Genomic DNA, 57,191 nt, shown 5'->3' with positions numbered 1-57,191 from the left:
GCGCATCCAGCGTGCCGTCATTGCCGGGCGCGGCCTGCGACATCGGCAGGCTCTTCACCAGCCGGAAGGCAACATCGAATATCGTCCACAGCGCATAGCCGAAGTCGCCTTCCGCACAAGCCGACTTCACATCCACGCCAACATCCCGCACCGTCGGATAGAAACCGGCCTCGATGCGCTGGCCTTGCAGCCAGACGGCACGCCTGGCCTGATGACGGGCATTCATCACGTGCAGATCGGCCGGCGCGAGCGGCAGCAGCTGGTTCCAGATGGCGAGCGCTGCCGCGCGGTTGCCCATCGCAGACTGCAATTGCGCCATCACCGACAGCAGACGGGGATCGCGTCCCCGACTGGCATATTGCGGCTCGATATAGGCCAGCGCGGCCTGGGCGCCCCGGTTTGCCGCCAGTTCCTGCGTGTTCCTGATGACCTCGTCCAGAGACGGAGGAGGAGACTGATCCGGCATGCGGAACTCACGCACCCGGCGACGGACTGCCGGCGGCAGCCCAGCGGGCCGAGGCCGCGCGGCGGAAGTCGGTGTGGTCGCGGATATAGTCGCTTTCGTCGTAATGCGCCGAAGCCATCACCAGGCAGACCGCACCGGACGAGAAATTGTTGATCACGCGCCAGACCATCGGCTTCAGCAGCACGCCCTTGTGCGAGCGGTTGAGNNAGCTGCTGCAGCGTGCGATGCGCATGGCCGGCGCGTTCGGAGCCCGAGGGAACATCGTAGAGATAGTAGACACGGCGGATGTCGAACGGTACTTGCCGCTCGGCTTCCACCACCGTCAGATTGCCGCGCAGGTCATGCACGACCGGCAGGTCGATCACATCCCAGTTTTTGTCGTTCTCGCTCATGCCTCGGCGTCCGGCGACAGATTTCCTTCGGCGTGAGTCTAGCCGGGGATTTATTAACAAATGCCCTCAGCAAAAAGGGGGAAGCCACTCAGCCTTCTCGGACGGCGACGCCAAAGCCGGTCCGGCCGAAGCCGTTGCCATTGTAGAAAAGATACGTGCCGCCGGGCAGTGCCGCCACCGCGCTGAAACTGATGGCTTCCGAATCCCAACCGTCCACCGAGACATCCAGGCCGAGTGCGGCGTCGTTGCGCCGCCAGTTGCAACCGTCCGCCGAGGTGGCATAGGCCAGCCGGTAGCCGTGACGCAGTGTGCGGGTCGAGAAGTACAGTTCGTATCCGGCCGGCGACGACACCACGAAGGGGCGGCCGAGGCCGTGCTCCACCGCCTCGTCGGGCCCGAGCACGAAGTGGCCGGGGCCGTTCCAGTGCCGCCCATCGGCGGACTGCACTTCGCGCATGTGATAACTCGGCACCGCCTTGCCGCCGACCGTCACTTCACGGTCGCCGGCGATATACAGCATGCGCCAGCCTTCCTTCTCAGGCAGCACGAAAGGCGCGGTGCGATACAGCAACTCGCCGTCGCAGCGCTCCAGGATCGGCGCCTCCGATACGCGGGTGAAGCTTTCGCCGCCATCGCGGCTGATCGCCAGGCCGCTGAACAGCGTGTAGCGGATCTGCACGCCAAGCTGGTAACCGACGTAATAGAGCCAGAGTTCAGCGCCGCGCCAGATCGCGCAGGTGGGGTTGACGCCGTTGTCATCGAAACAGCCCGGCCGACCGATATCCAGCACGGGTTTTGCCGCGCGACGCAGGACGCGGGTCGGATCGCGCGGATCGAGATCGGCATAACCGATGCGTCCGATACCCTTGTCGTCGCAGGAGGCGAAATAGACGCGCAACCCGCCATCGGGCATCTGCACCGGCGTCGGGATCATTGCATGGCTGCGCGCCCAGGCCTCATTGCCGTCCGGCGCATAGATGCAGCCGAGCTTGCGCCAGCGCATGGCGCTACTCCGGTACCTTGAAGAAACGCCAGGTCATCAGCCTGGCGACCTCCGCTTCGGCCGGGCGGAACAGTTGGCCCGCTTCGGTATCCTTCGAGATCACGCAGCCCGGCCCGACCCAGTTGTCCCGGCCCAGCGTGATGTTGTTGGCCAGCGCAGCATTCACGCCGAGGAAACTGCCGCTGCCGATGTTGCAGTAACCCGAGATCACCACATGCGAGGAGACGAAGACATTGTCCCCGATCACGGAGTGATGACCGATATGGTTGCCGCTCCACAGCACCACATTGTCGCCGATGGTCGCAAACGGCTGCACCACGTTGTTCTCGAAGATGAAGCAATGCTCGCCCAGCCTGGCGTTTTTCCAGACAAAGGCCTGCGGGCTGATGTAGCTGGCCGGGCGGTAGCCCATCGCTCTGGCTGCTGCCAGCAGCCGGGCACGCAGACGGTTCAGCTGCGTGTAGACCACGGCGACATGGATATCATGCTCGGCCGGCGGATAGAGTGTCGCCAGATTTTCGAAGGCGACAACCGGCCGGCCCAGCAGGCTGTCGCGCTTCAGATAGGCCTGTTCGACAGCGAAGGCGACCACCTCATACTCATCGCCGGCGCCGAAATACTCGCAGGCGATCTCGGCAAAAGCGCTGTCGCCGACCAGAACCAGTTTGCGTTTCTGTGCCACGACCTCAGCCCCTCGCCTCACGTTTGAGCGGCTGTGCCAGCGCCTGGCCGATCATGGTGCAGACATGGTCGATCTGTGCATCGCCCAGGCCGGGCCAGATCGGCAAGCTCAGCGTCGTGCCCGCGATAGTTTCTGCCAGCGGGAACTGGCCGGTGCGGTAGCCCAGCGCCGCATAGGCCGGCTGCAGATGCGGCGGCACCGGATAATGCACCATGGTCTGTACACTGGCGGCGTTGAGCGCATCTGCCAGCGCATCGCGCGCGGCATGGCGCACCGAAAACAGATGCCAGACCGGCTCCGCGCCTTCCGTCACGCCCGGCAGTTCCAGTCCCGGCAGGCCGAACAGCCCGTTCATATATCGCGCAGCGATGCGGCGGCGATCGGCATTCCATTCATCCAGACGGCGCAGCTTCACCGACAGGATGGCGGCCTGCAATTCATCCAGCCGCGAATTGCAGCCGACGATCTGGTGTTCGTATTTCTTTTCCGAGCCGTAATTGCGGATCAGCCGGATGCGCCTGGCCAGCGCGGCATCATGGGCGACCACCGCACCGCCGTCGCCCAGCGCACCGAGATTCTTGGTCGGATAGAAGCTGAAGCCGGCCGCCGTACCGAGGCTGCCAACCTTGCCGCCGCGATAACTGGCGCCATGTGCCTGCGCGGCGTCTTCAATCAGATGGAAGTTATGCCTGGCCGCCAGTGCCTGCAGTGGCGCCATCTCGGCCGGCATGCCGTAGAGATGCACGGCGATCAGCGCCTTCGTGCGCGCGGTGATCGCCGCCGGCACCAGCTCCGGGTCGATATTGCCGGTGCTGGCAATACAATCCACCGGAACAGGCTTCGCACCGGTGCGGGTGACACCGAGCCAGGTGGCGATGAAGGTATGCGCTGGCACAATCACCTCGTCGCCGGCGCTGACACCTAAGCCCTCCAGGATCAGGGTCAGCGCATCGAGGCCGTTGGCAACGCCGATGCCGTGGCCCGTCGCGCAGTAGGTGGCGAATTCAGATTCGAAAGCGGACACGCGCTCGCCGAGGATGAACTGGCGACCGTCCAGCGTTGCGCGCCAGGCGGCATCCAGCTCGGCTGCGATGGCGGCGTGAGTCGGTCCGATATCGAAGAACGGCACGTTCATGGGGCGGCGATCCGGCATTTGCGCCCAAAGTAGATCACCGATTGTTAATAAATCACACCTAGTTTTCCGCGCATGACCCAGCGTGACGGCATCCCGGGAACCGGCATCGACCCCGCGGCCTATACCGTCGCGGGCTTCGAAGACTTTCGTCGTCGCGCTGCCGATCCCAGACTCAGCCCGCATGAGAAATCCGGTTTCCCCGATCTCTATCGCGAGGGCCGCGGCGGCACCATCCTGAACGACATCCTGAGCAAGATGCCGCCGCTCTGCGACCGCGGCCAACAGGTGCTCGATATCGGCCCGGGTAGTTCCAGCCTGCCGATGGCACTGATCGAACATTGCATCCGCCAGCAGCATCGTCTCACGCTGGTCGATTCCGCCGAGATGCTCGGCCTGCTGCCCGACCATGCCGCGATCACCAAAATCGCCGGTGCCTTCCCCGCCACGCTGCCTGCCGTGCAGAAGGCTTCGGCCGGATACGACGCCATCCTGGTCTACAGCGTGGCGCAGTATGTCTTCGCCGAAGCCAACCTGTGGTCCTTCGTCGACCTGGCGGCCGGCCTGCTCAATCCGGGCGGCACGCTGCTGATCGGCGACCTGCCCAATGCCAGCCTGCGCAAGCGTTTCCTGGCCAGTGCGGCCGGCCGCGCCCACCATCGCCGCCATGTCGATCCGCACAGCGATCCCGTTGTGGACTTCAACCGCGCCGAACCCGGCCAGATCGACGATGCGGTGGTCTTTGCCATCCTGCAGCGCATGCGGCTGGCCGGCTTCGACGCCTTCGTGCTGCCGCAGGCGCCGGAACTGCCGCAGGCGAGCCGCCGCGAAGACATCCTGATCCGCCGGCCGTGACCCATCCGCCCGTCATGCTGCGCCGCTACAGCGACAGCGATGCCGAAAGCTGGAACCGCTTCGTCGCCGCCAGCAAGAACGGCACGTTTCTGCTGGACCGCAACTACATGGATTATCACCGCGCGCGCTTCGACGATCATTCGCTGCTCGCCTTCGATACAGATGGCGCGCTGCTGGCCGTGATCCCGGCGCATCGCCGCGACGGCCTGCTGGTCAGCCATGGCGGCCTGACCTATGGCGGCGTGGTCAGCGATGCCGCCATGACGCCGCTGAAGATGCTCGGCCTGTTCGACGCCCTGCTGGCGCATATCAAAAGCGAGGGCCTGCGCGGGCTGTATTACAAGACCATCCCGCGCTTCTACCATCGCCAGCCTTCCGACGAGGATCTCTTCGCCCTCTTCATCCACAAGGCTGTACTGAAACGCCGCGACCTTACCACCGCGATCGATCCGCAATTCCCCGCGCCCGCGCAGACCCGACGCAAGCGCGGCATGAAAGCTGCCGCCAAAGCCGGACTGACAGTCGGCCCCAGCGACCGCTGGGACGACTTCTGGGCCATCCTGGCGCAGAATCTGACCGAGCGGCACAATCTGAAACCGGTGCACAGCGTCGGGGAGATCCGCCTGCTGCACGGCCGCTTCCCTGACGCTATCAAGCTATACTGCGTGACGCAGAATGATGTCGTGGTCGGCGGTGCGGTGATGTATCTGACGCCACGCTGCGCCCATGTGCAGTATACCGCCAGCAATCCGGCCGGGCGCGAGGCCAATGCGCTCGACCTGCTGTTCTTCATGCTGCTGGAGGAATACCGCGACCGCTGGTTCGACTTCGGCATTTCCAACGAGGGTGACGGCCGCCTGCTCAATCACGGCCTGATCGACTACAAGGAAGGTTTCGGCGCCCGCACGGTCACGCTGGACCATTACGAGATCCTGCTGCCCTAAAGCGTCAGCCCCGCCAGTCTGAATACCTCCAGCAGCTGCGCGCGCAGCCGCGCCACCGAATACTCCTGCCCGACGCGCGCGCGTGCCTTTGCCACCATCGCCTGCCGCGCCGACACATCGCCCAGCAGGCCGGGCAGCGCACTCGCCCAGTCGGCGTCTTTCACGAGCAAAGCCGCACCATCGGCGCAGCAGTCGCGATAAATCGGATGGTCGGAGGCAATCACCGGCAGTCCGGCCGCGGTGTATTCCACCCATTTGGTATAGGTCTTCATGCGGGTGAAGGGGTTGTCGCAGAGCGGCGTCAGGCCGAGCACCCAGTTGCGGCGCTGCAGGTCGCGCAGGTAATCGTCATAGGCGATGAAACGGCGTTCATGCTTCACGCGCTCACCGAAGCGCACTAGTTCTGGCGGCATATGTTCCAGCGACCCGATCAGCTCGAACCGCGCCTGCGGATGCTGCTCCAGCGCCGCGACAATGCCGGGCAACGCCAGTTTCAGATCCTCGTTATGTCCGCCGCTCGCCGCATAACCGAATGTCAGCGATGCAGACACCGGCCCGAGCGGCAGCAGGTCGACGGCAGCACAGATCGGCCCGACATGCGGCTTTGCCACCTCGATCCCCAGTTCCAGCATGCGGTCGCGCAAAGCCTCGGTGCTGAAATAGGCGACGCTGGCCTGCTCCATCTGCGCCCGCAACGCCTGCAGACGCTTCGGGTGACTGTAATAGGCGACCTTCTCGGCACCCTGGTCGGCCGAGACTTCCATCAGGTTGTCGTCGAGATGGAACACGAAAGGCAGACCCATCCTGCGGCTGGCGGCGAGGAAGTCCTCGGCCATCGCGCCATTGTAGCGGCTGGAAAACACCAGCGCCGGCCGCACCTGGTTGAGGATCATGGCAGCGAGCGACAGGCCGTCGACGCCGGGCGGCGCGTTCTTGACGATCTGTGCCAGCGCCTCCTGCGTCAGCATCTGGATATTGATGCCCGGCAGGCCCTGCAGCGGACGCAACAGGTGGATCGCCAAGGTCGGCGAGACGCTGGCGGAGAGCGCCAGAATGGTGACGGGTGCGTTCATCTCTTCAACTCGCCGAGCACAGCGAGCCAGCGCGCCGCATTGGCGGCCGGGCTGTAGCGCGCCTGCACGAAAGCCTGCCCGGCCTGCAGTCGCGCCAGCGTGGCGGCCGGATCGCGCACCGCCGTCTCGACGGCCTGGGCGATCGAAGCATCCAGCCCGATGACATCGCCGAGCATGCGGTAGCTCTCGATCGGATGCGCCACTACATAACGCCCGGCGGCGAGCGCCTGCAATGCGCGATTGTTGCTCTTGCCCCTGGACGAGACAGCATCGGCATCGAAGGGCAGCACCACCAGATCGCAATCCGCCAGTGCGGCCTCCAGCACCGGCACCGACCATTGTTTGCAGTCGACACCGAAGCTGGCCGGTTCGGCGGCACCGAAGATCTTCTGGCTGTCGGGGGTCGGCAACTGCTCGCAAACAAGCTTCAGCACGACCGGATAGCGCTGGCGGAGTTTCGGCAAGTCGTCCTGCACCAGTTGGCGCACGGCGGCGACATGCGCCGAGAGGAAACCGAACCACAGCAGGTTCAGCGCCTGTGCCGGCGCGAATTTCGCCGGCTGCGACGCCACCTCCACCACATCCTCGATCACAAAGACCGGTTTGGCATCGCCGAGCGTCTCGCGCATCTGCTGGGCCAGCGCCGCGGTCGGCGCAGTGACGGCGTCGCAGCTGGCAAATATCGCCTCCAGGATGTTGCGATAGGTCTGCGCCCGGTCGGGCCCGAAGGCCTTCGCCATCGCCTCCAGCACCTGGGCCGAGAGTTTGAAATCCGAGACATCCACCACGATCCGGCCGCCCTGGCGACGGATCGCCTCGAGCCGGTCGAACAGCACCTTGATCACATTGGCCAGCATCAGGATGTCGTGCTTGGGCTGATGCAGCACCAGCAGGTCGATCCGGGTGTCGAAATCCGGCCGGAACAGTTCCATCACCGCAACCACCCCGGCGCGGTGGCCGTCATGCTGGAGCTGCCCGGCGGGGATGAAGCCGCGATAGCGCGTGCTGGCCAGTCGGGTCATCTGGTCCGGCGGGGCATGGGGCGTGGTGTTGACCGCATAGACGACGCGCATGGGGGACCGGCTGAACCTCGATTCGGTGGTTAACGAGTATAGCCGCAACGCCCGGCACGACGAGGCACCGGTCGCGAAAGGCAGCGGTCACGGCTGCGGTAATGGGCGGAAATTCCAGAGAAAATGGTGCACCCGACAAGATTCGAACTTGTGGCCTCTGCCTTCGGAGCATGAAAGACCGATTTCTACGAACCACTCCAGGCTACTGTTATTCCCCTATTTCCGGGATTTCCGTTCTATCGCCTTCCCTCCCCTCTGCTTGAATTCTCTCTCCCGCTGTAGCTACGGATTCATAGGCAAGGGCCAAGTTCGCGCGCCAAAGGGAAAATCACCAAGCAGGCGGTGAAGCGTTGCTGTCGGTCAAAGCTTATTCGATATCGCAGTTAAGGACTTTGGCGCACGGCGTCCCCGCCGCAAGCCCGAAGAGAAGAGCGGCTGGCTTCGACGGTCGCCGACCTCTGCGACCAATATTACAAAGAGGCCCTGGCTGGAAATATCCTAACCCGCAGCGGCTACGCCAAGACGCAGTCCATGCCCGCTTCGCGCGACCTACAATCTGATACCCGCCCGCACAGCCATACAGCACCTCACGCCCCGCGCGCTCTTACATAGATGGCGCGCAGCGTCGTGGTGGCGCAGATGAACAGCCGGTTGCGCTTCGGGCCGCCGAAACACAGGTTGGCCACCACTTCATCCAGCAGGATTTTGCCCAGCAGCGTGCTGTCCGGCGCGTAGCAATGCACGCCGTCGCCGGCCGAGGCCCAGATGTTGCCTTCGCTGTCGAGGCGGAAGCCGTCGAACAGGCCGGTGTCGCAGACGATGAAATCCTCGCCTTGGCACAGGCTGCGGCCGTCGGCCCTAAGCGGATAGCGGCGGATTTTCGGCTGGCAGTCGGGGAAATGCGTGCGGCCGGTATCGGCCACGAACAGCATCGATTCATCGGGCGAAAAAGCCAGGCCGTTGGGCTGTTTCATGTCGTCGACCACGCGGGTGATGGCGCCCGAGGCCGGATCGATGCAGTAGACATGCCGGCCATCCTGCTCCATCGGCGCGGCATCGCCCTCGTAATCGCTGTCGATGCCGTAGGACGGATCGGTGAACCAGATCGAGCCGTCGGATTTCACCACCACGTCGTTGGGCGAGTTCAGGCGCTTTCCGGCATAGCTGTCGGCCAGGATGGTGCGGCTGCCGTCGATCTCGTAGCGGCTGACGCAGCGGCCACGATGCTCGCAGGCAATCATGCGCCCCAGCTGGTCGACGGTGTGGCCGTTCTGGTTGCGGCAGGGCTGCTCGAAGACGGCGACCGCGCCGCTCGCCTCGTCCCAGCGCAGCAGGCGGTCGTTCGGGATATCCGACCAGACCAGGTAACGCCCGGCGGCGAAATAGGCCGGCCCCTCGGCCCAGCGGCCGCCGCTCCACAGTGTGTCGATCTGCGCATTGCCATGGATCAGGCTGCGGAAACGTTCGTCGCGGATATCGTAATGCTCTCCCGCCATGGCTCGATCCTTTACGGCATTGATGCCTTACGACATTGATGCTTCACGACAGCACGCGCTGGTTCCGGCCATAGACCAGCAGCATGGCGATGATCACTCCGCCATAGATGATCTGGCGGCCCGCCTCCGGCATCTGCATGATAGACAAAACCGAATTGAGCAACACGATCAGAATCACGCCGATCAGCGTGCCAACATAACGCCCGCGCCCGCCGAGGATATGCGTGCCGCCCAGCACCACGGCGGCAATCGCCGGCAGCAGGTAGACATTGCCCATGCCCTGGTAGGCCTTGGCGGAATAGCCGGCCAGCAGGATGCCGGCGATGGCGGCGCAGACGCCCGACACCACGAAGGCGCCAACGATCACCCAGCGCGTGCGGATACCCGAGAGATAGGCCGCGGCCTCGCGCGAGCCGGTGGCATAGATCGCGCGGCCGAAGCCGGTGCGGGTCAGGATCACGACGATGGCCAGCGACACGGCGGCCCAGACGAAGATCGCCGCAGGAATGCCCAGCAGGCGTTCCTTGGCGAGGAACACCATCAGCGGCGTGGCGGTATCCTGCGGTGCGAAACCGCCGGTCTGCGCCACCATCAGGCCGCGCAGCACGGTATCGACGCCGAGCGTGAAGATCATCGACGGGATGCGCAGCCAGGCCACCCCGATGCCGTTCACCAGGCCGACCGCCACGCCGACGGCCAGTGCCGTGGGCACGGCCAGGTCGCCGCCGATGGCAGTGGCGGTCATGGCGGCGGCCGTCAGGGTCCAGGGGATCGACAGGTCGATATGGCCGAGCAGGATCACCATCATGATGCCTGCCGCGCAGATGCCTAAGAAAGCGCCGATCTGCAGCTGCTGCAGCAGGTAGTTCGGCGACAGCAGGGGCGCGGTGCCGGTGGTGGACAGGGTATAGCCGGTGCCGATCAGCAGGATCACCAGGATGAAGGCCAGGGCGATGGCGATCGGTTTGTTTTCGGCCGAGACAAGCCTCTGCATGGTGTCACCTGAACAGATCGAGTTTGTTCTTCACCCGAAGGGTGCGGAACGCGCCGAACGACACGGCGGTGAGCAGTACCACGCCCTCGATCAGCGGCTGCAGCAGCGGATCGATGTCGAGGATGCGGAAATAGAACGAGATCACCCGCAGGATCAGCGCGCCGACCAGGCTGCCGATGGCGCCGCCGCTGCCCCCCAGCAGCGATGTGCCGCCCAGCACCACCGCCGCGATGGAGTTCAGGGTATAGGCGCCGGCCTGCTGGATGTCTGCATTGCCCGAGGAGGTCTGGATGGCGAGATAGAGCCCGCCGCAGGCCGCGAGTAAGCCGCCCAGCGTGAAGGCGGCGATCTTGGCCCTGTTGATCGGCAGGCCAGACATATAGGCCGAGCCCTCGGCCGAGCCGATGGCATAGACGGTGCGCCCGGTGACCGAACGGCGGAACGGAATCCAGACCAAGGCCGCCACGATCACGACCAGGATGACGGGCACCGGGATATCGGCGAAGGGCGACAGCCACCAAGCCTGGCCGTCATCGGCGATGCCATAGGTTTCGGCGAAATCGGCCACCGCATTGGTCAGCGCCCAGCTCAGATCCTCGTCGACGTCGCCGCCCGGCTTCGGCCGCACCAGCAGGGCAAGGCCGATGGCGATCGCCCCGGTCGCGAGCGTGGCGATGATCGGCTGGATCCGGCCATAGACCACGATGCAGCCGTTCATCAGCCCGAAGGCCGTGCCGGACAGCAGCGTCACGATCATGCCCAGCAGGATCTGCGCCGGAGAACCGTGCAGCAGCTCGGAGGCGATGCAGTTGGTCAGTGTCATCACCGCGCCGACCGAAAGGTCGAGGCCACCCAGCAGCACGGGCAGGGTCTGCGCCATGGCGACGAAGACGATGGCGACGGCCTCGTTTGAATTCTGGATCGCCACGGCCGAGGAGAAGCCGCGCGGATGCAGGATGTTGTAGACCAGATACAGCACGACCAGCAGCAGGATGGCGGCGGCGAAACCCAGATTCTGCTGCAGCCAGCGCGTCAAAAACTTCCCCGACATCAGGCGGCCCGTGGGTCGATGTTGAGCGAGGCGGCGACCAGGCTTTCCTCGGTGATGCCGTCGCCGGATTGTTCGCTGACCACCCGTCCGCCATACAGCACCGCGACGCGGTCGCAGCAGCCGATCAGTTCCGCGTAATCCGAGGAATAGAAGAGGATGGCCTTGCCCGCATCGGCCAGGTCGCGCATCAGCCGGTAGATTTCCTGCTTGGTACCCACATCGATGCCGCGGGTCGGATCGTTCAGCAGGATGATGTCCGGGTCGATCATCAGCCATTTGGCGATCACCACCTTCTGCTGGTTGCCGCCCGAAAGCGTCATCACGGCATCCTGGGGAGAGCCGACCTTGATCTGCAGCTTGGCGATGCCATCTGCCACGGCCTGGCGGGCGCGCTGCGGATCGATGAAGGGGCCGCGCGATATCCGGGCCTGGCAGGCGGCCAGAAGGTTATCGGCAATCGACATGCCCAGCATCAGGCCTTCGGTCTTGCGGTCTTCCGGGACCAGGGCCATGCGGGTGCGCCCCGATTTCGCGGCCGCCGGCGAGGCCGGGCCGCCAGATTGCCCAGCAATCGCGATCTCGCCCCCGACCTGCTCCAGCACGCCGAACAGCGCGAGCAGCAGCTCCTTCTGCCCCTGCCCGTCGAGGCCGCCGAGACCGACGATCTCGCCGCGCCGGACGGACAGGTCGATGCCATTCAGCCGGTCTTCCCATGTCAGGCCGCTCACTTGCAGCAGCGGCCGGTCCTCCCGCGCTTCCGGCCGGGCCGGCGGCCGGGGCGGGAACTGCGCCTCGACATCGCGCCCGATCATCAGTTTCACGATCTCGCGGCCGTTTTTGGCGCCCTTGGCGAAGGTCTCGATATGCCGGCCGTTGCGGAAGACCGACAGGGTATCGCAGAGGGCATCGACCTCGTGCATGCGATGCGAGATGAACAGGCTGGCCACGCCTTTGGATTTCAGATCGGCGAGAAGGTCGTAGACCGTCTGCACGTCGCGGGCGGTGAGCGCCGATGTGGCCTCATCCAGGATCAGCACCTTCGGATCGCGGCCGAGCGCCTTGGCGATCTCGATCATCTGGCGGCGCGACAGCGACAGTTCGCGCACCAGGGCATTCGGATCGACATCTTCGCAGCGCACCCTGGCAAGCAGTTTCTCCGCGCGCGCCTTCTGGGCGCGTCTGTCGATCAGGCCCAGTCGGCGCGGCGGATCTGAAATAGACAGGTTGTCGGCGACCGTCAGGTCGGGGATCAGCGAGAGCTCCTGGAACATGCAGATGATACCCGCATCGCCGGCGGCCCGCGGCGATGCGAAGGCAACCGGTCTGCCTTCAAGACGAATTTCCCCGGCATCGGGTTGCAGCACGCCGGACATGATCTTGATCAGAGTCGACTTGCCTGCCCCGTTTTCCCCGAGGATGCCGTGGATGGATCCGGCCGAGCAGGCGAAATCGACGTTCTCCAGCGCCCGGATGCCCGAAAAATGTTTCGATATGCCGCGATATTCGATGATGGCGTCGGTCATGCCTGTGCTGCATCCGGCCAAGGCCGGTCGCCCTTGCATAGGAGAGGACAATTCCTGAGAAGACAGGGCCCCGGATGTTAACGCCGGGGCCCTGTTCGATCCGGGATGGCAGTTATTTCACGTCCGCTTCGGTCTTCGACATGATCGCGGGGCCGGAGACGTTCACGCCGCAGGGCGGAAACTCGTTGACCGTGAAGAAGTTGTCCGGAAGGCTGGTCCAGAAGTTCACGCCGTCCTTCAACTGCGTGTAGTCGGCCACCGGCAGCGGCACCGAGATGAGCTGCGGCATGGCCTTGCCTTCCAGCGCGGTGACGGCCGCCTTCATGGCGATCGCGACCAGGCCGGGCGACTGGCCGATCGAGATGCCCTTCAGGCCCTCGCCCGCATGTTTGGCGACGAGCTTGCGGAAGCCGTTCTCGGACTCGCCGGCAATCGGAACCATCGGGTGCTTGGCATCCAGCATCGCCCGGACCACGCCAGTGGTGCCGCCCTGCGCCGCGATCGCATCGAACTTGCTGTGCACGGCGATGGCATCGGCCGTCACCTTCTGCGCGGTGCCGTCATCCCAGTTTCCAACGACCTGGACAACCTCCCACTTGCCGCCCGATGCCTCGAGCGCCTTGTGGATGCCGACCGAACGGTCGCGGTCGACCGAATTGCCGGGCAGGCCGCGCACTTCCAGGATCTTGCCCGAGGTCTTGCCCGCCGCCTTCAGTTCCTTGAGCAGAAATTCGGCCCAGGTCTTGCCCATGGCCAGCTGGTCTTCGTTCACCTGCATGACCTTGTCGGTGTCGAGCACATTGTCGAACGGCACCAGCACCACGTTATTTCGGTCGGCCAGGCGGATGACGCGGTCGAAACCATCCGGCGACACCGCGATGGTGACAATGGCGTCATAGCCCTGGTTGATGAAATCCTCGATGGCGCCCAGCTGCGCCGGTGCGTCGGTTCCGGTCGAAACGACCTTGAACTCTTTGATCTTGCCCTTCATCGACGGATCCTCGGCGAAAGCCTTGGCCGTCTTGATCATCTGGATACGCCAGGTGTTGCCGACAAAGCCGTTGACCACGGCGATGCGATACGGGCCCGGACGGGCCGCCCACTGGAAGTATTTGGTGCTGTTGGACCAGGGCTTGAAACAGGCCGGATCGGCGCCGGGGCCCGAAACAACCTTGGGGCCGGCATAGGCCAGTTGCGCCGACAGCGCCGCCGCCATCACGACGGCCGAGAATTTGAGAACTGATTTCATGGTGGTTCCTCCCTCTGTTAAAGCATCCGTTCGGAATTCTTCGGACTGCGGTCCACGTCTCCGTTATTTCGGATCTGCCTTGATGTTCACGTCTCCGTCAGACCGTCGCCTCCATCTCTTCACTGAAATTCCTGAAGCCGATCATCAGGTGGCTCCGCAGGCGATACTGGAATGCCAGGCGGTCCCGCGCGGCCAGCGCGTCGATCACCCCGGCATGCTCGGAATAGGTTTCGGTCTTGTATGACCGGCGGGTCTTGCCTTTCTGCATGATCCGCAGGACGACCGGCTTTATCACCTTGTAGACATCCATGATCGCGTCGTTGCCGAGGATCGAGATCAGCCGGGTGTGGAAATCGTAGTCCACCTCGGAGGCTTCCTGGATGTCGCTGATTTCGGCCAGCCGGTTGTTGATCCCGTAGAGATCCTCGACATCCCGGTCGGTCAGCCGGTCGAGCAGCCGGTCCGCCGAACCGACTTCGAGAAGGTCGCGGAAGGCCTGCACATCGCTGAAGGTCTTGCGCGAGACCTCCATGGTGTTGAAGGAAAACAGTTCGAACGCGCGCGACAGGCGGTTGTCGGTGATCGTCGCACCAACCTTGGGCCGCACATCCACCAGGCCATAGGCCTTCACGATGCGCATAGCTTCGCGCACCGTATTCCGGCTGGCATTGAACTGAATGCAGAGTTCACGTTCCGTCGGCAGGTTGTCGCCAACTTTCAACCCGGCATTGGCGATGAGGGCACGGATCTGCTCGACGATCGCATCGACCGCCGATCCACCAATCGCTCTGGTTTTCTGTGCCGGTATGCGCGTCTTTGATTTCACCACGGCTTCTGTCTTCGGTCAGAGTATCGGGTCAGCCAGATACCGCCCGCTCTATTTGTTGGACCAGAATCCCTAGTGATCCCCGGACTGCCTGTCAACTCCGTCGCTTCCATCCCGCTCGCGCAATCCGGAAAATGGCTTAACATGCCTGAAACAATGATATATTACGCCAGCCTCAGATTTTCCGACCCGCTAGGCGTGAATTGACCCGGCCAAGAGACATCCGTTATTTGTAGGACCAAATACAAACCGGCGGTTTGTCCGGCGGCCGGGAATCCCGCGGGACGCCCGCAGCGGACAGGGGGGCTTTTGCCCCATTGGACGCAGCAAAGGATTTGCGGATTTGCGGCACCGCTCTCCGAACCGGCTCCGTGATCATCGAATCACTCCAGCCACCTGTGAGGATTCGGTTTAACGCCAGCTCACAGCATCTGAAAAAGGCATGATCCGTCGGCAGCCAGGCTGCAGCTACAGCGCTCTCTGCCCATTCAGAAATCAGTAAGTATTTGAAAAAATGGTGCACCCGACAAGATTCGAACTTGTGGCCTCTGCCTTCGGAGTGGTCGTTAACCATTTCTTTCTATTACTACGAGTTACTATTTTACCCGGTTTTCCAACATTTTTGTTGATCCAACTTCTGCGTCATTCTATGGGTTTCTCGTTCTGGATGTAGCTACGCTGTAGCTACAAAACCAGCTAACCCATTGGAAGGACAGCAGGTGTCAAAAGTTCGAATCACCAAACGAGCAGTCGACGCACTACGTCCAGGCGAGACCATTTTCGACACCGAAGTGGTCGGGCTTGGAGCCCGCTGCCAGAAGTCTAAAACCGTCTATTTTCTGAAAAGCATCGTGAAGGGGCAGCAGCAATGGCTGACCATTGGGAAGCACGGATCCCCGTTCACCGCCGAAATGGCCCGTAACGAAGCCCTGAAGCTTTTAGGGACCATTGCGCAGGGTGGCGACCCCGCGCAAGCCAAGCGCGACGAGAAAGCCGCCCAGACGGTCGGCGAGCTTTGTGACATGTATTTTAAAGACGCTCTGGCTGGCCGGATATTGACCCGCGCCGGGGTGCCGAAACGCCCCTCCACCCTCGCTACAGACGTCGGCAGGGCAGAGCGCCATATCAAGCCCCTGCTGGGTCGCAAGAAGGTCAAAGACCTCACCAAGGTCGATGTCCGTCGTTTTATGAACGACATCGTCGCCGGCAAGACCAAGGCGGTGGTTGTCACCAAAAAGCGCGGTAAGGCCATTGTTGACGGCGGCTGGGGCACTGCTACGCGTACCGTCGGGCTGCTCGGGGCTATCTTGCAATATGGGGTCCGCAACGGCCTGAGAGCCGACAACCCAGCGCACGGCGTCGAGCGGCGGCGCGACCGGGTGCGCGATCGGTATTTGACCCCTGAGGAATACCGGGCCCTAGGCAAAGCCCTGCGCTTTGCTGAGATCAGCGGCGCCAATCAAAAGGGCCTAACCGTTATTCGGCTTCTCGCCCTCACCGGCTGCCGCAAGAACGAAATCCAGACCCTTCACTGGTCCTATATCGATTTCCCGCGTAGCTGCTTACGCCTGCCGGCGACCAAGACCGGCAAAAGCATTCGCCCCTTGGGCCAAGTCGTACTTGGTCTGTTACAGACCTTGCCGCGATACAACAATACAGATGCCATCTTGCCTGGTGATCGCGGACCGCATTATGACGGCACGCCCAAGATCATGAACCTTGTGCGTGACACCGCCAAACTCGATGACCGCGATGAAGAGGGCCGCTTCAATGTGACTTTGCATACGCTGAGGCATTCATTCGCGACGATGGCCAATGAGCTTGGCTTCACTGAAGCTACAATCGCCTCGATGCTTGGACATCGGCTTGGCACCATCACCAGCCGCTATATTCACCACCTGGATTCCAGCTTGGTCGCCGCAGCAACAAAAGTCTCGCAGCATATCGCAGACCTTCTGCAGGCCGGCGCTGATGAAGCTGACGCAGAATATCATCAAATTCAAAAGGCAGCTTAGAGATGAAGGTGCCTCAGGTCGCTATCGTGCATATGACGCGACAAGAGCTTTATGAGCTGGTGTGGGCCTCGCCAATTAGCAAGCTGGCTGAAAAGTTTGGCATGTCAGATCGAGGGATTGCTAAGATATGCGCAAAAGCCGAAGTGCCCGTACCTGAACGGGGATACTGGGCGCGCGTCCAGGCCGGTCAAACAGCAGCAAAGTCGCCGCTGCCTGCGCCGACTGCGGCAACACCTGAACGCGTGACCATTCGTCCACCAGCGCCGCGGCTACTCAACCAACTGCTCTCGCTGACCACGCAGGTTCATCAAACCAACGAAAAGCATCATGTCGAAACGCAGCTGAACGAGCCGTACCCCCTCGATCGTATGACAGAAGAGCAGCGCACGGTCGAAATCGACCAGAAGAAGGACGCAATACGAGTTGATCGCTTGGTTCAACAGGCCCGCGACCATCGTACAGCATGCGAGATAAGAGATTTTGTAAGCCGCGTCGCAGAAAGCGATAGGCCTAAGCTACAGCCCGTTGAATTTGCGGCATGGCGTGAATGGGCTCTCAGCCAAGCGAACCAACTTGACCCGACCAGGAACGAACGTCTGTTTGATTTATCGGCCTCCAACACTGAACTCTGGGGCTCCTTTAAGAATTGAAGGCCTCTTCATTCGAGTAACTTGAGAATCTCACTGAGCCGGGTCTTTATTAAGTCCAATTTTGCCGAGCTCACACGACGTTCATGCCCAGATAACAAAAGAAATACTTCCAACACATCGGAAGAATGCTGAGCTAAAGCGATTAGATGCTCGCCACTAGGACCGCAGCGAGCAGAGAACCAATTCTTTACGGTACGCTCACTGGCCCCAGTCCATCGCGCAACAATCTTTACGGCATTCGGTGTTTCACCAAGCTCATGCCGAAGTGCTTGAGAAATGGCGCTGGCATAGAGAGCCGCAGATACAGGGCTCGCTTTGGTGGGAAAGACATTGCCCGTCTTTTGCAACCACATTCCGCACCTCAGGACTAACATGCGGTCAATTGATGGCCTGAGAGGGAGTGCTTCAAAGCCCCTCTTCAATAACGCCATCACGGTCATGGTTTTCCGCCAGGAATGCCCGCCATGCTCACTGAGACAGTAGATGTTGGCTTAGACAATCGAGGCACGCTAGCGACCCTCACGCGGGCCGCTCAGTACGTAAGAATGTCTACCGAACATCAAAAATATTCAACTCAAAACCAAGCCGAGATCATACAGAAATACGCTGACGGCAAGGGCTACCGCATTGTCAGAACCTACGCTGATGAAGGCAAGAGCGGATTAAGCCTAGATGGTCGCGCTTCTCTTCAGAAGCTCATCTCTGATGTCCAAGAGCACTTGGCGGATTTCTCAGCAATTCTTGTCTACGACGTCAGTCGGTGGGGTCGCTTCCAAGATGCGGATGAAAGCGCCTACTACGAATATATCTGCCGCCGGGCAGGCATCAGGGTCCTGTACTGTGCCGAGCAGTTCGAGAATGACGGAAGCCCAGTATCGACGATCGTTAAGGGCGTAAAGCGGGCAATGGCCGGCGAATACAGCAGAGAGCTCTCAGTCAAGGTTTTTACGGGTCAATGCCATCTCATCGAGCTCGGGTATCGCCAAGGCGGGCCGCCAGGATACGGCCTGAGGCGCATGTTGATCGACCAGGGGGGTGAGCAAAAAGGCGTGCTGACGCGGGGCGAGCACAAAAGCATCCAAACAGACCGCATCATCTTGGTGCCAGGCCCAGAAGAAGAAGTCGAAACCGTCCGTTGGATGTACCACGCCTTCGTCCAAGAGGGCCGCTCAGAGCGCGACATCGCGGCAGCACTCAACTTAAGGGGTCTGCGCACTGATCTTGACCGCCCATGGAACCGAGGCACCGTGCATCAGGTACTTATTAACGAGAAGTATGCCGGGAACAATGTTTGGAACCGGGTCTCGTGCAAGCTCAAGGGGCGCAGAATTCAGAACGTACCAGCCATGTGGGTGCGTGCCGATGGCGCATTTGAGCCACTGGTCGCGCCTGAGCTTTTCGCAGCTGCTCAAGATCGCATCGCGAGCAGATCAGACCGTCTGTCAAACGACGAAATGCTGCAGCTTCTCCGCGCTACGTTCGATGACCGCGGCTACCTGTCTGGCCTGATCATCGATGAATCTGAGCGCTTGCCTTCAAGTAGCGCCTATCGCACCAGGTTCGGCAGCCTCTTACGCGCCTATCACATGGTCGGATTTCGGCCCGATCGCGACTACGATTACGTCGAAATCAACAAGATACTACGGCAAATGCACCACCAGGTGGTCGATGACACGAGCCGTGAAATCGCCCGGGTTGGTGGTGAGATTCAGCGAGACCCCGATACCGACCTTCTCAGCGTCAACCGCGAGTTCACAGCATCGATTGTCATATCGCGCTGTCGCGAAACCTGGGGCGGCGCATTGCGCTGGCATATTCGGTTCGACACTAGCCTCTCGCCCGATATTACCGTGGCTGTTCGCATGGACGAATTAAACCGCCAGCCGATCGACTATTACCTGCTGCCGCGCATTGATGTGTCGCCACCTAGGCTTCGGCTTGCCCAAGACAATGGCCTCTCGTTTGATGCCTACCGGTTTGACACATTGGACCACCTCTATGTCATGGCCATGCGGTCGCAGCTTATGGAGATGGCCTGATGCAGCCCGACCAAGTGCCGCAGGTTGAGATGGTGCCAATCGATCGCATCACCGTGGTCAACCCCCGGGTGCGCAATCGCAAGGTCTTCCGAGAAATCACCGACAACATCGCTCAACTCGGCCTCAAGCGCCCCGTCACCGTTATTCGCCGCGACAACGGTGACCGGTATGACCTGGTCTGTGGCCAGGGACGATTAGAGGCCTATCAAGCGCTTGGTCAGGTTGAGATCCCTGCCCTGATTGTAGAGGCGGGCGAAGAAGATTCACTAGTTATGAGCTTGGTTGAAAACCTCGCACGGCGGCAGCATCGCGCCATCGACCTGCTGCGCGACATCTCAGGCCTGAAACAGCGTGGCTACAGTGAATACGAAATCGCCACCAAGACCGGCCTAACCCTCGAATACGCGAAGGGCGTCCTTAAACTATTGGAAAATGGTGAAACCAGGCTTTTGCGCTCTGTAGAAACTGGCTTGATACCGGTAAGCGTAGCGGTTTCCATCGCCGATACAGATGATGCCGGCGTTCAAGATATTCTGCAAAAGGCCTATGAGAGCCGCCAGCTGCGCGGTCGCCGGCTATTAATGGCCAAACGCTTGATCGAAAGCCGACGCCGGCGGGGCAAGGGGTTGCGCGGCAGCTACCATCGTACAGGCCTGGTCACTTCGGATGCCCTGCTACGTGCATACCGTGATGACGCCGAAAAAAAGCGCCTACTCGTACGTAAGGCCGAGGCCACCCGCGACCGCTTAGTCTTTATGACCGAGGCGATTCGCAAACTTTTCGCGGACGAGAACTTTGTCACTCTGCTGCGGGCCGAGGGCCTCGACACCCTTCCGAAGAACCTGGCCGATCGCTTACTCGGCGGAAAGGGCCTTTGGAATGCCTGAATCCGCATATCGCCAGGCGATCGCGATGGGCTTCGAGGCAACCGGAGTGCGTATCAGCATCGCGGATATCCGGGCGCTGCACCCCGTGACAGACCAAATACGCACTAGCGCAAAGTATGCCCAGATCGTGGCATCCATTCAGGAAGTCGGCCTGGTAGAACCCCCGATCGTCGCCCATGACCCGCGTGACACGGCAAAATACATTCTGCTGGACGGCCACCTACGCCTCGACGTCCTGCAAGCCATGGGCGAAACAAGCGTGATCTGCCTCGTTTCGACCGACGACGAAGCCTTTACCTACAACAAACGCGTCAACCGCCTCGCGATCATCCAAGAGCATCGCATGATCTTGAAGGCGCTGGAGCGGGGCGCATCAGAAGAGCGTATTGCGCGCGCCCTCAATGTCGATGTCGGCAGCATTAAGAGAAAACGAAGGCTACTGGACGGCATTTGCCCAGAAGCCGCCGAATTGCTCAAAGACAAACATATCGCCCTGAATGCCTTCTGGGAGCTCAAGAAGATGGTGCCGATGCGGCAGATCGAAGCCGCCGAGATCATGATTGCGATGAATAAATTTACCATCGGCTATGTACGGTCGTTGGTGGCGGCAACCCCAGCTGCAAATCTGGTCGCTGGCCGCAAGCCACGATCTACGAAGGGTCTTAGTGGCGAGCAGATTGCGCTTATGGAGCGTGAAGCGGGCAATCTCGACCGCGAACTCAAGATCGCTGAGCAAAGCTACGGCACAGACCACCTCGACCTGGTGTTGATCAAGGGCTACCTCGGGCGCTTGCTGAGCAACGCCAAGGTGGTTCGTTACCTGGCCCAGTGGCACCAAGAGATCTTGGCAGAATTTCAGAAGATTACCGATCTCGAGGCAACCGGCCCGACCAGTGCGTGATCCAGGCCGTCTTCGAGCTAGCCTGCTTTTCTATATGGGGACCCGGACCCAGAAGCGCGGGGACCGCGGGAGACGCCGCACTGTGAGGCGGATCGAGCGCGGGGATGGGGATGGCGGCGAACCCGTGCGGAGCCCATCTTGCCTCTTTTTAGAGGCCGTCTACGCCCGGCATAACCTACTCGCCGAGCCTAAGTTCGTAAAATCTACTCACTAGGCATTTTACTCCCGACCAGTAGCTAGTAGCCAATTCTACTGACCGTGAATTAGCTTTTCGCCGCACCAATCGAAAAATTATGGGTGCGTCATATGGCCAGATGTTTTGGCCGCCTTTTGCACGAGCTGCGACGCGAGATCAGTTATTGCCACAGCATATTCCAGCAATTGACGGCCGTTCTCTGTCAGTTGAGTTCGGGTTGGGCTACGTCGAAATAGAGTGACCCCAAGCTCGCGCTCAAGCTGGCGAATGCGCATCGATATCGCTGGCTGCGACGTGCCGAGTTGCTGAGCTACTTTCCTAAAGCTTCTCAGTCGGCTCAGCCAAACCAATGTCTCAAGCTGTGTGATATTCATTTTAATCGGATGGGAATTTGCTGCTTCGATTAAATCAACGGTACTGAAAGTGTTATTGGCCTGCCGATTTAGACAGGCCAATAACACTCATTCTTAAAGACTATTCGGCTTTAATATTGTTAGTCTCGATCACGTATTTCCAACGTGCTCGCTCGCCATCCATCATCTGCGCGAAATCCTTTGGATTGCTGAGTCTCAGTTCCATTCCCGCCTTCTCAATCGCAGCATTCACTTCGCGATCGGCGCCAATGACGCTTAACGCAGCCAGCAGCTTCTTCACGATGTCATCGGGCAGCCCTTTAGGAGCCATCAGACCGTGCCAGAACGGCACATCGAACTTCGGCACGCCAGCTTCTGTCATCGAAGGAATATCTGGGAACAGACGGGACTTATCTTTGGTCGAAAGCGCGAGCGCGCGCAGTTTACCGGTCTGAATATGTGGCAGAACCGCGGCAGGATCAGCTACGTAGAATTCAACACGGCCACCCAGAACGTCAGCCACCGCTTGCGGATTTCCCTTATAGGGGACGTGATTGAGGTCGATCCCCGTTAGCATGCTGAAATACGCAAATGCGAGATGCGGCGTCGCGCCCACGCCCGTCGAGGCAAAATTGTATTTCCCCGGTGCCGCCTTGGTCTTGGCGATCAGTTCAGACACGCTCGTGATGCCCGTCTCAGCGCCAGCCACCATGATATTCGGGTAGAAGGTCAGCTGGGAAACCGGCGTGAAGTCTTTCACAGGATCGTACGGCAGCTTGTTCAGGTATGGAGCAATTGTAAAAGCGCCGGGCGATGCGACCAACAGCGTGTGTCCATCCGGCTTCGCCTTTGCCACGAAATCGGATGCGATAATGCCGGCTGCGCCCGGCTTGTTGTCGACAATGACGGTGGCGCGGAGTTCCTTGGCGAGGATCGGCGCAATCACTCTTGCCGCGGTATCGGACCCACCGCCCGGCGTGAAGCCAACGATCAGTTGAATGGGTTTCGAGCCAAATGCATCATTGGCCTTCGCCGGCGCTACAGCACCAATGACAAAAGCCGCAAGAACCGCCAGAACAGGCAGATATCTATCAATCCGCATTGCTTCCTCCCTTTTTGGTACTACCATTAAAAAGAAACATAGCCTCGTCACAATCCGATGTCTATTGCCGTAATAATCGCTATTTTTAAGATTCTAAAGATTTTAGCATGCGCATATCACCTATAGTGGTAGGTCCTTTAAAATTACTATGCAGGCGCGTCGTCAGGCCTCGGATCAGATCACCCGATTATCCGCCGACTGCTTCTCCACGATACCTCAACCAACGCCCCTCGTTGCGGCAAGACCGATCGCCATCCGTGAGAACCGTCGTTCGCCCTTCATTGGTCCTACCTATTGCTAGGTATATTTAAAGTCGCATATCATGCGGCATGGACAAAAATCTCAGCAGCTTCATTCCGGTCAAAGGCCGGCGCGCATATGAAGACATAGCTGCAAATATCCGCGAAATGGTGGTCGACGGGCGTTTGAAGCCAGGCGAGAAGCTGCCACCTGAACGCGAGTTCGCGGAACACCTTGGCGTGGGTCGCAACGTTCTGCGTGAGGCTCTGCGGTCACTCGAAACGATCGGGCTGATCGAAATGCGCAGGGGCAAATGGGGTGGCGCCTTCGTGGCCAGCCGTCCATCGCGCGTCGTCGCAGAGCAAATGACCGATCTGCTGCGCATGGGCGGCGTTTCATATGCGAGCGTCATCGAGGCCCGCATCTGGATTGGCTCCGTGGTCGTCAGGGCAGCCTGCGTGCGCCACACCGAAGACGACATCGAGGCGCTTGAACGGAATATTGAGGAAGTCGAAAGGCTGTTCGATGAAGGCCGAATGGTTGAAAAGACTTTCAAGAATATAGAATTCCACAACCTGCTGGCCGCAGCCACCAAGAATCCGACATTGACGATCCTGATGAAGTCGCTGACGGATATGGCTGCGTATTTCGCCAGAAACATCGGTCCGGATCCTGCCAGCACGACGGTGCGTTCGAGGCGGCTGTTCATGAAGGCATTTGTTGCTCGCGATGTCGAAGCGGCCGTGAAGGAAATGGAAGCGAGCCTGCTGCGCCTGCACACCGTGCATGTCGATCTCGCCACTAAGAAAGGCGCGAAACCCGTTCCCACGTCTGGCGCCGCGTCGCCGGCACCCACTCGTGCCAAACCGGCACCGAAGAGTTCCCGCAGCAAAACGGACACCGCCCGCTAGTCTTGTATCCGCGCCTTCGCGGTCAACCCGGATAATGCGCCGAGCCGACGCCACGTTCCCTGGCCGCTCGCACGACATGCATAGCGCAATAGATATCCTGCAGCGCCATGCCATGGGATTCGAACAGCACGATATCGGTTTCGCTGGTTCTGCCTTTTCTGAGTCCTGCGGCCACATCGCCGAAGTCGATGACATTCTCCCAACTCAGAATCCCTGCCTCCACGGCCTGAAACAGGTCACCGCTTTCGGTTCTTGCCGTATCCCGGGAATCGGCGACAACCACCTCAGCGCGCCGCACTGTCGTCAGATCGATTTCATGCTTCGCCAGGGTATTGACCCCGGCGCATGAAATGAACTGACCGCTTTCAAGCCAGTTTCCATCGAAGACCGGGGCCCCGCCTCTTGTGATGGTCACGATCACATCGGCGCCCTCGACCACCTCGCGCGGTGATCCCGCCGGACGGACATCCATCTCGAGTTCTGCAGACATGGTGGTGCAGAATTGCTGCAGCTTTTCCCTGTCGCGACTGAAGACCTTGGCGACCGCAACATCCATGACCGCCCGGAGAGCCTGCAGCTGGCTGACGGCCTGGCGGCCCGAACCGAACATTCCCACAACCCGGGCATTTCTTTTACCGAGATGCTTCACCGCAACCGCTGTGGCCGCGCCGGTCCGCAGCCGGCCCAGCCAATGTGCCTCCAGGATGGCCTCCAGCTGTCCGCTGTGCCGGTCGATCAACTGGATCAGGGAGGTGTGGCCGGTCGGCAGGACGTAATAAACCTTGAAGCCCAGGACATCATGATCCAGCGATGCACCCTGCATGATGTTGAGGGAGGCTTCCGGTAATCTGACGCGTTGTCGCGGAACGTCGTAAGCACGTTGCCGCGCCCTGGCCACGAATGCACTCTCGGTCGCCGCGATCGCCTCCTCCATGGTGATGAGGGTCCTGATCTCTGCTTCTTTCAGATAGAGCATTACGCCTCGGCCCTTCTCGCCATTACGTCGTCATTGCGCCAGTGCGGCAAATGCGCGCCGAGCGGATGCGGCGGCAGATCCCAGCGTGCCGGAGTGTCAGAGAACCCCACTACGGGAGGCAGCTGCTCCAGCATGCCAAAGGGCGACGCGCGCTTCTCCAGCACGGGTGAAATCTCGAACGGATTTACTGTGTCCCGACCCGGCTCGGCCTCGCCTAGGCTTTGCACCCACATCGATGTCTGGGTCAGGGACGCGGCGACATGGTAGCTGCCACCAGTCCGGAACCTGCGCGTCAGCGCGGCCACCACGCCGGCGGCGGCCAGATAACCGGTCAGGTAATCATTGAGAAAATGCGTCGGCACCAGGCGCGGCCGGCCGCCGCGGCTTTCGGTGTGGCAGATTCCCGAAACAAGCTGACCGATCTGCTCAAACCCGCCACGATCCGCCCATGGACCATGCGGACCGAAGGTATTGATCGTCACGTAGATCAGGTTGGGCTGAATGTCTGACAGCTGCTCCGGCGTCAGTCCGTATTTTGCCAGAACGCCCGGCCGCCAGGAATCGACGAACACATCCGCAGTGCGGCACAGCGCCTTGAGTCTGTCGAGATCCGCCGGATTGCGGATATCGAGGAAGGCGGTGCGCTTGCCGATCCCGGTATCCATGATCTGGATCAGGGGATCCGGCTGATGCGGCGCGGAGACCCGCAAGACATCCGCACCGTGCTCGGCCAGTGTGCGGGCTGTCACCGGACCGGCGATCACATGTGAAAAATCCAGAACCCGGATACCTTCCAGCGGCCGCGAAGGCGCTGATGCCGGCGCAACATATCCGGCGTCTCCAACCTGCCTGACCTGCACGGCCGGAAGTCTGGCGAGAATCTGTCCCTGCGGATGGGCCTGCCACTCGGGTTTGGTCCGTACATAGGCCGCCGGTATCTTGTGCGCGGTAAACAGCGCTTCCAGTTCATCGGCTTTATGGCCGGCGATCGCCCGACCCAATGCAGCTTTGGTGTTGGCGCAGTCGAGAATCTCCAGTGCCCTGTTCCGGAGATGGGGATACGACGCCACCGGATAAAACCAGCGTTCATCCCGGGTCGGGAAGAAATCCTGCGCCAGTTCCGCACCGGGCAGCAGCGGCATCGGATAGCCGTTCTGCTTCTGATATCGCACCGGATAGATCGCCGCGGCAGCCTGCAGCAGATCGATGGAGAGCCTTTGCGCCCGACCGCGATTCTCCTGCCAGAAGCAGTCCACCGCGATGGCATAGGCTGCAAGCGATATGGCAGCCGCCTCGACAATCCGGTGCTGGGTGTCGAAGGCCGGCACATCACCGATGATCCTGAGTGGATGCCGCGCCGGAAATGATGCGGCATCGAGCCCCATCTGCGAAAGCAGCGCGAGCGCATGCGCCTCTATCTGTTCCGGCAGCATGCTCAGGCCATATAGCCGCCGCCGTTCACATCCATGCAGGTCCCTGTCACGTAGGCCGCTTCCGGGGTAGACAGGAAATCGATCGCCACCGCAATTTCCATCGCCGTCGCCGGGCGCTTCATCGGAATCCCGTCCAGCACGCGCTGCTTCTGGGCTTCCGAACTCTGCGTCGCCAGCGGGGTCTGCACCGGGCCCGGTGCAACACAGTTTACCGTGACGCCGTCGGCCACATACTCATTGGCCAGCTGCCGGGTGAAACCGATAAGCCCGGCCTTCGATGCGGAATAGAAGCTCGACACTCCACCGACCTGGGTGCGGCCCGCGCGGGAGGAGACATTGATCACCCTGCCCCATTTGTTGACCTGCATAGCCGGCAGCAATTCACGGCACAGCAGGAACGGAGCGGTCAAATTGATCATCATGACCTGATTCCAGAGCGCGGAATCGATCTCCGTTACCTTGTATCCGCGCCCGTCCTTCTTGGGTGCGATTCCGGCATTGTTGATCAGAATGTCGCAACCGCCAAATTTCTGCTTGGCGTAATCTGCCAGGGCGACGATCTCGTCCTCGCGGCCAAGATCCATCACATATCCGACAGCACCGGAGACCTTGCCGGCTTTCTCAACCACGGTCGGATCGCGATCCGCCATCAGGACATGAATGCCGCGGCGGGCCAGCAGTTCAACTGTCGCCGCTCCGATTCCAGATGCCGCTCCGGTCACTAGCGCACGGCGCACGAAGTGGGTCATAGTTCCTCCATTCACAGATCGTTTTTGATTGGTTTCTTTTTTATTGGTAGCACCATTAGATGTCAAATCAAAAGATGCCCCACCGCAAATCTCATATACTTCATAATATATGGAGTATTCGTATTGTGCGTGGGGCCCCGGGCCCGTATTAATACGGGGTCCATTAGAAATTCCGGAGGAAGCCTGTGTTCAAGCATATCAGCATCATTTACCGTCCGCCGAACAAGACGCATGAAGAGACGGTCCAGTACTGGAAGGACGTGCATAATCGCGTGGTGAAGTCGCGCCTGCCCAAATTGCGCAAGTATGTCGGGAATTTCCCGGTGCAGTCGCCTCAGTCGGATGTGAAGCAGCCGGGCGGCGGCCAGCAGATGCAGTGCGACGCGATCGTCGAACTGCATTTCGATACTCTGGAAGACCTCACCGCCGCGATGACCGGCAGCGCCTGGATGAGTGATGAGCGCAAAGCCAGCAGCACCAAATTCATGGACTACACCCGGATGACCTATGTCGTCATGGAAGAGGTCGTAATCCCGCTCGATAAGAACTGACCACCGCATCGACGCAAAAATGCAGGGCCCGCTTCATTTCCTGAAGCGGGCCCTGATTTGTTGGCGAGGCGGATATGGCGCGCTATAGCCGTTACCGGACCTGCAGCGTCATGCGGCCGATCTTCTCGATTTCGATCTCTACGCTGTCGCCTTTGACCACCGGACCGACGCCCTCCGGGGTCCCGCTGGCGATCACATCGCCGGGCGACAGCTCGATCACGCCGGAGACCAGCTCGATCAGTTCATCGACGGCGACAATCATTTCGGCGGTGTTGGCCTGCTGTTTCAGCTGACCATTCACCCACAGCCGGTTCGACAGGCCCTGCGGTTGGGGGATCTCATCGGCCGTCACGATCCACGGCCCGATGGGCGTGAAGGTGGAGAAGGATTTGCGCATGGAGCGCTCTTCTTCATGCGTCCCCGGCTCGATCCGCATCGTGAGATCCACCAGGCAGCTGTAGCCGAAGACATGCGACAGCGCTTCACGTCGCGGAATATTCTTCCCGCCGGTGCCGATGATGACGGCAAGCTCCGATTCATGATCGAAGCGGCGGCCGGGGCGATCCGGCAGGGTGATTCCTTCCGCCATGCCGGTGATCGATCCCGGCGCTTTCAGGAAAAAGCCCTGTTCGCGGGCGGTCCGCGTGGTCTTGGTGACAGCCTGCGCACCAAGCTCGCCGATATGCTTGCGGTAGTTTGCCGGCGCGGCAAAGACATGCGGCGGAGCACAGACCGGCGCGCTGAGCTGAACCGAGTCCAGCGGCAGCTTCGGCAGCGAGGAAAGCGCCCGGGATATCTCCTGCCGGACATTTGCCCAGTTCCTGATCAGGACATTCATCGCCATGCCGGGGTCATCCCGGTATGGCTGCGGCACCAGATCGGTAATGTCCGTGACGGAAGAATCCGAGATCGCGCCGATCCGGTCTTTCGCAAAGATGCAGAGTTTCACTTTTCCAGCTCCTCGCGATAGAAGCCCAACGCCTTCAGCGTCGGCGCGTCAGTGACCTGAAACAGCACGGCCTCTTCCGTCTCCGAAAGATTGGCGTGCGAATGCCAGTTCCAGGGTGCGATTACGATGAAATCCCCGGCCGACCAGCGGAACTCTGCCTCGCCGGCCCGCGTCACACCCTTTCCCCGGACCACATAGTACAGGCGGCAGCCTGTGTTCCGCCGCTTCGCGCCACGCATGCTAGGACGCAGCTTCTGCAGGCGCAAAGACAGGGTAGGCAGTGCGCTCTTGCCATTGACCGGATTCTGATACTCCAGGATGACGTCATCCACCGGATCTGCGACGACGCCCTCTGCCTGATGCAGCGCCTCTTCCGCCATCTGCTTTTTGTAGGCCAGCAACGGATTTAATGTCTGCTCATCCCGCGACGGTTCTGTTGGGCGCATCAGCCCACTGCCGTATCGCCGGGAGGAACGATCCGGAACATTGGAGACCGGCTGCGTCGGGCTGTCATAGGACTCGAAGAATGTCGCATGCAGGACATGCATCAGCGGGATGTCCAGGATATCCAGCCATATCATCGGCGTGGAACCGTTATAGGTATGGTCATGCCAGGCCCAGGCCGGCGTAAGAACCAGGTCGCCGGTGTTCATTTCATAGGACTCGCCATTCACCGTCGTATTCGCGCCGCCGCCCTCCATCACAAACCGGAAGGCGCTGGCAGAATGCCGGTGTGCGCCGGCAACTTCACCTGGCAGGATCACCTGGATCGATGCCCAGAAGGTGGGGGTCGTGCCGCTCTCCAGACCCGGACTTGCCAGACGCAGCGTCCGGCGAGGGCCATCGGCGTTCAGATCGATGCCCTGCCCGATCGCATTCAGCAACGGGCGAAGCTCAGCCCATTTCCAGTGATGCGACTGCATGGGCGATTTCGGCTCCCGCGAAAACAGCGGCGGATCGCTGGGCTGATGTACCCGGCAGTGATACTTGGCGAGAAGATCGCGCAGATTTTCTCGTGCACTGGCGTCGGAACTGCGTTCAGCGGTGATGGTCATGTTCAGAGCCCTTCTGGTCGATCCATTCGGTCTTGCCGCGGTTTGGAACATGCACCGGGTACAAGTGCGGGAGTGGGAAAGTCTGCGGCATACGTTCGGTCAGGACGCCGCTTTCAATGTGCCGGCATTTCCAGCAGGGCCGGATGCGATGGCCTGTTCGAACAGCGACTCGATTTCGGATGCCGAGAAGCCATGCTCGCGCAACACCTCCGCCGTATGCTCGCCGATGGTGGGGGCATGGGCATGGCGCGTGCCGTTCTGGAACGGCGGAAGGCCGGGAATATTGGCCATCGGAATCTTGTCCGGCATCCCGGGCTGGTCGAGCCAGGCAATCATGCCGGTGGCACGGACCTGCTCTTCCTTCAGGAACTCGGTATAGCTGTTGACGCGGGTATTCATGATGCCGCGTTCGGTCAGCCGGTCGGCCAGCACGGCTGTCGTCTTGGTGGCGAAGATGGGACGCAGCATTGCCGCAACGCCCGCCAGATCTTTCTCCCGGTCGGCAGCTTCGGCGTAGCGTGGGTCATTGGCCAGCTCCGGCCGCTCCAACGCATCGCAGAACATGGCCCAGTCCTTGGGTCGCACCATGTTGAAGGCGATCCGCCCATCCGCTGTATCGTAGGCGCCGTTCGGATAGCCCGACCGCGCTGCGATCCCGCCTTCCAGATAGCCGCCGATCATGGTGGTTGCGGCCAGGATGCCGGCACCCTGCATCAGGCTGAGATCGAGATATCCGCCGCGCTGCTGCTGGCCACGCTGGCCGATCAACGCCATGGCGACAGCCTGGAAACCCAGCAGGCCGGTGAACATGTCGATCATCGAGACCGCGACCCGGTGCGGGTGGCGATCGAACTCGCCACGGTTCTCGTTCATGATGCCGGTATAGGCCTGCAGGATGGGGTCCATCGCCGGCCGATCGGATAACGGCCCGGTCTGCCCGAAGCCCGATATCGAGTAATAGATCAGTTGCGGCTCGCGTGCGCGCACGGCGTCCTGGCCGAAGCCGAGACGCCCGATCGTGCCCGGGCGGAAGCCTTCAATGAAGACGTCGGCCCCCTTCAGCAGTCGCCACAGCACCGCCTTGCCCTTCTCGGTCTTGAGATTGAGGGCAATGCTGCGTTTGCCAAGCGTGGCGAAGACGGAGTAGGCGGAGTGATCGTTGTATCGCTTGCCCAGGATGCGGGACCAGTCACCGCCATCCGGCGTTTCAACCTTGATCACATCCGCGCCATGCTGTGCCAGCATCATCGCGCAGAGCGGCCCGGCGACGCCCCCGCTCAGATCGATGACCTTAACACCCTCAAGCACTCTCTTCTGGTCCATCATTCCCTCCTCAGGGATGTCTTCATTCCGGGCATACGGGTTACGGGTCGATGCGAGCCGTCGCATATCCGCTCAGGACGTCCTTGCCGTCCTGATTGACCGTTGAGAGCGCGAGATCGACCAGATGCAGGCCGTCCTCTTCGCGGATTGCCTCCACGGTAGCGATGGCGTCGAGCGAGTCTCCGGGCCAGACCTGATTGGTGAAGCGCACGCCGAATTTGGTCAGGCGGGCAATGCCGACATAGTTCGTCAGCATCTTTCCGGTCAGCCCCATGGTCAGCATGCCGTGAGAGAAGACCGTGGGGTAGCCGGCCACCTGCACGGTGTACATCTCATCGGAATGCAGCGGGTTGTAATCGCCGCCGGCGCCGGAATACATCACCAGCTGGGTGCGTGACAGATTCTCGACCACCCGTTCGCGATGCGTGTCGCCAACCTTCAACTCAGCCCTGCGCAGTGCCATTGGCCCCTCCCGTCTGTTCGACCGGACGCTCGGTCGTGATCCCGACGCTGCGGGCGACCAGCACCAGATCGCCCGCCTGGTCGCGAAACTCGGTGATGCGCTCGCGGAAGATGAGCTTGCCGGCACGCCGGCTTTCCTTGCTCCACTCCTTGCCCGGCTTGACCTCAGCGGTCAGCACGTCACCGGGTTTGGGATAGCGCAGGTATTCGAAATGCTGTTCGCCATGCAGGCCGCCGCTGGTGGCCGGCTTACCGGTGATCCCGCTTGCCTCTTTGGCGCTGCCGAACCAGGACTCGCCATGCTTGGGGCGAAGCGGGTAATCAGGATCGAACTGCGCCACCGCGGTCGTGAAGGTGGGAGGCGCAACGATTCCGCCGGCCTCGCTGCGACGGGCCGCTTCAGCGTCGTGATAGGCGGGGTTTGTGTCGTCGAGCGCGCGCGCAAACATCATGATATGCGTGGCCTCGACAGGAAAAGTGATCTTGGGCAATATCTGGGTCTCCTTCCCGCCTAGGCCGCGCATTTCCAGTGCAGCAGTGAGAAAGGCGGATCGGATGCCTCGTGGTGTTCGAAGGACGCCTCGACCATCGCGCCGATCTCGACCTTCTGCATCGGATCGCCAAGAAGATTGCCGATCATCCGGATATTTCCGGCATGCGGGATTTCAACCAGCACCGTGATATAGGCGCCATGGCCATTGAGCGCCGGATGAACCGGATGCCACATCCTGGTCCAGCTGAAGATGCGGCCCTTACCCTCGATCTCTTCCCAGCCGATATCGAAGGAATGGCATTTGTGGCAGACCCATTCCGGTCCCCACTGCCAGTTGCTGCAGGCCTTGCAGCGCTGCACGCGGATCTTGTTCTTGCGGAGGCCGCTCCAGAACGGTTCGTCCAGGGGCTCTGCGGCGGGAATCGGCAGCCCTTCGGGCAGATAACTCTTGTTCACTTGACTCATAGGGTTGCCTCCGAACCGAAAATGCAGGAACTGACCGGCGTCACCATCGGGCCCGCCACCACCATCGAGACGTCAACATCGGCGACCTGGCTGGTCGACTGGCCGCGCAGCTGGCGAACGGCTTCGATCTGAAGTTCCAGACCGTGCATGTAGCATTCGGCCAGGTTGCCGCCGCTGGTGTTGAGCGGCAGCTTGCCGCCCTTGGCGAACAGGTTTTCCGGCTTCAGGAAGTCGTTCGCCGCTTCGGCCGGGAAGAAGCCATGCTCGACCAGACTCATCAGCACGCCGCCGGTGAAGTTCTCGTAACACTGCAGGACATCGACATCGCGCGCCGAGATTCCCGCCATGTCATAGAGATGCGGTGCAACCGTGGTGAAGTTCGAGGTCGCGTAGATCGGGTCGTTATGCGACGGCGCCCCGCAACGGTGGTGCGATCCGCCGGCAGATGCCAGAACGTAGGTCGGCTTCTGCTTCAGATCCTTGGCGCGCTCGGCCGAGACCAAGATCAGCGCCGCCGCACCGTCATTCTCCATGCAGCAGTCGAACAGATGGAAAGGCTCGACGATCCAGCGCGAGGCGTCATATGTCGCCTCGTCCAGCGGACGGCCGTGCATGACGGCGCGCGGATTGGCCTGCGCATGGTGATAGGACGCGAGCGCGATGGCGCGCAGCGCTTCCTGCTTGACGCCATGCTCGTGCATGAAACGCATGACCTTCATGGCATATTGCTGCCCGGGCGACATCATGCCGTAGGGCGCTTCATACGCCTTGTTGCCGGAGATCGTCTTGGTCTGCGGACCTTGTCCGAAGCGGGCGAACTGGCCCTGCGCCAGTGCACGGAAAACCACTACGCAATCCGCCAGGCCGGTGGCGACTGCCGCAGCCGCATTGCCGACGGCCGCGCCACCGCCGCCGCCGCCGCCGCCCCACTGCATGTTGGAGAAGCGCAGTTCGCGCGTGCCCAGTGCCGCGGCGATACGGGACGGATCGTTGCGATCGTTGCTGTAGGAAGCAAAGCCGTCGATCTCACGCGGATCGATGCCCGCATCCTGTGCCGCCGCCAGAATGGCCTGCAGCGCCAGCTTGAACTCGGCATCCGGAGCTTTGCCGTGCTTGTAATAGGTCGTCTCGCCGATACCGGCGACAGCAACCTTTCCCCGTAGTGTTCTGACTCCCATAAAGAGTTCCTTCCTGGTGTTGTATTCAAAGACTGAGCGGCGACGGGATCATCACTGGATGCGGATGTTCGCCGCGCTCGCGATATCCTTGTAGGCTTTCAGGGTGTCTTCGATGCGGCGGATGAAGTCGGCCTGCGCTTCAGGCTCGAGCTCGACACCCATGGCACGGAGCTTCTCCGAGACCACGGGATGGGTCTGGCCCCTGGCAATCGCAGCACGAATCTTGTCTACGATCGGTTGCGGAACGCCACGAGCGGCATGCCAACCCCACCAGCCGCGCCGGTTCAGCTCCGGGAAGCCCATTTCGCTGGCGGTCGCCACATCCGGCAGGACAGCGATCCGGCGTGGCGACATGACGAACAGGCCACGCAAGGCGCCAGCCTCGATATGCGAGCGGAAGTCGCCCGGCGTGCCGAATGAAATCTGCACCTGGTTGGCGAGAAGATCGGGGGTCAACGGGCCCTGACCGCGATAATGCACGCCTTCGATCTGCGCGCCGGTGCGCTGTTTGAACAGCTCTGTCACGACATGCATGGTATTGCCTGCGCCCGACGTGCCGTATTTGTAACGCTTCGGATCCTGCTTGGTCAGATCGACCAGCTCGCTGATCGTCTTGGCCGGAACCGACGGGTGCACCGCCATCATGATATCGGCATTGCCCAGCGACCCGATGTGCGTGAAGTCCTTGATCGGATCGAAGTTCAAGTTGGTATAGGTGGCCGGATTGACCACAATGCCGCCGCTGCCGGTGAACAGGATCGTGTAGCCATCGGGCTTGGATCGCGCGACATATTCGGCGGCCAGGTTTCCGCTGGCCCCCGTCCGGTTTTCGACAATGACCGGCTGGCCCAGATACTCTGCCATTGGCTCAGCCATGAGCCGGGCCATGGCATCCAGTGACGCACCGGGGGCGAAACCGAGGATCATCCGGATGGGTTGGTTCGGATATTCTGCCTGCGCAAAAGCAGGGCTTATTTGTAATGCAATGGCGCCGGCCAGAGCGGCACCAAGAAAGGCGCGTCGAGCAATCATGCATTTCATCGTGTTTATCTCCCTATCGAATAGGTTTTCATTATCGTTGTGATCACTCGATGCGGATGTTGGCGTCCCGCGCCACAGCCTGGAAAAGCCTGAGGTTCTTTTCGATGCGGGCAACAAAGCTCTGCTGGCTTTCGACCGAGAGCGCCAGGCCAAGTCCGGTCAGCTTCTCGGCAATAGCGGCGTCGGTCTGCGCCTTGCTGATCGCCGCACGCAGCTTCTCGACGACCTCGGCGGGAATGCCGCGCGGACCGTGGAAGCCGAAGAAGCCCGGCAGCGCCATGTCGGGAATCCCGGCTTCGGCAGCCGTCGGCACGCTGGGGAACAGCGGATTGCGCTCGTTGGAGACCATCATCAGGCCGCGTAGCTTTCCGCTTTCGATATGCGACCTGAAAGTTGCCGGCACATCGCAGGAAATCTGGATCTGGTTGGCCAGCAGATCTGGCAGCATCGGGCCACTGCCCCGGTAATGTACGCCCTGGATCTTGGCGCCGGATTTCTGCTTGAACAGTTCGAGCAGCACATGCGGCGAACCGCCCGCGCCGGCATCGCCGTATTTGTAACGTGTCGGGTCCTTATGGGTCAGCTCGACGAACTCCCGCACCGTTTTGGCGGGAACATCGGCGTTGATCGCAATCATCAGGTCCGTGTTGGTCAGCGACCCGATATGGGTGAAATCCTTCAGCGGGTCGTAGCGGATCGCGGGATAGGTGGCGGGATTGACCGTCATCGCGCTGCTACCAGAGAACAGCACTGTGTAGCCATCCGGCGCAGCCTTGGCGACCAGCTCGGTGGCCAGGTTGCCGCCGGCCCCAGGCTTGTTGTCGATGACGATCGGCTGCCCCAGGAAGGCCGACATGGCTGGCGCTACCATGCGCATCTGCGCGTCAATCGCACCGCCCGGTGCGAAACCCAGGATCACATTGATCGGCTTGTTCGGGAAATTCGACTGGGCGCGCAGCGAACCGGCACTGAGTGCTGCGGCACCGGCCATCGACCAGCGCAGGAATGAACGTCGGGTTGCAGAGTTTTTCATGATTCCCTCCCAGGATTTCTCAGGCTTCTGAATTGGCGCTTCGGGCACGCCGGAGCATTGGAATGACAAACGAGAGCATCAGCAGGACCATCACGGCGATGATGGCGGCGGAAACCGGGCGCTCGATGAAGACCGCGACATCGCCATTCGCCAGCGACATCGCACGCCGCAGGTTCTCTTCGGCAAGCGGGCCGAGCACAAACCCGAGCAGCAGCGGCACGAGCGGATATCCGACAGCCAGTGCAAACGTGCCGACGCCGGTGAACGCCGCCATGATCACCAGATCGAGCGCCGAGGCGCCGATCGAATAGGAACCGATGCAGCAGAAGATCACGATTGCGGGGAACAGGATGTCGTAGGGCACCCGCAGCAGGCGCACCCACATGCCGATCATCGGCAGGTTGATGATCACCAGCATCGCGTTGCCGACCCACATGCTGGCAATCAACCCCCAGAATAGGTCCGGACGTTTGATCATCACGTCGGCGCCCGGCTGGATGCCCTGGATGATCATGGCGCCCAGCAGCAGCGCCATGATGGGGCTGGCCGGGATGCCGAGTGTCAGGAGGGGAATAAAGGAGGTCTGGGCTGCCGCATTATTCGCGGCCTCGGGGCCGGCAACGCCCTGGATCGCACCCTGACCGAACTCACCCGGATCTTTGGCGATACGCCGTTCCAGCATGTAGGAGGCGAAGGTGCTGAGCGTCATGCCGCCGCCCGGCAGGACACCCAGAATCGAGCCCAGCGCTGTGCCGCGCAGGGCTGCAGGAAGCATGGCGCCGAAATCCTTGCGGCTCAGCCAGAGCCGGTTGAGCGACTGGGTCGCCACCTGCCGGCCGTCCGGGCGGCTCAGGTTCGAGATGATCTCGTTCAGGCCGAACAGGCCGATCGCCAGCGACACCACGCTCAGGCCGTCAGAAAGTTCGGCCAGACCAAGCGTCATGCGCTGCGCGCCCGTTTCGACATCGGAGCCGACGAGGCCGAGCAATACGCCCAGCAAGGCCATTGCCAATGCCTTGAGGAAGGAGCCGGGGCTGAAAATGACGCAGGCCAGCAGGCCGAGCGACATGAGGGCGAAAATCTCGGGCGCATTGAAGTTCAGCGCGAAGCGTGCGAGCGGCGGCGCCAGCAAAGCGATCAGCGCGGTGGCGATGCAGCCGGCGATCAGCGAGGACAGCGCTGCGGTTGCCAGTGCCGCTCCGGCGCGGCCTTTCAGGGCCATTTGATGGCCATCTACCGCCGTGATGACCGAGGTCGCCTCTCCCGGCAGGTTGCACAGGATTGCCGTCGTGGATCCGCCATACTGCGCGCCATAGAAGATGGCAGATAGCATGATCAGGGACGTGACCGGATCGAGTGCCACTGTCAGTGACAGCAGCATCGATATCGTGGCAAGCGGTCCGATGCCGGGCAGGACACCGATCAGCGTTCCGAGCAGGGAGCCGATAAAGGCAAACAACAGGTTGGTCGGCGTAATCGCCAGCCCCATGCCCATCACGAGATTCTGCAAGGTCTCCATGGCTCAGAACCACAGCGGAATGGGAAGATTGAGCAGGTAGACGAATACGAAGGCGCATCCGGCGGCCAGCGCAGCCGGGAACACGAAAGTACGGGGCGTGATCTTCTGCGGGGTCGCGCAACGGACGAAGGCCGCCACCACCATGATGGTGGGCATCAGGCCCAGCGGGCCGATCAGCAGCGCAAACAGAACCGGGCCAAGGCAGATGAAGGCAAATGGTCGCAGCCGCGGCCATTCCGGTGCGTCATCAGTCACAAACAGGCTGCGCAGCAGGATCAGCGCGCCCAGTCCGACCACGATCCAACTTAGCGTGTTGGGCAGGAACCCCGACCCCATGCGCGATAGGGTTCCGAACGACAGGCCCTTGCCCAGATAGGCCGTCGTCAAGCCGACGATGGCAAGAATGCTGCCGGCAACGAGATCCCGCGAATTCTTTACAGCCAACATTTTATGCCTCCTCCCCTTCTTTTTTTTGCTGGCCGCGAGCCGGCCGCGAGACTGCCGCCGGCTCGCGATCCGAAACTCAGGCAACCTTGATGGTCACCGCCTTGACGTTGAGATATTCCTCGACATGCTGGATGCCGGACTCGCGGCCATAGCCGCTCATCTTGTAGCCACCGAAGGGCACGGCCGGATCCATCGCCTGGTAGCAATTCACCCATACGCTGCCTGACTGGAGTTCCCGGCTTACCCTGTGTGCCTTCGACAGATCTTTAGTCCACACACCGGCGCCGAGTCCGAAGGACGTGGCATTGCCGCGGGCGACAACCTCCTCGACGCTGTCAAAAGGAATGGCGGAAATGACCGGGCCGAAGATTTCTTCTCGCGCGATCTTCATGTCATCGCGAACATCGCCAAACACCGTCGGCGGTACGAAATAGCCGGCGGCCAGGTCGCCGTCCTGCAGCCGCGCGCCACCTGCCAGCACGCGTGCGCCTTCATTGCGGCCGGCGTCCAGATAGCCACAGACGCGTGTCAGCTGGGCTTCCGAAACCAGCGGGCCCATGACCGTTTCCGGATCGAAGACATCGCCGACCTTTGTGGCCTTGCCGATGGCGGACACGCGCTCCACGAATTCGTCGTAGATCGGGCGTTCGACAAATAGCCGCGTGCCGGCGCTGCATATCTGACCCGAATTGGCGAAGACCGCCATTGCCGAGCCCGGTGCGGCGGCATCGAGATCGGCATCCGCGAACACGATGTTGGGCGACTTGCCGCCCAGCTCCAGCGAGAGCCGCTTCAGGTTGCCCGCGGACGCGCGCACGATCGCCTGACCCGTAGCGGTGGATCCGGTGAACGAAATCTTGTCGATGCCGGGATGCGCAGCGATCGCTGCGCCTGCTGCGCCCGCACCGGTGACGATATTCAGCACGCCCGGCGGCAGGCCGGCATCGAGCATCAGCTGGCCGAACATCAGGGTCGACAGCGAGGCATGCTCCGATGGTTTCAGCACTAAGGTACAGCCGGCTGCCAGTGCCGGACCGATTTTCCAGATCGAATTGCCGATCGGCCCGTTCCAGGGCGTGATCGCGCCCACCACGCCGACAGGCTCTTTCAGCGTGTAGGTCAGGAAATCGCCGGGCAGCGAGTTTTCGATGGTCTCGCCATGCAGGCTGACGGCCTGTGCCGCGTAATAGCGCAGCAGGCCGACATGGCGGCGCTGGCCCGAGCGCGTGCGGCTGATCGGCCCGCCGTAATCGATGGTGTCGAGCCAGGCGAACTCCTCGTAGCGCTTTTCGAACAGGTCGGCGGCGGCAAGAAGGATGGCCTGCCGGTCCAGCGGCTTGACTTTGCGCCAGGTGGTTTCAAAGGCCTGGCGTGCGGCGGCGACTGCCGCATCGATGTCTTCGGCGCCGGCATCGGCGATTTCAGCGATCGGCATGCCGGTAGACGGATTGATCGACTTGAAGGTCTTGCCCGACAGGGCGTCGCGCCATTGCCCGCCGATCAGCATCTGCTTCGGCTTGCCGTCGATGAACGGATGCTTGTGCGGCGTCAGCGAGGCCGGATCCACCGGTTTGAAGACTGTCATCTGGTTATTCCCTTTACGTGCGGGGGACGTCATCCCGACCGGGACAACGCGTCTCTCGAGGTCTGCAATGCCCAGCTGTCAGCTAAATTCGCGGGGCTGCCACCACGGATAGAAATCCGGCATGTCGGCCGAGGGCCTGTTGGAGAATTGCGGCGGGCGCTTTTCCAGGAAGGAGGCGATGCCTTCGCGGGCATCGGTGGTCTTCCCGAGCGCGCGCATGCCGCGTGAATCGATCTTGTGCGCTTCCATCGGATGATCGGCCGTCAGCATTTTCCACATCATCTGGCGGCAAAGCGCGACAGAGACGGGGGCAGCATTGTCGCGGATTTCGGCAGCGATCCGGCGCGCTTCCGGCAACAGGTCTTCCGGCGCATGCACGCTGTTGAACAGGCCCGCATCTGCGGCTTCCTGCGCACCGACCAGGCGGCCGGACATCACCCATTCCATCGCATGGTTGATGCCGATGACGCGCGGCAGGAACCACGAACTCGCGGCCTCCATCACCACACCGCGGCGCGTGAACACAAAGCCGACCCGGGCATTGATCGACGCCAGGCGGATATCCATCGGCAGCAGCATGGTGGCGCCAAAGCCTGTGGCGGCGCCGTTCACGGCGGCAATGACGGGCTTTTTGAGATCGAACAGCCGCAGGGTGACGGCGCCGCCGCCATCCCGATTCGTCGGGAAGGTGTCGGCAGGTTCGTTGCGCTTGTCGAAATTCCAGTGGTCGGCGCCGCTCGACAGGTCCGCACCGGCGGAGAAGGCGCGGCCTTCGCCGGTGATGATCACAACACGCACGCCGTCATCGGCATCCGCCTGGTCGAGCGCGTGGATCAGTTCGTCGCGCATCTGCCAGGTGACGGCATTCAGCTTGGCCGGCCGGTTCAGGGTAATCGTCAGAATACCTTTGGCGATTTCGTATTTGAGACTGGTGTAATCCATTTTTCCTCCCTGCAGGCGGGCGCTGAACAAATCGCCGTTGTTGCCGCCTTCTGCCATGGTAGGACCATTAAGTCAACACACTTTCCGCCACACTCAGAAGGGTGCACATGCGAAAATATGCGTTTTTATCCATATTATGTTGCGTTAATTAGCGGCCCTTATCGGTCTGACTTCGCCGTATTTTTTCCGTCTTGACTCACAATTATTAATGGCACTACCATTGGATTTGAAAAATTAAGCGACGCCGCATCGAGGCCGCCACGCGTGTGCCTCGCCCTGCGGAAATTTCAGGGCGGAAACAGACCAAACATGAATTTTGATTTCTCTGACGAGCAGCAGGAGCTGCGGAGCCAAGCGCGCCGCTTTCTGGAAAAGCACTGCACCCCGGCCAAGGTCAACGCACGGCTGGATGGCGCTCCGTTCGATCGCACGCTCTGGCAGGCAATTGCCGATATGGGCTGGATGGGCACTGCCATCCCGGAGGAATACGGCGGCCTTGGACTGAGCTATATCGACCTTTGCGTCATCGCAGAGGAACTGGGGCGCTGCGTCGCACCCGTCCCCTTCTCGTCTTCGGCCTATCTCGCCACCAATGCGATCCTGCAGGCCGCCGACGAACGGCAGAAGACAGCTTGGCTGCCGGGCCTCGCCGATGGCAGCGTGATCGGCACCTTTGCCCTTTCGGAGGGCACAGCGGCGCCATCGGCCAAGACCATCGGCACGACATTCGACGGCAAGACGCTGTCCGGGACCAAACTGCCGGTCATCGACGCGGATTGCGCTGATTTCGCCATCGTCGTCGCACGTGACAGCCAGGGCCGGATCGTGCTCTGCCGCGCCGACCTGCGCCAGCCGGCTGTCGCCATCGAAGCCGTGGACAGCGTCGACGACAGCCGCGGCCATGCAAAAGTGACCTTCAACCGTGCGCCAGCCGAGCTTCTGGCTGGCCAGACTGGCTGGAGCGTGATCGAAACCCTGATCGATGGCGCCGCGGTCCTGGTGTCCTTCGAACAGATCGGCGGTGCGCAGCGCTCGCTTGAGATGGCGCGGGACTATTCGCTGCAGCGACGCTCCTTCGGGCGACAGATCGGCTCGTATCAGGCGATCAAGCACAAGCTCGCCGATATGTGGATCGCCATCGAGACGGCGCGGTCAAATGCCTATTACGGCGCGTGGGCGCTGCAGAACGGGCCAGCCGAACTGCCTGTCGCAGCAGCGGCGGCCCGTATTTCAGCCTGCGAGGCTTACTGGTTCGCCTCCAAGGAAAATATCCAGACGCATGGCGGCGTCGGCTTCACCTGGGAGTTTGACTGCCACCTGTATTACCGGCGCGCAGCGCTGCTGGCGGTCATGCTCGGCAGTCCCCGCATCTGGAAGGACCGCCTCATCCAGACTCTCGAACAACGCAACGCCGCCTGAGGAACAGTCATGGATTTCAGCGATACTCCCGAAGAAGCGGCGTTCCGCGCCGAAGTGCGCGCCTTTCTGGAAGCCAATGCCGAACCGAAAAGCGAGACCCGGACGGTGTATCCGGTCTCCTATGGGTCGCTGGACATGCTGCCGCTGGCCCGCGAATGGCAGCGCAAGAAGGCCGAAGCCGGCCTGGTCGGCCTGAGTTGGCCGAAACAGTATGGCGGCCGCGCCCTGCCGCAGATCTACCAAGTGATCTTCGACCAGGAACAATCGAACTATCTGGTGCCGCACAGCGTCTTCGACATCGGCCTGGGCATGTGCATTCCCACCATGATGACCTTCGCCACCGAGGAGCAGAAGACCCGCTTCGTGGGCCCGGCCGTGCGCGGCGAGGAAATCTGGTGCCAGCTTTTCTCCGAGCCGGCTGCCGGATCGGATGTGGCTGCACTGCAGACCAGGTCCGTGAAGGACGGTGACGACTGGGTGATCAACGGCCAGAAAATCTGGACGTCAGGGGCACATTTCTCCGACTGGGGCGTCCTGGTCACCCGCAGCGATCCCTCGCTGCCGAAACACAAGGGCCTGACATTCTTCTTCCTCAACATGAAGTCGCCGGGCATCACCATCAAGCCGATCCGGCAGATTTCTGATTCCTCCAACTTCAATGAAGTCTTCTTCACCGATGTCCGCATCCCCGATGCACAGCGCCTGGGTGCGGTGGGCGATGGCTGGAAGGTGGCCGTCGCCACGCTGATGAACGAACGGCTGGCCGTCGGCGAATCCCGCGAGCCCAATTTCGCCGATCTGTTCCGGCTGTGCCGGCAGCTTGAGCTGGAAGACGGCCCCGCCCTGCGCAATGCACTGATCCGCGACAAGCTGGCGGACTGGTATGTGCAGCAGCAGGGCATGCGGTTCACCAGGTTCCGCACCATGACGGCGCTGTCCCGCGGCCAGACGCCCGGGCCGGAAAGTTCGATGCTGAAAATCGTCAACGCCAACAAGCGTCAGGCCATTGCACGTTTCGGCAGCGAATTGCTGGAAATGACCGGCTCGCTGGTCGATCCCGGCTTAAGCCCGCTGAAAGCGGTCATGCAGCAGGCGCTGCTGGATGCGCCGGGAACGCGTATCGGCGGCGGCACCGAAGAGATTCTCCGCACCGTCATTGCCGAGCGCGTTCTGGGCATGCCGGCGGAAATCCGCGTGGACAAGGACATTCCGTTCAAGGACCTCGCAAAGCAGTAAGTGCCGAAGGCGCCACGGCTGCGCCGGACCGGCAGATAAATTTCATAGGGAAGGAAAGAGAAATGGCATTGCCACATGCCCTGCAGGGCCGCCTGCGCGTACCTCTGGTCGGCGCTCCGATGCTGATCGCCTCCGACTACAATCTAGCGCTCGCGCAGTGCAAGGCCGGTGTCATCGGCACCTTCCCGGCCCTGAGTGCGCGACCGGCCGAAGTGCTGGACGAATGGCTGTCGAATCTGAACGCGGAACTGGCGGCCCATGACAAGGCGCACCCGTCGCGGCCGTCGGCGCCCTATGCCGTCAACCTGATCGTTCACAAGACCAACGAGCGGCTTCAGGCCGATCTGGCCAGCTGCGTGAAGCATCGCGTGCCGATCGTGATCACGGCGCTGGGTGTGCAGAAGCCGCTGATCGATGCCATACATTCCTACGGTGGCCTGGTGATTCACGATGTCACCAATATCGTGCATGCGCGCAAGGCAGCGAGTGCCGGCGTCGACGGCCTGATCGCCGTGGCCGCAGGTGCCGGTGGCCATGGCGGCCGCCTCTCGCCTTTCGCGCTGGTGCAGGAAATCCGCGAGTGGTTCGATGGCCTGCTGATCCTGTCAGGCGCCATCGCCAACGGCCGCTCGGTCCTGGCGGCGCAGGCGATGGGTTGCGATCTTGCCTATATCGGTTCCGCCTTCATCGCCACCAAGGAAGCCGGTGCGCCACTGGCCCACAAGCAGATGGTGGTTGATTCAAGCGCCACCGACGTCATCTATACCGACCTCTTCAGCGGCGTGAACGGCAATTACCTCAAGCCTTCGATCCGCGACGCAGGCCTCGACCCGGAAAATCTACCCCCGCGCGGTACGCCCTATAACACCGGCGCCAAGAAGGTCTGGCGCGATATCTGGGCTGCCGGCCAGGGCATCGGCGCCGTGAAGGATATCCCTAGCGTTGCCGAATTCGTCGATCGCATCGATGCCGAATATCGCGCTGCGAAAGCCTTGCTGGCCGCCTAGGATCCCGAGATGAAACGCACGGGTCCGCTGCAGGGCATAAAAATCCTGGAAATCGCCTCCATGGGTCCGGGGCCGTTCTGCGGCATGCTGCTGGCCGACATGGGCGCCGACCTGCTGCGGGTCGATCGCCTGCAGCCGGCGAATCCCGACACACCGGCAGACCGGTTCGAGGTGATGAGCCGCGGCCGGCGTTCCATGATGCTCGACCTCAAGGCGCCCGGCGCGGCAGACGTCGTGCTGCAGCTGGTGGAAAAGGCCGATGCGCTGATCGAAGGCTTCCGGCCCGGCGTCACGGAGCGGCTGGGCATCGGACCTGACGCCTGCCTCGCACGCAATCCGCGTCTGGTCTATGGCCGCATGACCGGCTGGGGCCAAAACGGCCCGATGGCGCCGGTGGCGGGCCATGACATCAATTACATCGCCCTGTCGGGCGCACTGCATGCGATCGGCGGCGACAGGCCGGTGCCGCCGCTGAACCTGGTCGGCGATTTCGGCGGCGGCGGCGTGTATCTCGCTTTGGGCATTGTCGCGGCCTTGCTGGAGGCAAGGCAGTCCGGCCAGGGCCAGGTAATCGACGCCGCAATGACCGACGGATCGGCCAGCCTGATGGCGCCGCATTTCGGCCGTCTGGCGTCTGGCGCCTGGGCCGATCGCCGGGCCGCCAACGTGCTCGATGGTGGCGCGCCCTGGTACGGCGTCTATGAGACGGCCGACGGCAAGTTTGTCGCGGTCGGCGCCATCGAGGCGCAGTTCTATGCGGAATTCGTGACGCGGATCGGCCTCGATCCGGCAGCCCTGCCGGCACAGCGCGACAGGCCGCAATGGCCGGTCCTGAAGACGGCCTTTACGGCGGCGATCAAACGGAAGACGCGTGACGAATGGGCGGCGATCTTCAAGGGCGTCGATGCCTGCCTAACGCCGATCCTGTCGATGACAGAGGCGCTGTCGCATCCCCACAATCGAGAACGCCAAACCTTTGTCGACATCAACGGCGTACCACAACCAGCACCTGCACCGCGATTTTCGCGTACCCCCAGCGGGATCTCGGGTCCGCCCCCGCGGATTGGTGAAGGCGCCACGGAAGCGCTGATGGAGTGGGGCTTTGATGAGTCTAAAATTTCGGCTTTGTGTGCAGCCGGCGCCAGTTTTGACGGGAAATAGAGGGTCGTCAGCATGAGGGGAGACGTCATGTCGCCTGAGGTACGAGAGAGGCCAACCGCAGCGCCCACGACTTACCCCAGCGCTTCGGAAGCCTATGGATATCTCAGCTACGAGCCGTGGCTCTTACTCGCCGCTGGCATTGATGAATTTTTCCGATCGCGCTTCGGCAAGAAGGTAAAAGCCCATTCGAAAGGCTTAACCTGCCATTCCGACATCGAGGAAGGACATCAGAGTGAACGAACAAGGCATTCTTGATCTTGAGGCGAAGCGCCTAGAGGCCACGATTGGCGGCAATCTGCAAGCCCTTGATGAATATTTGGGCGACACGCTCGTATACATTCACACCAATGGTATCTGCGATAGCAAGCAGTCTCTGATCAAATCGATCGCCGACGGCATGCGGAAATATACCAAGCTTGCGCCACGCAAGAGCGATGTTCGCCGATTCGGCGAAATATTCATCATTACAGGTGAGATGGATATTTCTTACATTGCCCGCGGGACATCCAACGACGCAACCATCATGTTCTCAGCTACTTGGTATGCCGAGGCACGCTCAACTCACCTGGTCTCCTGGCAATCCTCCCCCTCGACTTTTCGCTCATGAGCCGCGCAGCAGACAGCTTAGACGAGACCGTCATCGTCACAGGCGCGGCGGCCGGGATAGGTAAGGCCATCGCAACGGGCCTGCTGCACCGTGGGGCTTCGGTGGTCGTGGCAGATGTATCTGAAACGTCTATCAAGACTTTCAGGGCTGAGCTGAGCGAGACGCCATTCGCAAAGGCGTGCAGATTCATTCGGGTCGATCTCCGGCAACCCGAAGCGAGCGAGAAGATCGTAGGCTTCGCCGTTAGTGAATTTGGCCCAGTCACGGCCTTGATCAACAATGCGGGCGTCGGCCGCAATATCATCCGCAAAAATTTCTTAGAGAACCCGCCAAAGTTCTGGGAGATGACAGATCCAGTTTGGGACATTTTTCTTTCGGTCAACACTACAGCTGCCTTTCGCTTGATGCGAGCGGCAATTCCGATCTTTCGTCGTCAGGGCAAAGGCCGAATCATCAACGTCACCACTTCGCTGGATTCTATGCTGGTCGCGGGAAGTGCTGGCTACGGGGCGTCTAAGGCAGCGACAGAATCGTTGTCGGCAATCGCAGCACAGGACCTTCTTGGAACTGGCATCACAGTCAACGTCGTGGTGCCAGGTGGCGTGACTGATACGGCCTTTATTCCCCAAGACGCCCCGATCCTACGATCCTCAATGCTGCCGCCAGAGGTCATGGTACCGCCGATTGCCTGGTTGCTTGGATCTGAAGCCGAAGGCGTGACTGCGCGCCGGTTTCGCGCCAACCTTTGGGACCAAAACCTTCCAGGGGCCGAGGCCGCCGAGCGGGCGGGCGCCCCGATTGCCTGGTCATCTCTAACGGGCCAGCTACGGGCGGCTCAACTTAGGCGATAAGCCGATAGCTTCTGAGCTGCCACATTGGCAGCTTGAGGCAACGCCGAACGTCGGCGCTAAACTCTACTGGCCAGTGGAGAACTTGAAAAATCTACTGATCAGGCATTTTGTCTCCGCCGGAGGCCAAGTCGTAAAATCTACCAACCAGGTATTTTACCTCCGCTGGAGGCTAAGTCGCAAAATCTACTAGCCGAGTCAGCCTCACTGCGGGAGGCCATCTCACGGAATCTATAAAGATGAGATATCATCTAACCTTTCGGGTAACGTAGCTAGCCGGCCAGTCGCCCTCCCCCATTTACCCATGGACGGCTTATAGTCGGATCATGTGCCTCAACATGGCGTTCATTCTGTCCCGTACAGAATCAGTCGGACCAGTCCAGGTCTGTTGTCTTTAAAAATTCTTGACGCTTTTCGATAAGACTTATCGAAAGCATAGCTAGCGGATCGACCACACTGTCGAGAAAGGCCTCCAACGCCGCCCTCCGTACAAATGTCACCATAAATGACCCCGAGAGCTTTCCTGATTTCAGTTCGCGCTCAAACGAAACATGATCTACAGGAGTTGGTCGCGGCACCTCCGCACTAGAGTCAATCAGAAACAAATCACCTGATGTAACAACAAGCGGAAAGAACAACCAAATGTAGCGCCAATCGTCCGGCCTCGATGGCTGTGGCACCGCACTCCGTCGAGCATTGAGCGCCTTAGCCATCGGATAAAAGATGGCGTCATAAAGACCACCATGATTGGCATGCCAGCCGTTCCCCTTGCGATCGATCCTGCAAAATTGTACCGCCTTCCATGCATTAACATGTGCTTGGTAGACTTGGTCGAATCCGAGATGATGGAAAGCGTTAATATCTCGCGTCATGCTGCGACCGCCGCCTAAATTTTTTTTCATCTGATATCGATAGGGGAAGGTAAACTCTTCCGGGCACTGGCGCCGATCCCAGTCACTCTTCGGGCGCGCAATAAATACAAACGGATTCGTATTGTTCTTGCATTCAACTAGCAACTCGATATAGGCCGAGAGCCTAGCGCTATCGTCAAATGAAACCCGTTTGATAGCCTTTACATCAAGCTCACGAGATTTCCCTTCGTCTAAATCTTCGAACGCCACATTGGTTCTGACATGAAAGCCGCGTCGTTCGAATTGTGTGGCCACCTCCTGCTCCATGAGATAGCCAGACTCGTGAATTGCGCCCATGATGTCATCAAGACTTGGATTTCCAGTCATACCCCCTCCTTGTCATCCCGCCAGCTTACCGCACACCTCTCCGGGACATCTCACGTCTTCTCTATTGGCCAGTAGATTATCGGCCTGGCGGTGACGAAGGGCGTTATCTCACTTTTCTAGATCAAAGGCGTTATTTTCACACGAGACACCTTAATACCATACCGTGAACAGGAAATTGGCATATGGATCGTCATCGATCGCTTTCAACGTCCCGTAAAGGGCTGTCGGCGACACCCCCATTATAATTGCTGCTTCATTGAGCGTAAGCTGCGCGGCCTTTCGCAGGGACCCGGTTGCTTTTAAGTCGTCTACAAGTCCACCTATCTCTTGGGCACCCCTCAGGCCGAGCTTATAAAGTAGCGGCAACTTTTCGCCTATATAAAGCCACGCCAGTGCTTGGCCAACGATATCAATGGCAGTACTGAAGCTGAGATTACACCGCATCGAGATATCGATAGGGTTAGAGTAGGCAAGCTGCAATATTGTCGTAATGCCCTCATCATGGAGCCGTTCAGATATATTCACATCAATGCCCTGAAGGTTCTGTAGCTCATCTGACTCATCGCGAGCCTGCCTACCGAGACCAAGATTGACAGTCACAATTCGCCTCATGAATCGAAACACTGACTCAAGAGGGAAGGCCCCCAAACATATTGCTATCGCATTGTCGATCGACAGATTGAGCGCAGATAAAGCTTCGCTAAAAGCATACCCCACGGGGATGAATACAATAATTCGAACCGCTGCTCGAGTTATCGCCGTGGGCGGCATATCTCGTCGGTGAGCTCGGGCAATTAAATCGTACGTAACCCAAATGTAAGATCCACATAGAGAGGAAATTACTATTGGCGGCAGGTCAAAAACAGAAATGGCATCTACGAATGCTATTATTGCATCGGTTTCAGCATTCGTAATTCTCGGCAAAACAGTGGCTGTAATAGTAATGGCAACGGCTATGAGAGTGTAACCAAGTAAGAAAATCGGGAGCTTATAACGGTTCATTCCGTAGAAGCTGTCGTAGTGCTTTGAAAAAAGATTCAGATAAACATCTCGCGTTTCGAAAAAGCCGCCGCTAAACCCTGGCTTGTGGCGCTCCCAGCCACCTGAGGGATCACGCAGTACGTCCCAAAATGAACTTACGGGCATAAACCTATCAACATAAGCTTCGATCACGTCAGGATCTATCTTTTGTAGAATCTCATTTCTGCGCTCACCCCATCCATACACGGTGAACCTTGTGACGGGAATGAGTGGCAAAAGCACAATTGCGAAGAACAATATGACTGAAACGATCATATATAAATAAAGAGATACAGAGTCCCCGATGTCTATCATTACACCCTCACCTAACAGGCCAAGATTTAGTTCTTATTTACAGCCCAAGCCCTTAGCTAGATCCGTTGTGCTAGGTAGTCGCCGCATATGATCTGGTACATCTACGCTTAGAACCGAAAGTCCCGCTCGCTGCTCCAACGATTTTAAACTCTCCAAGTGATCGCAATAGCGCCCTGACGATTTCGTCCGTTGGTCAAATACAAAGGAGGCCCAAGAGACCTGAGTGCCTTCTTGAAAACCAATGAACTTCCAGTAGCCGCTCGGCACCCTGTGAGGTTTCTTTGCGTTGGGTAGAGGTGGCATATGCCTCTCATAGAGAGGCCCCGTCACCACATAGAGAGCGATCTTTTTGTTGTTCATCGCGAACTTCCTCTCAGCATCCTCAAGATGCTTCCAGGGCCCGCGATTAAGCTGTTTGTACTGGGGTGTGATGTTCGACAGGTAGTTTGTTTTATACCACTCCGCATTTGCAGAGAATGATGCGAGCGGGGCCTGGTGGCCGCGGTCTGCACGTAGATTTGTGCCTATTCCCTTATAGTCAGCCGGCGCCAATGTACTATCTTCAGCTAGATCTGGATCACGCTGCCAATTTCGACGTTGTCCTCTCCCAAAGTTCTTAGGGTTTACGCGGTAGGCTACCCAATCGGAAAATTTTGTCTCCGGATTGTTGCTCAATGTATGAGTAGGCCGTGATAGCAATGTATTGTGGGCCGGTGATCCTATAGGGCACTCTTGCAAACAATTGATATCAGCGTGTGCATAGCTCGGCGCCAATAGCATCAAGCCGATATAGATGCCGCGGATATGGATGATTGCGGTTTTTGGAGATTGCGTTGACCGCTCTCCTTCCGTGTCTGCACCGTATGTCATGTTGCCCTGCCTGCCATGTCGCGCGGTCACCATGTATTGGCAATCCCCCCGACACCCCCCATGTCACTATAGTGGGTAGATCATTGGCTGGGAGCGATTTTTCAGATTGGCGCGACCATAGGCTATTGCAGTGAATATTTTTGTATGCGGTGGCGTGCAGCCTACAGTCCCAATTAACCTCACATCTGGAGTTCATCTGAGGAAACCTACTCGGGATGTATTTCACCTCCGCGGAGCCTGAAGAGGGAAAATCTACTGGTGAGATTCTGCTGAGCGTGTCGCAGGCAGTCAGCTGTTACTTGAACACTTCGCTTAAGAACTTTTGCACGTCTAGCCGCACTTGCTCACGCGCCTGCTTATTGCCCAGTGAGCCGGCGCCAAGACCTTTGCAGGTCGACAGATACGAGCCCACTTCTGAAATCGGCCTCACCTCACCCGTGTCAAAGCGCTTGTAGGTCCAATTATCCATGAAGGTCATCATATTGCAGGCCTTCCACTGCTCTGCTTTACCGCTGTATTCAGGCCGATACAGCTGGCGGTCAAAGCCGTGACGTACACTTGGGTAGATGGTGACCTGGGCGTCGACACCCTTAGCTCTGAGCATTTCGGCAAATCGCTGACATGTCTCTGGCCGCTCGTAATCGTCTTGGTCGCCAACATAGATGCGCATCGGCGCGCCGGTGGTCTGTTCTGACCACATGGAACAACCTGGGTAGAGCGCCACATGCGCCGCGAATTTATGATCGGGCGATACCGGCCGACGCAGTTTGTCAAAGATGCTGTAGGCCGCAGCGGTGCCACCTCGCGAGAAGCCAATGAGGGCGATGCGCTTGGGGTCGATGCCTGGATGGGTGGCCAATAGCCGCAGCCCTGAATAGGCGTCGGCAATCCCGGCTGAATAACTAAGAGCGCTTTGGTTGCTGCCGGTGCCTTTGAGGCCGCGATCGGTGAAACTGTCGATATAGAAGGCTGCCCAGCCGTTTTGAACGAAGAATTCAGCCCAGTCGGTCTCGCGGTCTGACAGGCCACCGCTGCCGTGGATGATGACCACCGCGGGTACTTTGCTTTTTGCATTTTTCGGCATCACTAGTGTGCCGGTCAGCGGCGTCGCATCTAACAGGCCACGAATGAGGTAATCGTAGTTTTTGGGTGTCTCACCCATGAAGGTCAGCTTGCCGGTCTGACCTGCTTCTAATGTGGATAAGGTTTCAGCTTTGACCGGCAAAGCCGCAGCGTGAGCCGCCACCAAGGCAGCGATAAGCCACTTATACATTATCCCCCCAATTTTGTGTGGATACCGAGATAAAGTCGGCATTTGAAATGCTTCGAGACATCGCATCGATTTAAAGTCGATATTCCAAGCCAGTCAACATTTGTTATCGATTTTGCGTCGATGGTTTTAACAACCGCGCCGACTCAAAGTCGGTATATGAAACCTGGTGAACGGAACAAGCTTTTAGGACGCCGCATTAGAGAGCTCCGCAAAGAACGAGCTCTAACTCAGGAAGAGCTTGGCGAGCTAATCAGCAAAACCGATGAAGTGATCTCAAACATCGAGACAGGCACCACCTCGACCCGATTATCGACGTTGTTTGATATTGCAGATGCTCTGAAGGTAAGCCTGCTCGACTTATTCGACTGGGTTTCACCTCGCAAGCTATCGCCTGACGAAGTTAGGCAAGAAGAGCTTGTCAGTCGTTTCCGAAAAATTATCCGGGGTGATCACTCAGCAACGCCAACTGATGTCGCGGAGATAAATACGGCGATCGTGAAGGCTACTTCGCGTAAGCGCTAATACTCCTCCGCTAGCATTATAGTCATCACACGCATGGTGATCGCCGGGTTAGCCGGATTCTCAGACCCGTATTTCAACTGCCTGTCGTAATAGTCGATCTTCCAGAAGATCTTCTTACCGTCGAAGTCCACAGATCCAAAGTCGTGCTCCTGATGCGGGTCATTACTGGCTTCGAATGCATCAAAGGCCTGCACGAGTTGCACCACTTTTGAGAGTTGGGTTTGCCCTAAGCTGCGCACGCCATTGGTGATGACAAAGCGCCCGCCCAGCATGGTGCGGCGGAACGCATCATTGAGCTCACGGATACGGTCAGTTTTGTTCATGACATAAGTCTCCATTTCGGCCAGCAGGGCTGGTCGATTGCTGTGATCGGATGTGTTGTGACTAGGTGGGTTTAGGCCTTAGCGCTCGAAAAGCCGCACTAAGGCACTTAGGCCAGCGTGATGGAGCTCAAAGGCATCAACGGGCGTCAGCCGCCTGGCCTGCCGGTTGAGCCCGGCCTCGATATGCCAGGCTGGCACCCGGACTGACGCGAGGGTTGAGGCCTCGGGCTTGGGCAGATTGGCGGCAAAATGCGCTGCCCCTACCACCAACCCGCCTTTGAGGGCTGCAGAGGCCGTCGCAATACCGTGCCGTTGCCAAAAGCCATCTAAGCCAGGGCGCTTGAAGCCATGAATCGCACAGAGCGCTAGCCGTGGCCTTTGCGCCACCAGCAAGCCGCGCCAGGCTGAGACAGCTTGTTCTCTTGTTCGTCTGGCCTGATGGCCATCAAAGTACCGCCCATCATCCCACAGCGCCCGAATATGCCGCGACCGAGCACCAGGTTTCGGCCGATCCTCCGACAGGCCAAATAGGTCGTAACAAGCTGCCAGCATGGCCTGTTGGCCATTCGGCAGGCCGACAAACCTATATCGGCTGCTGTAGTCGGGCAGCGCCGGCACGATCGGCAGATAGTCGCCAACCGTATCCAAGGGTGCAGGGAAGATCTTGCGAGCTAGGCCCACCAGCTTGCCGGCCGTTAGAGCCAGACAGCATTGGTCACCAATCTCGACGGAGTTGGGCGCGGCAGAGTCGCAGCCCATGGCGAGCACCGCCCCTTTGGAGTGACGTTCCAGCGCCTTGGAGACATCCTTCAGGCCAGACCAGAAACCCTCGTTGGCCAGTGCCCAGCAGCGCTCCCGGTGGGTTTGATGACCGATGAAGCCCTTTGCCCTCAGATAGCCGCCTGGGAAAACTATGGCATCGATGGGGGGCCAGTCGGCCGCCTGCATGGCTCTGATCACCGCTAGGGCAAACTCTGTTCTGATGCGGTTCTGTCTAACGCGGATTGCCTTCTTGCCGAGTAGGCACACAGAGACAAGCCGCGCCGACCGTACGGTCTGCCGGGTCATATCGTCCTCAATTGTCAGGTTGGGTGGGGTACTAAGGGGCGCCCTTGCAGGACGCGTGGGCTGCTTTTAGGCCCCAGCCATAGGGCCAGCCTCTGGAAGGCTACAGCAGGGCTACTAGGCGCCGCTGGCTACGCTCGTCACCGTCAATGTAGGCCTGGGTCTGATCGATCGATCGGTGCCCAGCCAAAATCTGTACGTCTCTCAGGCTCCCCCCGGCCTTGGCGACCAACCGGGCTGCCCGGGTAATAAAGGTGCGACGGCCAGAATGCGACGAGCAGCCCTCGAAGCCGACCCGCTGATAGAAGCTGTGAAACCAGTTGACCACGCTAGTGGCCCGCATCGCCTCACCCCGCTCAGAGCGCACCACCCGGTCAGACGGTTCGCTAAACCGGCCAGCCTGCTTCTTGAGCTTCAGCAAGGCCGTCTTGAGCTCGGCATGCATCGGGATGACCCGCCCTGACCGCTTCTTAGCGATACGGTCTTCTAAACCGATCTGGCTGGCGATCTTGCCATCGGCCGTACTGACCATCTCCCAAGTCAGCCCAGCGATCTCCCCCGCCCTCAAACCGGCTTTGATCGATAGCAATAACATCACCTGGTTCCTGAGCCCGTGTTTGCCCTTCCCCGCCGCCCTTAAGGCGGTTTGTAACTGACCTGGTGTCAGCACTTTGGCCTGTTTACCTGGCATAGCCCCTCTCAAAAGTTAAAGATTTCAACTTGAAATACTCGTATAAGTAGAATATAAGAATGCAGGCGAACCGTCAATAGCCCAATTATACCAGTATTTTAGGCGATTTCTGGCCCACCCGGCCCGTGCCGAACCAACCGCCCTGAACCACGAATCACCCCTATAGGATGTAAAGAAAGGCACCCCTATGCCCATCACCCGGCGTCATTTTCTTGCTAGCTCTGGCCTCAGCCTGGCCGCGCCCATGCCGCTTGAGGCACACCCTGCTCCCTCAGCCCCCCATCGGATCAGCCAGGTTGAATTGGAGGCCACCGCCCATCGGCATGGCCTGTGGCACCGCCGGCAGCCTGGTGGGCAAATCGCCGACCTGGGCGGCTATGACTTAAGTGAGCTTCGCTTCGGTCGCTGGGAGCTGAGACATGCCAATTTCACTGGCGCCAACATGCAGAGCATCAAGGCCATCGAGACAAGGTTCTTCCGCTCGCATATGACGGGCTGCGACCTGTCCGGCGCGATGCTGCTCGATTGCGATTTGCGCTGCGTCGATCTGACCCGAGCGCGGCTGACAAGTGCCCAGATCCTAGATAGCCAATTCGACTGGCCAAACTCATTCGGTGAGGGGCGGCACTGGTACTGCGGGGAAGGTCTCTCGGGTGCCAAGCTCAATCAGGCCGATCTAAGCGGCAGCCGCATCAACGTCACGATCGACGGCGTCGACTTTACCGCGGCCGACTTACGTCAGGCTGACCTCAGAGGGGTCTTTGGGGCTGCGCATTTTGAGGATGCTGACCTGCGCCAGGCGAATTTTGGCCATGCCCATCTGGCCGAAAGCGTGTTCGAAGGCGCGGTGTTTGCAAAGACAAACGTGAGAGATGCCAATCTCTTTGGATGCAAACTCACGGCAGCGCAGCGAGATGGGCTGCAGAACGCAGCTTCCGCTCGGCCGCGAGAAGATCACTGAGTAGAGATCGTCAGAAATCTACCGGGATCATTCGTACATTACCGGATGTACTAATTTGAATCTTAGTCGATTGGCATTCCCAAGCTTACGACGGGGGTTCGATTCCCCTCACCCGCTCCAAATCAATCAACAACTTAAACGAATAATGCGGTTTCCTTTAGGAACCGTACTGCAAAAATACTGCAAAACCGGCGTGGAAATTCACGCATTTCGGCGGACCTTAGCTACAAGTTCGCACTGAAAATGCGCGCTTACCGTCCGCTCAGAATACGGCAACTATTAAGTCGGAAGGCACGATTCGAATAATGGCCAATCGCCCTTCACTATTGACCCTCGGAAAGCTACAGGCGTGGGTGGACACCCTACCGGATGAGGTTGTGCAGGATTATGGCCGCCTGACGTTCAACGTATCCGCCGTCATTTTGAAACACTTCTTCGGTGTCGAATGGGTGGAAGCGAACGTAGTCCAGGACGAGGACAATAAGCAGCCGCCAACCTTTCTCAGATTAGAATTCTGCGACTCGGTGGCACGAGAGACGAAATCATTCCGCTTGGTCGATCTGGCTGAAACGCTGTTCAATCTGCAAATCGTTCCGGGCTTCTACGACAAGATCGAAGACATGAAAACCGCCGATCTGGAGGCCAGCATGGCGGAGTTCGATTTTGCACGGTTCCTGTACTGGCACAAAGTTGCCTTCGGTTTTGTGAAACCGAGCAAGGTCAAAGGCTCGGATTACGATTTCAAAATTCGATACCCCAATGGAGTAATTGCCTGCGCTGACGCCAAATGCCGCCTAGAGGGAACGACGATCAACCCCGCGACAATCCGAAACTCGCTGGATGACGCCCGGAAGCGCAACCTGCCTGCAGACAAGCCCGGCATGATCTTTATCAAGGTACCTAAAACCTGGCTCGCCACTGCGGACTTGCAGAATCAAATTACGGCTGTAGTGAATGCATTTCTGCGTGGGACTGGCCGCATTGTCGCGGTGACCGTATATGCGCCAATCGTGGATATTTTGACCGATAGGCCGTTGATTCGAACCCGCCACCGCTTTGAGGAATATGCCAATCCCAAACACCGCTTTGATCGGGATCACGATTGGCTACTGTTTAAAAACTTCAAAGTTCCCGCTGATCAACAAGGTGCACCAAATCACTGGTGCCGCCTCTTCCCATAGGTAAAATAAACCCATGAGTCTGGGGGTTTAAAAAACGAGCCGATTGCGACGTGGCAAAGCGCAACGACGATTGGAGCGCATGCTCGAAGCTGTCGAGGACGAAGAGTTCGTTGTCATGATATAGGCAGTACTCATAAATCATAGATTTGGCTTAGCCTTGCCTGGCGGTCGTTTCGGTCCCCGTCACGACGATACCCATCTGCCAGGCCATGAATCGTCGCCGCCACTTTTGGGTGACTCACTTCGAGTGCTAAAGCGTAGTCGTCGAACCGTTGGGCTAGATTCCTCTCTTGCTGCCCACCTTCGTAGGCACCCCTACTCGTCATGCCGCGCGCATTGAACACTCCGTTATCGAAGCCGTTGCGCATCGAGTCAATTCCAGATTCCAGAACATCACACACATCAAGTCTAGGCCAAACTTCCATGCCCTTATGCGCCTCCCAGGCCAACATCGTACCAATCTTGAAATCGACAATTTCACTGCGGGCTACATTGGATGCCGCCGCTCTGCACTTAACAATCCAATCCTTAAAGGCGAGGCCATCAAATGCCTCGTCGAGCGTAAAGGCTTTCACCACGTTCCAGTAATCGACAACTTCTCGACACAGTTCGCCAACGTTCCTAGCCTGCCGTTCGTCAGCTATTTGCCAACCTTCTGGATCCGTGCCGTCGTCATCCCGCCTGTAGATATAACTTAGCATCTGAACATACTGGGCAGGATCAGCCGTCAGCTGGCGGCCAAGATCGCGCAATCCTCTACTGGTCTGAACAAGGGCATGACAGTAGCCAAATTCGAGATTCGCCACCAACGATCTATCAAATTCTGATTGCTGATCGAGAATTTTGAATGCATCCCCAATATCGTGAGCGTTCGGAAGCGAGGCACCTTCCTGGTCAACCGTCATAAGGGCATACAACACGTCATACATGGATTGAGCGGAAACTAGCTTTTTATCTAGTCTGATAGCAAAAAATGCCGAGCGTGGCCTTTTAGCCCTTAATAGGTTTTCGATGATGATGACTACGTCTTCTTCGCTCCAATCGAACCAACCCACATTCACTTTCGACCAATACCCTGCCCTAACTTCGTCGATACATCTATCAACGATACTCCACACTACTCTTCCGGTGGGTGCATCACATAGCACACCCACGAAATCTTCAATCGGCATTCGCCCTTCAGTGAATTCACCGGAAACC

The 57,191-nt window shown here is 59.8% G+C and carries 57 protein-coding genes and 1 pseudogene (2 of these 58 cut by a window edge); 18 read left to right on the top strand and 40 right to left on the bottom strand.

Features of this window, described 5'->3' with window-relative positions; all coding sequences use genetic code 11:
- The 5 genes and pseudogenes from CTR53_RS07470 to CTR53_RS07455 all read right to left on the bottom strand — a co-directional run.
- On the bottom strand, positions 1–466 hold the 5' end (the start) of the coding sequence (locus CTR53_RS07470; protein ID WP_290810724.1) for a hypothetical protein. It extends 1,232 nt beyond the left edge of the window; the window shows 466 of its 1,698 coding nt (coding positions 1–466); the start codon lies at positions 464–466; its stop codon lies beyond the left edge, outside the window.
- A 7-nt stretch (positions 467–473) separates the two neighbouring features.
- Positions 474–858: pseudogene (locus tag CTR53_RS21230) on the bottom strand (FdtA/QdtA family cupin domain-containing protein).
- Positions 859–946: 88 nt separating this feature from the next.
- Positions 947–1,861: a hypothetical protein gene (locus tag CTR53_RS07465; RefSeq protein ID WP_290810721.1), complete on the bottom strand. Its 915-nt coding sequence runs from the start codon at positions 1,859–1,861 to the stop codon at positions 947–949.
- 4 nt (positions 1,862–1,865) lie between these two features.
- Complete coding sequence (locus CTR53_RS07460) at positions 1,866–2,543, bottom strand: acetyltransferase (RefSeq protein WP_290810717.1); 678 nt, start codon at positions 2,541–2,543, stop codon at positions 1,866–1,868.
- Between the two features lie 4 nt (positions 2,544–2,547).
- A complete protein-coding gene (locus CTR53_RS07455) occupies positions 2,548–3,678 on the bottom strand; it encodes a DegT/DnrJ/EryC1/StrS aminotransferase family protein (RefSeq protein WP_290810714.1) in 1,131 nt (376 codons plus the stop codon).
- A 72-nt stretch (positions 3,679–3,750) separates the two neighbouring features.
- Here CTR53_RS07455 and CTR53_RS07450 point away from each other — a divergent pair, with 72 nt between their 5' ends.
- Both CTR53_RS07450 and CTR53_RS07445 read left to right on the top strand, forming a co-directional pair.
- Positions 3,751–4,530, top strand: coding sequence for a hypothetical protein (locus tag CTR53_RS07450; RefSeq protein WP_290810712.1), 780 nt, complete (start codon positions 3,751–3,753; stop codon positions 4,528–4,530).
- Positions 4,527–5,474, top strand: coding sequence for a GNAT family N-acetyltransferase (locus CTR53_RS07445; protein ID WP_290810709.1), 948 nt, complete (start codon positions 4,527–4,529; stop codon positions 5,472–5,474). The genes CTR53_RS07450 and CTR53_RS07445 overlap by 4 nt, the downstream gene beginning before the upstream one ends.
- Here the strand turns inward: CTR53_RS07445 and CTR53_RS07440 are convergent.
- The 8 genes from CTR53_RS07440 to CTR53_RS07405 form a co-directional block, all read right to left on the bottom strand.
- Positions 5,471–6,547, bottom strand: coding sequence for a glycosyltransferase (locus CTR53_RS07440; protein ID WP_290810707.1), 1,077 nt, complete (start codon positions 6,545–6,547; stop codon positions 5,471–5,473). The genes CTR53_RS07445 and CTR53_RS07440 overlap by 4 nt on opposite strands.
- Positions 6,544–7,620, bottom strand: coding sequence for a glycosyltransferase (locus CTR53_RS07435; protein ID WP_290810704.1), 1,077 nt, complete (start codon positions 7,618–7,620; stop codon positions 6,544–6,546). The genes CTR53_RS07440 and CTR53_RS07435 overlap by 4 nt, the downstream gene beginning before the upstream one ends.
- Before the next feature lie 587 nt (positions 7,621–8,207).
- Positions 8,208–9,116, bottom strand: coding sequence for an SMP-30/gluconolactonase/LRE family protein (locus tag CTR53_RS07430; protein ID WP_290810701.1), 909 nt, complete (start codon positions 9,114–9,116; stop codon positions 8,208–8,210).
- Positions 9,117–9,159: 43 nt separating this feature from the next.
- Entirely contained in the window at positions 9,160–10,110 is a 951-nt protein-coding gene (locus CTR53_RS07425) for an ABC transporter permease (protein WP_290810698.1), read from the bottom strand.
- Between the two features lie 4 nt (positions 10,111–10,114).
- Entirely contained in the window at positions 10,115–11,161 is a 1,047-nt protein-coding gene (locus CTR53_RS07420; protein ID WP_290810695.1) for an ABC transporter permease, read from the bottom strand.
- Entirely contained in the window at positions 11,161–12,684 is a 1,524-nt protein-coding gene (locus CTR53_RS07415) for a sugar ABC transporter ATP-binding protein (protein WP_290810692.1), read from the bottom strand. Before CTR53_RS07415 ends, CTR53_RS07420 begins: the two co-directional genes overlap by 1 nt.
- 112 nt (positions 12,685–12,796) lie before the next feature.
- Positions 12,797–13,933, bottom strand: coding sequence for a sugar ABC transporter substrate-binding protein (locus tag CTR53_RS07410; protein WP_290810689.1), 1,137 nt, complete (start codon positions 13,931–13,933; stop codon positions 12,797–12,799).
- Between the two features lie 97 nt (positions 13,934–14,030).
- Positions 14,031–14,762 carry a FadR/GntR family transcriptional regulator gene (locus CTR53_RS07405; protein ID WP_290810686.1) on the bottom strand — a complete coding sequence of 244 codons (732 nt, stop codon included), beginning with the start codon at positions 14,760–14,762 and terminating at the stop codon, positions 14,031–14,033.
- A 716-nt stretch (positions 14,763–15,478) separates the two neighbouring features.
- On the opposite strand from CTR53_RS07405, the gene CTR53_RS07400 reads away from it, so the two are divergent.
- Entirely contained in the window at positions 15,479–16,774 is a 1,296-nt protein-coding gene (locus tag CTR53_RS07400; protein ID WP_290810683.1) for a tyrosine-type recombinase/integrase, read from the top strand.
- 2 nt (positions 16,775–16,776) lie between these two features.
- Positions 16,777–17,424 (top strand): hypothetical protein, encoded by a 648-nt coding sequence (locus CTR53_RS07395; RefSeq protein WP_290810680.1) that lies wholly within the window; start codon positions 16,777–16,779, stop codon positions 17,422–17,424.
- An 8-nt stretch (positions 17,425–17,432) separates the two neighbouring features.
- On the opposite strand, the gene CTR53_RS07390 is transcribed toward CTR53_RS07395, so the two are convergent.
- Positions 17,433–17,864 (bottom strand): hypothetical protein, encoded by a 432-nt coding sequence (locus tag CTR53_RS07390; RefSeq protein ID WP_290810677.1) that lies wholly within the window; start codon positions 17,862–17,864, stop codon positions 17,433–17,435.
- Between the two features lie 24 nt (positions 17,865–17,888).
- Between CTR53_RS07390 and CTR53_RS07385 the strand changes: the two genes are divergently transcribed.
- The 3 genes from CTR53_RS07385 to CTR53_RS07375 are packed head-to-tail and all read left to right on the top strand — an operon-like array spanning position 17,889 to position 21,251.
- A complete protein-coding gene (locus CTR53_RS07385) occupies positions 17,889–19,463 on the top strand; it encodes a recombinase family protein (protein ID WP_290810674.1) in 1,575 nt (524 codons plus the stop codon).
- Positions 19,463–20,350: a plasmid partitioning protein RepB C-terminal domain-containing protein gene (locus CTR53_RS07380; RefSeq protein ID WP_290810671.1), complete on the top strand. Its 888-nt coding sequence runs from the start codon at positions 19,463–19,465 to the stop codon at positions 20,348–20,350. Before CTR53_RS07385 ends, CTR53_RS07380 begins: the two co-directional genes overlap by 1 nt.
- A complete protein-coding gene (locus CTR53_RS07375; protein ID WP_290810668.1) occupies positions 20,343–21,251 on the top strand; it encodes a plasmid partitioning protein RepB C-terminal domain-containing protein in 909 nt (302 codons plus the stop codon). The genes CTR53_RS07380 and CTR53_RS07375 overlap by 8 nt, the downstream gene beginning before the upstream one ends.
- A 291-nt stretch (positions 21,252–21,542) precedes the next feature.
- Here CTR53_RS07375 and CTR53_RS21225 read toward each other — a convergent pair whose 3' ends face one another.
- Complete coding sequence (locus CTR53_RS21225) at positions 21,543–21,821, bottom strand: LysR family transcriptional regulator (protein WP_367158944.1); 279 nt, start codon at positions 21,819–21,821, stop codon at positions 21,543–21,545.
- 100 nt (positions 21,822–21,921) lie between these two features.
- Positions 21,922–22,902, bottom strand: a complete 981-nt coding sequence (locus CTR53_RS07370; protein WP_290810664.1) for a tripartite tricarboxylate transporter substrate binding protein — start codon at positions 22,900–22,902, stop codon at positions 21,922–21,924.
- Between the two features lie 329 nt (positions 22,903–23,231).
- Here CTR53_RS07370 and CTR53_RS07365 point away from each other — a divergent pair, with 329 nt between their 5' ends.
- Complete coding sequence (locus CTR53_RS07365; protein WP_290810661.1) at positions 23,232–24,053, top strand: GntR family transcriptional regulator; 822 nt, start codon at positions 23,232–23,234, stop codon at positions 24,051–24,053.
- A gap of 22 nt (positions 24,054–24,075) precedes the next feature.
- On the opposite strand, the gene CTR53_RS07360 is transcribed toward CTR53_RS07365, so the two are convergent.
- The 3 genes from CTR53_RS07360 to CTR53_RS07350 are packed head-to-tail and all read right to left on the bottom strand — an operon-like array spanning position 24,076 to position 27,277.
- Positions 24,076–25,029 carry an ornithine cyclodeaminase family protein gene (locus tag CTR53_RS07360; RefSeq protein WP_290810658.1) on the bottom strand — a complete coding sequence of 318 codons (954 nt, stop codon included), beginning with the start codon at positions 25,027–25,029 and terminating at the stop codon, positions 24,076–24,078.
- On the bottom strand, positions 25,029–26,462 hold the full coding sequence (locus tag CTR53_RS07355; RefSeq protein ID WP_290810655.1) for a CoA transferase: 1,434 nt from the start codon (positions 26,460–26,462) through the stop codon (positions 25,029–25,031). Before CTR53_RS07355 ends, CTR53_RS07360 begins: the two co-directional genes overlap by 1 nt.
- A gap of 2 nt (positions 26,463–26,464) precedes the next feature.
- Positions 26,465–27,277 (bottom strand): SDR family NAD(P)-dependent oxidoreductase, encoded by an 813-nt coding sequence (locus tag CTR53_RS07350; RefSeq protein WP_290810652.1) that lies wholly within the window; start codon positions 27,275–27,277, stop codon positions 26,465–26,467.
- A gap of 119 nt (positions 27,278–27,396) precedes the next feature.
- On the opposite strand from CTR53_RS07350, the gene CTR53_RS07345 reads away from it, so the two are divergent.
- On the top strand, positions 27,397–27,762 hold the full coding sequence (locus CTR53_RS07345; RefSeq protein ID WP_290810649.1) for an EthD domain-containing protein: 366 nt from the start codon (positions 27,397–27,399) through the stop codon (positions 27,760–27,762).
- Positions 27,763–27,853: 91 nt separating this feature from the next.
- Here the strand turns inward: CTR53_RS07345 and CTR53_RS07340 are convergent, their stop codons facing one another.
- The 13 genes from CTR53_RS07340 to CTR53_RS07280 all read right to left on the bottom strand — a co-directional run bounded on the left by CTR53_RS07340 (position 27,854) and on the right by CTR53_RS07280 (position 40,254).
- Positions 27,854–28,711: a fumarylacetoacetate hydrolase family protein gene (locus tag CTR53_RS07340; protein WP_290810646.1), complete on the bottom strand. Its 858-nt coding sequence runs from the start codon at positions 28,709–28,711 to the stop codon at positions 27,854–27,856.
- On the bottom strand, positions 28,708–29,766 hold the full coding sequence (locus tag CTR53_RS07335; protein WP_290810643.1) for a cupin domain-containing protein: 1,059 nt from the start codon (positions 29,764–29,766) through the stop codon (positions 28,708–28,710). Before CTR53_RS07335 ends, CTR53_RS07340 begins: the two co-directional genes overlap by 4 nt.
- Positions 29,767–29,865: 99 nt before the next feature.
- The gene (locus CTR53_RS07330) at positions 29,866–31,089 is read right to left on the bottom strand and encodes a CaiB/BaiF CoA-transferase family protein (RefSeq protein WP_290810640.1); all 1,224 of its coding nucleotides are present in this window, start codon (positions 31,087–31,089) and stop codon (positions 29,866–29,868) included.
- A gap of 40 nt (positions 31,090–31,129) precedes the next feature.
- Entirely contained in the window at positions 31,130–31,552 is a 423-nt protein-coding gene (locus CTR53_RS07325; RefSeq protein ID WP_290810637.1) for a MaoC/PaaZ C-terminal domain-containing protein, read from the bottom strand.
- A complete protein-coding gene (locus CTR53_RS07320; RefSeq protein WP_290810634.1) occupies positions 31,533–32,042 on the bottom strand; it encodes a MaoC family dehydratase N-terminal domain-containing protein in 510 nt (169 codons plus the stop codon). Before CTR53_RS07320 ends, CTR53_RS07325 begins: the two co-directional genes overlap by 20 nt.
- Before the next feature lie 20 nt (positions 32,043–32,062).
- On the bottom strand, positions 32,063–32,509 hold the full coding sequence (locus CTR53_RS07315; RefSeq protein WP_290810631.1) for an OB-fold domain-containing protein: 447 nt from the start codon (positions 32,507–32,509) through the stop codon (positions 32,063–32,065).
- The gene (locus CTR53_RS07310) at positions 32,506–33,687 is read right to left on the bottom strand and encodes a hypothetical protein (protein WP_290810628.1); all 1,182 of its coding nucleotides are present in this window, start codon (positions 33,685–33,687) and stop codon (positions 32,506–32,508) included. Before CTR53_RS07310 ends, CTR53_RS07315 begins: the two co-directional genes overlap by 4 nt.
- Before the next feature lie 51 nt (positions 33,688–33,738).
- Positions 33,739–34,842 carry a tripartite tricarboxylate transporter substrate binding protein gene (locus CTR53_RS07305; protein ID WP_290810626.1) on the bottom strand — a complete coding sequence of 368 codons (1,104 nt, stop codon included), beginning with the start codon at positions 34,840–34,842 and terminating at the stop codon, positions 33,739–33,741.
- On the bottom strand, positions 34,772–35,761 hold the full coding sequence (locus tag CTR53_RS07300; RefSeq protein ID WP_290810623.1) for a tripartite tricarboxylate transporter substrate binding protein: 990 nt from the start codon (positions 35,759–35,761) through the stop codon (positions 34,772–34,774). The genes CTR53_RS07305 and CTR53_RS07300 overlap by 71 nt, the downstream gene beginning before the upstream one ends.
- Positions 35,762–35,780: 19 nt before the next feature.
- Positions 35,781–37,280, bottom strand: a complete 1,500-nt coding sequence (locus tag CTR53_RS07295) for a tripartite tricarboxylate transporter permease (protein WP_290810619.1) — start codon at positions 37,278–37,280, stop codon at positions 35,781–35,783.
- A gap of 3 nt (positions 37,281–37,283) precedes the next feature.
- Positions 37,284–37,727: a tripartite tricarboxylate transporter TctB family protein gene (locus CTR53_RS07290; RefSeq protein ID WP_290810616.1), complete on the bottom strand. Its 444-nt coding sequence runs from the start codon at positions 37,725–37,727 to the stop codon at positions 37,284–37,286.
- A 76-nt stretch (positions 37,728–37,803) separates the two neighbouring features.
- A complete protein-coding gene (locus CTR53_RS07285) occupies positions 37,804–39,312 on the bottom strand; it encodes an aldehyde dehydrogenase family protein (RefSeq protein ID WP_290810613.1) in 1,509 nt (502 codons plus the stop codon).
- A gap of 78 nt (positions 39,313–39,390) precedes the next feature.
- Positions 39,391–40,254, bottom strand: coding sequence for a crotonase/enoyl-CoA hydratase family protein (locus CTR53_RS07280; protein WP_290810610.1), 864 nt, complete (start codon positions 40,252–40,254; stop codon positions 39,391–39,393).
- 309 nt (positions 40,255–40,563) lie between these two features.
- Here CTR53_RS07280 and CTR53_RS07275 point away from each other — a divergent pair, with 309 nt between their 5' ends.
- The 6 genes from CTR53_RS07275 to CTR53_RS07250 all read left to right on the top strand — a co-directional run bounded on the left by CTR53_RS07275 (position 40,564) and on the right by CTR53_RS07250 (position 46,535).
- Positions 40,564–41,673 (top strand): acyl-CoA dehydrogenase family protein, encoded by a 1,110-nt coding sequence (locus tag CTR53_RS07275; RefSeq protein ID WP_290810607.1) that lies wholly within the window; start codon positions 40,564–40,566, stop codon positions 41,671–41,673.
- Between the two features lie 9 nt (positions 41,674–41,682).
- Positions 41,683–42,909: an acyl-CoA dehydrogenase family protein gene (locus tag CTR53_RS07270; RefSeq protein WP_290810604.1), complete on the top strand. Its 1,227-nt coding sequence runs from the start codon at positions 41,683–41,685 to the stop codon at positions 42,907–42,909.
- Positions 42,910–42,971: 62 nt separating this feature from the next.
- Positions 42,972–43,916, top strand: a complete 945-nt coding sequence (locus tag CTR53_RS07265) for a nitronate monooxygenase family protein (RefSeq protein WP_290810601.1) — start codon at positions 42,972–42,974, stop codon at positions 43,914–43,916.
- Positions 43,917–43,925: 9 nt separating this feature from the next.
- On the top strand, positions 43,926–45,077 hold the full coding sequence (locus CTR53_RS07260; protein ID WP_290810599.1) for a CaiB/BaiF CoA-transferase family protein: 1,152 nt from the start codon (positions 43,926–43,928) through the stop codon (positions 45,075–45,077).
- Positions 45,078–45,309: 232 nt separating this feature from the next.
- Positions 45,310–45,684: a nuclear transport factor 2 family protein gene (locus tag CTR53_RS07255; protein ID WP_290810596.1), complete on the top strand. Its 375-nt coding sequence runs from the start codon at positions 45,310–45,312 to the stop codon at positions 45,682–45,684.
- Positions 45,681–46,535: an SDR family oxidoreductase gene (locus CTR53_RS07250; protein WP_290810593.1), complete on the top strand. Its 855-nt coding sequence runs from the start codon at positions 45,681–45,683 to the stop codon at positions 46,533–46,535. Before CTR53_RS07255 ends, CTR53_RS07250 begins: the two co-directional genes overlap by 4 nt.
- Positions 46,536–46,897: 362 nt before the next feature.
- On the opposite strand, the gene CTR53_RS07245 is transcribed toward CTR53_RS07250, so the two are convergent.
- From CTR53_RS07245 to CTR53_RS07235, 4 genes are all read right to left on the bottom strand, one after another.
- A complete protein-coding gene (locus CTR53_RS07245; protein WP_290810591.1) occupies positions 46,898–47,770 on the bottom strand; it encodes a hypothetical protein in 873 nt (290 codons plus the stop codon).
- A 150-nt stretch (positions 47,771–47,920) separates the two neighbouring features.
- Positions 47,921–49,105, bottom strand: a complete 1,185-nt coding sequence (locus tag CTR53_RS07240; RefSeq protein WP_290810589.1) for a hypothetical protein — start codon at positions 49,103–49,105, stop codon at positions 47,921–47,923.
- Between the two features lie 33 nt (positions 49,106–49,138).
- Positions 49,139–49,885: a DNA/RNA non-specific endonuclease gene (locus CTR53_RS21220; protein WP_367158956.1), complete on the bottom strand. Its 747-nt coding sequence runs from the start codon at positions 49,883–49,885 to the stop codon at positions 49,139–49,141.
- Between the two features lie 385 nt (positions 49,886–50,270).
- A complete protein-coding gene (locus CTR53_RS07235) occupies positions 50,271–51,248 on the bottom strand; it encodes a dienelactone hydrolase family protein (protein ID WP_290810587.1) in 978 nt (325 codons plus the stop codon).
- A gap of 42 nt (positions 51,249–51,290) precedes the next feature.
- Between CTR53_RS07235 and CTR53_RS07230 the strand changes: the two genes are divergently transcribed.
- Positions 51,291–51,770: a helix-turn-helix transcriptional regulator gene (locus CTR53_RS07230; RefSeq protein WP_290810584.1), complete on the top strand. Its 480-nt coding sequence runs from the start codon at positions 51,291–51,293 to the stop codon at positions 51,768–51,770.
- On the opposite strand, the gene CTR53_RS07225 is transcribed toward CTR53_RS07230, so the two are convergent.
- The 3 genes from CTR53_RS07225 to CTR53_RS07215 all read right to left on the bottom strand — a co-directional run bounded on the left by CTR53_RS07225 (position 51,767) and on the right by CTR53_RS07215 (position 53,849).
- Positions 51,767–52,093: a DUF3768 domain-containing protein gene (locus CTR53_RS07225; protein WP_290810581.1), complete on the bottom strand. Its 327-nt coding sequence runs from the start codon at positions 52,091–52,093 to the stop codon at positions 51,767–51,769. The genes CTR53_RS07230 and CTR53_RS07225 overlap by 4 nt on opposite strands.
- Positions 52,094–52,171: 78 nt before the next feature.
- Positions 52,172–53,161, bottom strand: coding sequence for a hypothetical protein (locus tag CTR53_RS07220; protein ID WP_290810578.1), 990 nt, complete (start codon positions 53,159–53,161; stop codon positions 52,172–52,174).
- Positions 53,162–53,261: 100 nt separating this feature from the next.
- On the bottom strand, positions 53,262–53,849 hold the full coding sequence (locus CTR53_RS07215) for a site-specific integrase (protein WP_290810575.1): 588 nt from the start codon (positions 53,847–53,849) through the stop codon (positions 53,262–53,264).
- A 187-nt stretch (positions 53,850–54,036) separates the two neighbouring features.
- Here CTR53_RS07215 and CTR53_RS07210 point away from each other — a divergent pair, with 187 nt between their 5' ends.
- Positions 54,037–54,810, top strand: coding sequence for a pentapeptide repeat-containing protein (locus CTR53_RS07210; protein WP_290810572.1), 774 nt, complete (start codon positions 54,037–54,039; stop codon positions 54,808–54,810).
- A gap of 305 nt (positions 54,811–55,115) precedes the next feature.
- Entirely contained in the window at positions 55,116–55,991 is an 876-nt protein-coding gene (locus tag CTR53_RS07205) for a hypothetical protein (RefSeq protein ID WP_290810569.1), read from the top strand.
- A gap of 131 nt (positions 55,992–56,122) precedes the next feature.
- Here CTR53_RS07205 and CTR53_RS07200 read toward each other — a convergent pair whose 3' ends face one another.
- Positions 56,123–57,191 carry the 3' end of a hypothetical protein gene (locus CTR53_RS07200; protein ID WP_290810566.1) on the bottom strand. It continues 2,690 nt past the right edge of the window, so 1,069 of the gene's 3,759 nt are visible here — the last part of the coding sequence; its start codon lies beyond the right edge, outside the window; the stop codon is at positions 56,123–56,125.

The organism is Ferrovibrio sp. (assembly GCF_002796975.1).
In the GTDB taxonomy this organism is placed as follows: domain Bacteria; phylum Pseudomonadota; class Alphaproteobacteria; order Ferrovibrionales; family Ferrovibrionaceae; genus Ferrovibrio.
Note: the sequence above shows the minus strand (reverse complement) of the source record. Positions and strands in the feature narration are given on the sequence as shown.

Coding starts and splice junctions, on each gene's coding strand:
- CTR53_RS07465 (WP_290810721.1), bottom strand. CDS start 1,861: ATGCGCTGGCGCAAGCTCGGCTGCATCTATGCGCCGGACGGCAATGAG.
- CTR53_RS07455 (WP_290810714.1), bottom strand. CDS start 3,678: ATGAACGTGCCGTTCTTCGATATCGGACCGACTCACGCCGCCATCGCA.
- CTR53_RS07450 (WP_290810712.1), top strand. CDS start 3,751: ATGACCCAGCGTGACGGCATCCCGGGAACCGGCATCGACCCCGCGGCC.
- CTR53_RS07440 (WP_290810707.1), bottom strand. CDS start 6,547: ATGAACGCACCCGTCACCATTCTGGCGCTCTCCGCCAGCGTCTCGCCG.
- CTR53_RS07435 (WP_290810704.1), bottom strand. CDS start 7,620: ATGCGCGTCGTCTATGCGGTCAACACCACGCCCCATGCCCCGCCGGAC.
- CTR53_RS07430 (WP_290810701.1), bottom strand. CDS start 9,116: ATGGCGGGAGAGCATTACGATATCCGCGACGAACGTTTCCGCAGCCTG.
- CTR53_RS07425 (WP_290810698.1), bottom strand. CDS start 10,110: ATGCAGAGGCTTGTCTCGGCCGAAAACAAACCGATCGCCATCGCCCTG.
- CTR53_RS07420 (WP_290810695.1), bottom strand. CDS start 11,161: ATGTCGGGGAAGTTTTTGACGCGCTGGCTGCAGCAGAATCTGGGTTTC.
- CTR53_RS07415 (WP_290810692.1), bottom strand. CDS start 12,684: ATGACCGACGCCATCATCGAATATCGCGGCATATCGAAACATTTTTCG.
- CTR53_RS07410 (WP_290810689.1), bottom strand. CDS start 13,933: ATGAAATCAGTTCTCAAATTCTCGGCCGTCGTGATGGCGGCGGCGCTG.
- CTR53_RS07395 (WP_290810680.1), top strand. CDS start 16,777: ATGAAGGTGCCTCAGGTCGCTATCGTGCATATGACGCGACAAGAGCTT.
- CTR53_RS07390 (WP_290810677.1), bottom strand. CDS start 17,864: ATGACCGTGATGGCGTTATTGAAGAGGGGCTTTGAAGCACTCCCTCTC.
- CTR53_RS07385 (WP_290810674.1), top strand. CDS start 17,889: ATGCTCACTGAGACAGTAGATGTTGGCTTAGACAATCGAGGCACGCTA.
- CTR53_RS07380 (WP_290810671.1), top strand. CDS start 19,463: ATGCAGCCCGACCAAGTGCCGCAGGTTGAGATGGTGCCAATCGATCGC.
- CTR53_RS07375 (WP_290810668.1), top strand. CDS start 20,343: ATGCCTGAATCCGCATATCGCCAGGCGATCGCGATGGGCTTCGAGGCA.
- CTR53_RS21225 (WP_367158944.1), bottom strand. CDS start 21,821: ATGAATATCACACAGCTTGAGACATTGGTTTGGCTGAGCCGACTGAGA.
- CTR53_RS07370 (WP_290810664.1), bottom strand. CDS start 22,902: ATGCGGATTGATAGATATCTGCCTGTTCTGGCGGTTCTTGCGGCTTTT.
- CTR53_RS07365 (WP_290810661.1), top strand. CDS start 23,232: ATGGACAAAAATCTCAGCAGCTTCATTCCGGTCAAAGGCCGGCGCGCA.
- CTR53_RS07360 (WP_290810658.1), bottom strand. CDS start 25,029: ATGCTCTATCTGAAAGAAGCAGAGATCAGGACCCTCATCACCATGGAG.
- CTR53_RS07355 (WP_290810655.1), bottom strand. CDS start 26,462: ATGCTGCCGGAACAGATAGAGGCGCATGCGCTCGCGCTGCTTTCGCAG.
- CTR53_RS07335 (WP_290810643.1), bottom strand. CDS start 29,766: ATGACCATCACCGCTGAACGCAGTTCCGACGCCAGTGCACGAGAAAAT.
- CTR53_RS07330 (WP_290810640.1), bottom strand. CDS start 31,089: ATGGACCAGAAGAGAGTGCTTGAGGGTGTTAAGGTCATCGATCTGAGC.
- CTR53_RS07325 (WP_290810637.1), bottom strand. CDS start 31,552: ATGGCACTGCGCAGGGCTGAGTTGAAGGTTGGCGACACGCATCGCGAA.
- CTR53_RS07315 (WP_290810631.1), bottom strand. CDS start 32,509: ATGAGTCAAGTGAACAAGAGTTATCTGCCCGAAGGGCTGCCGATTCCC.
- CTR53_RS07310 (WP_290810628.1), bottom strand. CDS start 33,687: ATGGGAGTCAGAACACTACGGGGAAAGGTTGCTGTCGCCGGTATCGGC.
- CTR53_RS07300 (WP_290810623.1), bottom strand. CDS start 35,761: ATGAAAAACTCTGCAACCCGACGTTCATTCCTGCGCTGGTCGATGGCC.
- CTR53_RS07295 (WP_290810619.1), bottom strand. CDS start 37,280: ATGGAGACCTTGCAGAATCTCGTGATGGGCATGGGGCTGGCGATTACG.
- CTR53_RS07290 (WP_290810616.1), bottom strand. CDS start 37,727: ATGTTGGCTGTAAAGAATTCGCGGGATCTCGTTGCCGGCAGCATTCTT.
- CTR53_RS07285 (WP_290810613.1), bottom strand. CDS start 39,312: ATGACAGTCTTCAAACCGGTGGATCCGGCCTCGCTGACGCCGCACAAG.
- CTR53_RS07280 (WP_290810610.1), bottom strand. CDS start 40,254: ATGGATTACACCAGTCTCAAATACGAAATCGCCAAAGGTATTCTGACG.
- CTR53_RS07275 (WP_290810607.1), top strand. CDS start 40,564: ATGAATTTTGATTTCTCTGACGAGCAGCAGGAGCTGCGGAGCCAAGCG.
- CTR53_RS07270 (WP_290810604.1), top strand. CDS start 41,683: ATGGATTTCAGCGATACTCCCGAAGAAGCGGCGTTCCGCGCCGAAGTG.
- CTR53_RS07265 (WP_290810601.1), top strand. CDS start 42,972: ATGGCATTGCCACATGCCCTGCAGGGCCGCCTGCGCGTACCTCTGGTC.
- CTR53_RS07260 (WP_290810599.1), top strand. CDS start 43,926: ATGAAACGCACGGGTCCGCTGCAGGGCATAAAAATCCTGGAAATCGCC.
- CTR53_RS07250 (WP_290810593.1), top strand. CDS start 45,681: ATGAGCCGCGCAGCAGACAGCTTAGACGAGACCGTCATCGTCACAGGC.
- CTR53_RS07245 (WP_290810591.1), bottom strand. CDS start 47,770: ATGACTGGAAATCCAAGTCTTGATGACATCATGGGCGCAATTCACGAG.
- CTR53_RS07240 (WP_290810589.1), bottom strand. CDS start 49,105: ATGATAGACATCGGGGACTCTGTATCTCTTTATTTATATATGATCGTT.
- CTR53_RS21220 (WP_367158956.1), bottom strand. CDS start 49,885: ATGCTATTGGCGCCGAGCTATGCACACGCTGATATCAATTGTTTGCAA.
- CTR53_RS07235 (WP_290810587.1), bottom strand. CDS start 51,248: ATGTATAAGTGGCTTATCGCTGCCTTGGTGGCGGCTCACGCTGCGGCT.
- CTR53_RS07225 (WP_290810581.1), bottom strand. CDS start 52,093: ATGAACAAAACTGACCGTATCCGTGAGCTCAATGATGCGTTCCGCCGC.
- CTR53_RS07220 (WP_290810578.1), bottom strand. CDS start 53,161: ATGACCCGGCAGACCGTACGGTCGGCGCGGCTTGTCTCTGTGTGCCTA.
- CTR53_RS07215 (WP_290810575.1), bottom strand. CDS start 53,849: ATGCCAGGTAAACAGGCCAAAGTGCTGACACCAGGTCAGTTACAAACC.
- CTR53_RS07210 (WP_290810572.1), top strand. CDS start 54,037: ATGCCCATCACCCGGCGTCATTTTCTTGCTAGCTCTGGCCTCAGCCTG.
- CTR53_RS07205 (WP_290810569.1), top strand. CDS start 55,116: ATGGCCAATCGCCCTTCACTATTGACCCTCGGAAAGCTACAGGCGTGG.